The sequence below is a fragment of the Streptomyces sp. NPDC057136 genome (assembly GCF_042670885.1).
Taxonomy (GTDB): Bacteria; Actinomycetota; Actinomycetes; order Streptomycetales; family Streptomycetaceae; genus Streptomyces.
On the sequence record NZ_JBHUUV010000009.1, the window covers coordinates 173,015 to 229,552 of the forward strand.

The 56,538-nt window shown below is 68.5% G+C and carries 54 protein-coding genes and 3 tRNA genes (2 of these 57 only partly in view); 33 read left to right on the plus strand and 24 right to left on the minus strand.

Going from position 1 to position 56,538, the window contains the following annotated elements; translation table 11 throughout:
* The 8 genes from ACFT7S_RS14470 to ACFT7S_RS14505 form a co-directional block, all read right to left on the minus strand.
* Window positions 1–141, minus strand: the start of a protein-coding gene (locus ACFT7S_RS14470; RefSeq protein WP_382731187.1) for a long-chain fatty acid--CoA ligase. 1,506 nt of this gene lie to the left of the window's left edge; only the first 141 of its 1,647 coding nucleotides appear in the window; its start codon is at window positions 139–141; the stop codon falls past the left edge of the window.
* A gap of 135 nt (window positions 142–276) precedes the next feature.
* Window positions 277–840: a SigE family RNA polymerase sigma factor gene (locus tag ACFT7S_RS14475; protein ID WP_382731189.1), complete on the minus strand. Its 564-nt coding sequence runs from the start codon at window positions 838–840 to the stop codon at window positions 277–279.
* Window positions 841–1,046: 206 nt separating this feature from the next.
* Complete coding sequence (locus ACFT7S_RS14480; RefSeq protein ID WP_382731191.1) at window positions 1,047–2,213, minus strand: lipid-transfer protein; 1,167 nt, start codon at window positions 2,211–2,213, stop codon at window positions 1,047–1,049.
* On the minus strand, window positions 2,210–2,710 hold the full coding sequence (locus tag ACFT7S_RS14485; protein ID WP_382731193.1) for an acyl dehydratase: 501 nt from the start codon (window positions 2,708–2,710) through the stop codon (window positions 2,210–2,212). The genes ACFT7S_RS14480 and ACFT7S_RS14485 overlap by 4 nt, the downstream gene beginning before the upstream one ends.
* Window positions 2,707–3,756, minus strand: coding sequence for an acyl-CoA dehydrogenase family protein (locus ACFT7S_RS14490; RefSeq protein WP_382731196.1), 1,050 nt, complete (start codon window positions 3,754–3,756; stop codon window positions 2,707–2,709). The genes ACFT7S_RS14485 and ACFT7S_RS14490 overlap by 4 nt, the downstream gene beginning before the upstream one ends.
* Before the next feature lies 1 nt (window position 3,757).
* Window positions 3,758–4,693 carry a bifunctional MaoC family dehydratase N-terminal/OB-fold nucleic acid binding domain-containing protein gene (locus ACFT7S_RS14495; protein ID WP_382731375.1) on the minus strand — a complete coding sequence of 312 codons (936 nt, stop codon included), beginning with the start codon at window positions 4,691–4,693 and terminating at the stop codon, window positions 3,758–3,760.
* Between the two features lie 8 nt (window positions 4,694–4,701).
* Window positions 4,702–5,859 carry an acyl-CoA dehydrogenase family protein gene (locus ACFT7S_RS14500; RefSeq protein ID WP_382731198.1) on the minus strand — a complete coding sequence of 386 codons (1,158 nt, stop codon included), beginning with the start codon at window positions 5,857–5,859 and terminating at the stop codon, window positions 4,702–4,704.
* Between the two features lie 217 nt (window positions 5,860–6,076).
* Window positions 6,077–6,388, minus strand: coding sequence for a hypothetical protein (locus ACFT7S_RS14505; protein ID WP_382731201.1), 312 nt, complete (start codon window positions 6,386–6,388; stop codon window positions 6,077–6,079).
* Between the two features lie 345 nt (window positions 6,389–6,733).
* Between ACFT7S_RS14505 and ACFT7S_RS14510 the strand changes: the two genes are divergently transcribed.
* Together ACFT7S_RS14510 and ACFT7S_RS14515 are read left to right on the plus strand one after the other, a co-directional pair.
* Entirely contained in the window at window positions 6,734–7,669 is a 936-nt protein-coding gene (locus ACFT7S_RS14510) for a bifunctional DNA primase/polymerase (RefSeq protein WP_382731204.1), read from the plus strand.
* Between the two features lie 139 nt (window positions 7,670–7,808).
* Entirely contained in the window at window positions 7,809–8,036 is a 228-nt protein-coding gene (locus ACFT7S_RS14515) for a hypothetical protein (RefSeq protein WP_382731207.1), read from the plus strand.
* Between the two features lie 237 nt (window positions 8,037–8,273).
* Here the strand turns inward: ACFT7S_RS14515 and ACFT7S_RS14520 are convergent.
* Window positions 8,274–8,399 (minus strand) — tRNA-OTHER (locus ACFT7S_RS14520).
* A gap of 497 nt (window positions 8,400–8,896) precedes the next feature.
* Between ACFT7S_RS14520 and ACFT7S_RS14525 the strand changes: the two genes are divergently transcribed.
* Window positions 8,897–10,030 carry a hypothetical protein gene (locus ACFT7S_RS14525; RefSeq protein ID WP_382731209.1) on the plus strand — a complete coding sequence of 378 codons (1,134 nt, stop codon included), beginning with the start codon at window positions 8,897–8,899 and terminating at the stop codon, window positions 10,028–10,030.
* A 186-nt stretch (window positions 10,031–10,216) separates the two neighbouring features.
* Here ACFT7S_RS14525 and ACFT7S_RS14530 read toward each other — a convergent pair whose 3' ends face one another.
* Both ACFT7S_RS14530 and ACFT7S_RS14535 read right to left on the minus strand, forming a co-directional pair.
* Entirely contained in the window at window positions 10,217–10,582 is a 366-nt protein-coding gene (locus ACFT7S_RS14530; RefSeq protein WP_382731212.1) for a hypothetical protein, read from the minus strand.
* Between the two features lie 14 nt (window positions 10,583–10,596).
* The gene (locus ACFT7S_RS14535) at window positions 10,597–11,850 is read right to left on the minus strand and encodes a helix-turn-helix transcriptional regulator (protein WP_382731214.1); all 1,254 of its coding nucleotides are present in this window, start codon (window positions 11,848–11,850) and stop codon (window positions 10,597–10,599) included.
* Window positions 11,851–12,473: 623 nt separating this feature from the next.
* Between ACFT7S_RS14535 and ACFT7S_RS14540 the strand changes: the two genes are divergently transcribed.
* From ACFT7S_RS14540 to ACFT7S_RS14560, 5 genes are all read left to right on the plus strand, one after another.
* Window positions 12,474–12,608 (plus strand): hypothetical protein, encoded by a 135-nt coding sequence (locus tag ACFT7S_RS14540; protein WP_382731216.1) that lies wholly within the window; start codon window positions 12,474–12,476, stop codon window positions 12,606–12,608.
* 14 nt (window positions 12,609–12,622) lie between these two features.
* Window positions 12,623–13,810, plus strand: coding sequence for a JmjC domain-containing protein (locus ACFT7S_RS14545; protein WP_382731219.1), 1,188 nt, complete (start codon window positions 12,623–12,625; stop codon window positions 13,808–13,810).
* On the plus strand, window positions 13,807–14,715 hold the full coding sequence (locus ACFT7S_RS14550; protein ID WP_382731221.1) for an aldo/keto reductase: 909 nt from the start codon (window positions 13,807–13,809) through the stop codon (window positions 14,713–14,715). The genes ACFT7S_RS14545 and ACFT7S_RS14550 overlap by 4 nt, the downstream gene beginning before the upstream one ends.
* A complete protein-coding gene (locus tag ACFT7S_RS14555) occupies window positions 14,696–15,550 on the plus strand; it encodes a hypothetical protein (RefSeq protein ID WP_382731223.1) in 855 nt (284 codons plus the stop codon). Before ACFT7S_RS14550 ends, ACFT7S_RS14555 begins: the two co-directional genes overlap by 20 nt.
* Before the next feature lie 247 nt (window positions 15,551–15,797).
* Window positions 15,798–17,519, plus strand: coding sequence for a fibronectin type III domain-containing protein (locus tag ACFT7S_RS14560; RefSeq protein WP_382731224.1), 1,722 nt, complete (start codon window positions 15,798–15,800; stop codon window positions 17,517–17,519).
* A 1,516-nt stretch (window positions 17,520–19,035) separates the two neighbouring features.
* Here ACFT7S_RS14560 and ACFT7S_RS14565 read toward each other — a convergent pair.
* Complete coding sequence (locus ACFT7S_RS14565) at window positions 19,036–19,521, minus strand: GntR family transcriptional regulator (protein ID WP_382731227.1); 486 nt, start codon at window positions 19,519–19,521, stop codon at window positions 19,036–19,038.
* Between the two features lie 176 nt (window positions 19,522–19,697).
* On the opposite strand from ACFT7S_RS14565, the gene ACFT7S_RS14570 reads away from it, so the two are divergent.
* From ACFT7S_RS14570 to ACFT7S_RS14605, 8 genes are all read left to right on the plus strand, one after another.
* Window positions 19,698–20,066: a hypothetical protein gene (locus ACFT7S_RS14570; RefSeq protein ID WP_382731228.1), complete on the plus strand. Its 369-nt coding sequence runs from the start codon at window positions 19,698–19,700 to the stop codon at window positions 20,064–20,066.
* A gap of 83 nt (window positions 20,067–20,149) precedes the next feature.
* Window positions 20,150–20,272 (plus strand): hypothetical protein, encoded by a 123-nt coding sequence (locus ACFT7S_RS14575; protein ID WP_382731230.1) that lies wholly within the window; start codon window positions 20,150–20,152, stop codon window positions 20,270–20,272.
* Window positions 20,269–21,681, plus strand: coding sequence for a cell division protein FtsK (locus tag ACFT7S_RS14580; RefSeq protein ID WP_382731232.1), 1,413 nt, complete (start codon window positions 20,269–20,271; stop codon window positions 21,679–21,681). Before ACFT7S_RS14575 ends, ACFT7S_RS14580 begins: the two co-directional genes overlap by 4 nt.
* A gap of 48 nt (window positions 21,682–21,729) precedes the next feature.
* Window positions 21,730–22,410 (plus strand): SpdA protein, encoded by a 681-nt coding sequence (locus ACFT7S_RS14585; RefSeq protein ID WP_382731234.1) that lies wholly within the window; start codon window positions 21,730–21,732, stop codon window positions 22,408–22,410.
* A gap of 147 nt (window positions 22,411–22,557) precedes the next feature.
* Entirely contained in the window at window positions 22,558–24,018 is a 1,461-nt protein-coding gene (locus tag ACFT7S_RS14590) for a replication initiator (RefSeq protein ID WP_382731237.1), read from the plus strand.
* A gap of 8 nt (window positions 24,019–24,026) precedes the next feature.
* Window positions 24,027–24,218, plus strand: a complete 192-nt coding sequence (locus ACFT7S_RS14595; RefSeq protein ID WP_382731378.1) for a helix-turn-helix transcriptional regulator — start codon at window positions 24,027–24,029, stop codon at window positions 24,216–24,218.
* On the plus strand, window positions 24,212–25,606 hold the full coding sequence (locus tag ACFT7S_RS14600) for a tyrosine-type recombinase/integrase (protein WP_382731240.1): 1,395 nt from the start codon (window positions 24,212–24,214) through the stop codon (window positions 25,604–25,606). The genes ACFT7S_RS14595 and ACFT7S_RS14600 overlap by 7 nt, the downstream gene beginning before the upstream one ends.
* A gap of 481 nt (window positions 25,607–26,087) precedes the next feature.
* Window positions 26,088–26,819 (plus strand): DnaB-like helicase N-terminal domain-containing protein, encoded by a 732-nt coding sequence (locus tag ACFT7S_RS14605; protein WP_382731243.1) that lies wholly within the window; start codon window positions 26,088–26,090, stop codon window positions 26,817–26,819.
* A gap of 140 nt (window positions 26,820–26,959) precedes the next feature.
* On the opposite strand, the gene ACFT7S_RS14610 is transcribed toward ACFT7S_RS14605, so the two are convergent.
* Window positions 26,960–27,049, minus strand: a tRNA-Ser gene (locus tag ACFT7S_RS14610).
* A 59-nt stretch (window positions 27,050–27,108) separates the two neighbouring features.
* The gene (locus tag ACFT7S_RS14615) at window positions 27,109–28,620 is read right to left on the minus strand and encodes a S1C family serine protease (protein ID WP_382731246.1); all 1,512 of its coding nucleotides are present in this window, start codon (window positions 28,618–28,620) and stop codon (window positions 27,109–27,111) included.
* Between the two features lie 209 nt (window positions 28,621–28,829).
* Here ACFT7S_RS14615 and ACFT7S_RS14620 point away from each other — a divergent pair, with 209 nt between their 5' ends.
* The 3 genes from ACFT7S_RS14620 to ACFT7S_RS14630 all read left to right on the plus strand — a co-directional run bounded on the left by ACFT7S_RS14620 (window position 28,830) and on the right by ACFT7S_RS14630 (window position 31,557).
* Window positions 28,830–29,660 carry a glycerophosphodiester phosphodiesterase gene (locus ACFT7S_RS14620; RefSeq protein ID WP_382731248.1) on the plus strand — a complete coding sequence of 277 codons (831 nt, stop codon included), beginning with the start codon at window positions 28,830–28,832 and terminating at the stop codon, window positions 29,658–29,660.
* A 139-nt stretch (window positions 29,661–29,799) separates the two neighbouring features.
* Window positions 29,800–30,354 carry an ATP-binding protein gene (locus ACFT7S_RS14625; protein ID WP_382731251.1) on the plus strand — a complete coding sequence of 185 codons (555 nt, stop codon included), beginning with the start codon at window positions 29,800–29,802 and terminating at the stop codon, window positions 30,352–30,354.
* Between the two features lie 237 nt (window positions 30,355–30,591).
* Complete coding sequence (locus ACFT7S_RS14630) at window positions 30,592–31,557, plus strand: DUF5926 family protein (RefSeq protein ID WP_382731254.1); 966 nt, start codon at window positions 30,592–30,594, stop codon at window positions 31,555–31,557.
* A gap of 264 nt (window positions 31,558–31,821) precedes the next feature.
* Here the strand turns inward: ACFT7S_RS14630 and ACFT7S_RS14635 are convergent, their stop codons facing one another.
* The 3 genes from ACFT7S_RS14635 to ACFT7S_RS14645 all read right to left on the minus strand — a co-directional run bounded on the left by ACFT7S_RS14635 (window position 31,822) and on the right by ACFT7S_RS14645 (window position 33,438).
* Window positions 31,822–32,109: a hypothetical protein gene (locus tag ACFT7S_RS14635; protein ID WP_382731257.1), complete on the minus strand. Its 288-nt coding sequence runs from the start codon at window positions 32,107–32,109 to the stop codon at window positions 31,822–31,824.
* A gap of 158 nt (window positions 32,110–32,267) precedes the next feature.
* Entirely contained in the window at window positions 32,268–32,534 is a 267-nt protein-coding gene (locus ACFT7S_RS14640) for a hypothetical protein (RefSeq protein ID WP_382731260.1), read from the minus strand.
* Between the two features lie 220 nt (window positions 32,535–32,754).
* Entirely contained in the window at window positions 32,755–33,438 is a 684-nt protein-coding gene (locus ACFT7S_RS14645) for a bifunctional DNA primase/polymerase (RefSeq protein WP_382731263.1), read from the minus strand.
* Window positions 33,439–33,975: 537 nt separating this feature from the next.
* On the opposite strand from ACFT7S_RS14645, the gene ACFT7S_RS14650 reads away from it, so the two are divergent.
* Both ACFT7S_RS14650 and ACFT7S_RS14655 read left to right on the plus strand, forming a co-directional pair.
* Complete coding sequence (locus ACFT7S_RS14650) at window positions 33,976–35,460, plus strand: PP2C family protein-serine/threonine phosphatase (RefSeq protein ID WP_382731266.1); 1,485 nt, start codon at window positions 33,976–33,978, stop codon at window positions 35,458–35,460.
* A 162-nt stretch (window positions 35,461–35,622) separates the two neighbouring features.
* Window positions 35,623–37,104 carry an aminopeptidase P family protein gene (locus ACFT7S_RS14655; RefSeq protein ID WP_382731269.1) on the plus strand — a complete coding sequence of 494 codons (1,482 nt, stop codon included), beginning with the start codon at window positions 35,623–35,625 and terminating at the stop codon, window positions 37,102–37,104.
* Between the two features lie 48 nt (window positions 37,105–37,152).
* On the opposite strand, the gene ACFT7S_RS14660 is transcribed toward ACFT7S_RS14655, so the two are convergent.
* Complete coding sequence (locus ACFT7S_RS14660; RefSeq protein ID WP_382731272.1) at window positions 37,153–37,800, minus strand: ATP-binding protein; 648 nt, start codon at window positions 37,798–37,800, stop codon at window positions 37,153–37,155.
* A 272-nt stretch (window positions 37,801–38,072) separates the two neighbouring features.
* Here ACFT7S_RS14660 and ACFT7S_RS14665 point away from each other — a divergent pair, with 272 nt between their 5' ends.
* From ACFT7S_RS14665 to ACFT7S_RS14705, 9 genes are all read left to right on the plus strand, one after another.
* On the plus strand, window positions 38,073–38,903 hold the full coding sequence (locus tag ACFT7S_RS14665) for a hypothetical protein (protein ID WP_382731275.1): 831 nt from the start codon (window positions 38,073–38,075) through the stop codon (window positions 38,901–38,903).
* 122 nt (window positions 38,904–39,025) lie between these two features.
* The gene (locus ACFT7S_RS14670; RefSeq protein ID WP_382731278.1) at window positions 39,026–39,775 is read left to right on the plus strand and encodes a YcnI family protein; all 750 of its coding nucleotides are present in this window, start codon (window positions 39,026–39,028) and stop codon (window positions 39,773–39,775) included.
* A gap of 63 nt (window positions 39,776–39,838) precedes the next feature.
* Complete coding sequence (locus tag ACFT7S_RS14675) at window positions 39,839–40,477, plus strand: SCO family protein (RefSeq protein WP_382731380.1); 639 nt, start codon at window positions 39,839–39,841, stop codon at window positions 40,475–40,477.
* Window positions 40,474–40,920 (plus strand): copper chaperone PCu(A)C, encoded by a 447-nt coding sequence (locus tag ACFT7S_RS14680; RefSeq protein WP_382731281.1) that lies wholly within the window; start codon window positions 40,474–40,476, stop codon window positions 40,918–40,920. The genes ACFT7S_RS14675 and ACFT7S_RS14680 overlap by 4 nt, the downstream gene beginning before the upstream one ends.
* A gap of 14 nt (window positions 40,921–40,934) precedes the next feature.
* Window positions 40,935–42,869 (plus strand): copper resistance protein CopC, encoded by a 1,935-nt coding sequence (locus ACFT7S_RS14685; RefSeq protein WP_382731282.1) that lies wholly within the window; start codon window positions 40,935–40,937, stop codon window positions 42,867–42,869.
* 5 nt (window positions 42,870–42,874) lie between these two features.
* Entirely contained in the window at window positions 42,875–44,242 is a 1,368-nt protein-coding gene (efeB, locus tag ACFT7S_RS14690; RefSeq protein WP_382731285.1) for an iron uptake transporter deferrochelatase/peroxidase subunit, read from the plus strand.
* 63 nt (window positions 44,243–44,305) lie between these two features.
* Window positions 44,306–45,241, plus strand: coding sequence for a prephenate dehydratase (gene pheA, locus ACFT7S_RS14695; protein ID WP_382731287.1), 936 nt, complete (start codon window positions 44,306–44,308; stop codon window positions 45,239–45,241).
* Window positions 45,242–45,865: 624 nt separating this feature from the next.
* Window positions 45,866–47,143 carry a serine--tRNA ligase gene (gene serS / locus ACFT7S_RS14700; protein ID WP_382731289.1) on the plus strand — a complete coding sequence of 426 codons (1,278 nt, stop codon included), beginning with the start codon at window positions 45,866–45,868 and terminating at the stop codon, window positions 47,141–47,143.
* Window positions 47,140–47,955: an HAD family hydrolase gene (locus tag ACFT7S_RS14705; RefSeq protein ID WP_382731292.1), complete on the plus strand. Its 816-nt coding sequence runs from the start codon at window positions 47,140–47,142 to the stop codon at window positions 47,953–47,955. Before serS ends, ACFT7S_RS14705 begins: the two co-directional genes overlap by 4 nt.
* A 58-nt stretch (window positions 47,956–48,013) precedes the next feature.
* Here the strand turns inward: ACFT7S_RS14705 and ACFT7S_RS14710 are convergent.
* The 6 genes from ACFT7S_RS14710 to ACFT7S_RS14735 form a co-directional block, all read right to left on the minus strand.
* Window positions 48,014–48,102: transfer RNA gene (locus ACFT7S_RS14710), tRNA-Ser, on the minus strand.
* A 300-nt stretch (window positions 48,103–48,402) separates the two neighbouring features.
* A complete protein-coding gene (locus ACFT7S_RS14715) occupies window positions 48,403–49,083 on the minus strand; it encodes a hypothetical protein (RefSeq protein ID WP_382731383.1) in 681 nt (226 codons plus the stop codon).
* Window positions 49,084–49,376: 293 nt separating this feature from the next.
* Window positions 49,377–50,096 carry an ABC transporter permease subunit gene (locus ACFT7S_RS14720; RefSeq protein WP_382731294.1) on the minus strand — a complete coding sequence of 240 codons (720 nt, stop codon included), beginning with the start codon at window positions 50,094–50,096 and terminating at the stop codon, window positions 49,377–49,379.
* Window positions 50,097–50,126: 30 nt separating this feature from the next.
* Entirely contained in the window at window positions 50,127–51,038 is a 912-nt protein-coding gene (locus ACFT7S_RS14725) for an ABC transporter ATP-binding protein (RefSeq protein WP_382731297.1), read from the minus strand.
* Window positions 51,035–51,943, minus strand: a complete 909-nt coding sequence (locus tag ACFT7S_RS14730; RefSeq protein WP_382731300.1) for an ABC transporter permease — start codon at window positions 51,941–51,943, stop codon at window positions 51,035–51,037. Before ACFT7S_RS14730 ends, ACFT7S_RS14725 begins: the two co-directional genes overlap by 4 nt.
* Window positions 51,943–52,989, minus strand: a complete 1,047-nt coding sequence (locus ACFT7S_RS14735; RefSeq protein WP_382731302.1) for an ABC transporter ATP-binding protein — start codon at window positions 52,987–52,989, stop codon at window positions 51,943–51,945. The genes ACFT7S_RS14730 and ACFT7S_RS14735 overlap by 1 nt, the downstream gene beginning before the upstream one ends.
* 219 nt (window positions 52,990–53,208) lie before the next feature.
* On the opposite strand from ACFT7S_RS14735, the gene ACFT7S_RS14740 reads away from it, so the two are divergent.
* The 3 genes in view from ACFT7S_RS14740 to ACFT7S_RS14750 are tightly spaced (at most 14 nt apart) and all read left to right on the plus strand, a layout consistent with a single transcriptional unit that may run on beyond the window.
* Window positions 53,209–54,060 carry a M24 family metallopeptidase gene (locus ACFT7S_RS14740; protein ID WP_382731305.1) on the plus strand — a complete coding sequence of 284 codons (852 nt, stop codon included), beginning with the start codon at window positions 53,209–53,211 and terminating at the stop codon, window positions 54,058–54,060.
* Window positions 54,057–55,829 (plus strand): SDR family oxidoreductase, encoded by a 1,773-nt coding sequence (locus ACFT7S_RS14745; protein WP_382731307.1) that lies wholly within the window; start codon window positions 54,057–54,059, stop codon window positions 55,827–55,829. Before ACFT7S_RS14740 ends, ACFT7S_RS14745 begins: the two co-directional genes overlap by 4 nt.
* A 14-nt stretch (window positions 55,830–55,843) precedes the next feature.
* A protein-coding gene (locus ACFT7S_RS14750; RefSeq protein ID WP_382731309.1) for a MerR family transcriptional regulator crosses the window boundary here: on the plus strand, window positions 55,844–56,538 show its 5' portion. Its footprint extends 238 nt past the window's final position; the window shows 695 of its 933 coding nt (coding positions 1–695); the start codon lies at window positions 55,844–55,846; its stop codon lies off the right edge, out of view.

The window sequence follows — 56,538 nt, forward strand, 5'->3', positions numbered from 1 at the left end:
CCTGCCGATCTCGGCGAAGGTACGACGATGCGGCTCGGGTTCGCCGGTCCAGGTCGTGACCTGCGACTTCCCGTGGATCGACATCCCATGGGTCAGGATGCGGGTGACAGTCAGCGGTACGTCCTGCATGGTGCTGAGCACGGCGTCCTCCCGGTGGGCGCTACGCGGCAGTAATGTTCCGCTGATTCTGCGCACATACCACTTGGTATGTCACTACTCCTGCGCATACGAATCGGTGTCGCCGGGCAAAACCGCTCGTCCCGGGACGGGCCGCCCTTACCGGACCGGGGTCAGCTCCGGGTCCTCGCGGAGTTTGCCGAGTGCCCGCGAGACCGCACTCTTGACCGTCCCGATGGACACACCGAGCACCTCGGCCGTCTGGGCCTCGCTGAGATCCTCGTAGTAGCGCAGGACGACCATGGCGCGCTGCCGGTCCGGGAGCTTGAGGACGGCCCGCCACATCGCGTCGTGCAGCGACTGCTGCTCGGCCGGGTCGGGGGCCGGTACGGCCTCCTGCTCGGGCAGCTCCTCACAGGCGAACTCGTCGACCTTGCGCTTGCGCCACTGCGAGGTGCGCGTGTTCACCAGGGCCCGGCGGACATATCCGTCGAGAGCCCGATGGTCCTCGATCCGCTCCCACGCGACGTACGTCTTGGTGAGCGCGGTCTGCAGCAGATCCTCCGCATCGCTCGGGTTCGCGGTGAGCGAGCGGGCCGTCCGCAGCAGTACAGGCCCCCGCGCCCGTACGTACGAGGAGAACGACGCATAGGGCGAGCAGGTCGGGTGTCCGGCGGCGGCAGCGACTGCCCTGGAGGCGCCGGTGCAGACTGGCGTGGTCATTCCTCCACGCTAGAAGCGGGTGCCACCCAGGGGATCGGCCCCAGGTCCCGAAGCGACGTCCGCCTCAGGTTGTAGGGGCGGGGCAGGCTCCACCTCCTGAAGGTGGAGGGGCCGGCGGCCCGCGTCAGGGTCCGCCCCTGAGCCGGACACCGGCCGGCCGGCACCTGTGCGCACCGCCTCCGCCGGACCTCAGCCGCGCCGCACGCTCAGTCGTCCGTGCCCAGGATCAGCCCCGATGTGGGAACGCCCGTACCGGCCGTGACCAGCGTCCTGGCCGCACCGGATATCTGGTTCACCGAGGTGGAACGGATCTGCCGGACCGCCTCCGCGATGCCGTTCATCCCGTGCAGATACGCCTCTCCCAGCTGCCCTCCGTGCGTGTTCAGGGGCAGTTCGTCGCCCGCCACGAAGTCCGCGGCCTCACCCGGCCCGCAGAAACCGAACTCCTCCAGCTGCATGAGGACGAACGGGGTGAAGTGGTCGTAGAGGATGCCCACATCGATATCGGCGGGGGACAGCCCGGAGCTGCGCCAGAGCTGTCGGGCCACCACTCCCATCTCCGGCAGTCCCGTCAGCCCGTCGCGGTAGAAGCTGGTCATCTGCTCCTGGGCCCGTCCCGCCCCCTGGGCCGCGGCGACGATCACGGCGGGTGGCTGGGGCAGGTCCCTGGCCCGCTCGGCACTGGTGACCACGATCGCCTGCCCGCCGTCGGTCTCCTGGCAGCAGTCGAGCAGCCGCAGCGGTTCGACGATCCACCGCGAGGCGGCGTGATCGGCGAGGGTGATCGGCTTCCCGTAGAAGTGTGCCGCCGGATTCCTGGCGGCATGGCGTCTGTCCGTGACCGCTACATGCCCGAAGACCTCGGGGCTCAGACCGTAGGTGTGCAGGTAGCGCTGGGCCGCCATCGCCACCCAGGAGGCGGGGGTGAGCAGCCCGAAGGGGAGATTCCAGCCAAGCGCTGACCCCTCCGCGGTGGGCTCGCGCTGCTGTACGCCGGAACCGAATCTGCGCCCGGAGCGCTCGTTGAACGCGCGGTAGCAGACAACGACATCGGCCACCCCGCTCGCCACGGCCAGCGCCGCCTGCTGCACGGTGGCGCACGCGGCCCCGCCGCCGTAGTGGACCCGGGAGAAGAACGACAGCTCACCGATGCCGGCCGCCTGCGCGACCGTGATCTCGGGGCTGGTGTCCATGGTGAACGTGACCATCCCGTCGACGTCGGCGGGGGTCAGCCCGGCATCGTCGAGAGCGGCCCGCACGGCCTCGACGGCCAGTTTCAACTCACTGCGCCCCGAGTCCTTGGAGAACTCGGTCGCCCCGATCCCTACGACCGCGGCCTTTCCGCCGAGCGAATCGGCCCTGCGCAGGCTCATGCCACCGCCTCCACCGACGGGCCGGCGGCCGGCAGAGCGACGGTGACCCTGCCCGAGACATGGCGCCCCAGCCCATTGGTCCCCACGACCTCCACCTCCACGATCTCTACCTCTGCGGCCTCCGCCGCCGCGATCTCCGTGCCCCCGGTCGAGTCCGCCGTGCCTGATACTGCGACGACCGTTCCGGTCAACACCATCAGGTCCCCGGGGTAGTTGGGTGCTCCCAGTCGGATCGCGACCTTCCTCAGCACCGCCGACGGACCGAAGCGGTCGGTGACGAACCGGCCCACGAGACCGTTCGTCGTGAGGATGTTCATGAAGATGTCCGGCGACCCCTTCTCCCGCGCGAGCTCGGCATCATGGTGCACATCCTGGTAATCGCGGGACGCGACGGCCCCCGCAACGATGAGGGTGCGGGTCACCTCGATCTCCAGCGGCGCCAGCTCCTCGCCCACGCACGGTCGCCCTGCCGCACCGCGGACCTCTTCCTGCCTCATGTCGACACCTCCTCCGCCCCCGTCTCCGCCAGCAACTGGCCCAGCTCATCGAGCACTTCACTGCCACATCCCAAGTAGGCGTCGAGCTGGCGCCCCCACAGGAAGTGCCGGTGGACGGGATGCTCCAGGTCGGCACCCGTCCCGCCGTGGAGATGCTGTCCGGCGTGTACGACGCGCCGGCCCGCCTCCGACGCCCACCACGCGGCCGTCAGCGCCTGTGCCCCGTACGCGAGCGAGTGGTCGCGCCGCCATGCCGCCTCGTACGCGGTGACCCGGATCGCCTCGGTGTCCATGTGCGCGTCGGCGGCGCGCAGCAGTACCGCCTGGTTGGTGGAGAGCGGACGGCCGAACTGCGCCCGGGTCGCGGTGTGTTCGACGGCGCGCGCCAGCGAACCGGCCGCCACTCCGGCCTGCAGCCCCGCGAACGCCGTACGGCTCATGGCCAGCACCGAGGCGTAGGCACCCGCCCCGCCGAGCCGTTCCCCGGGTGCCCCGTCCAGGTCGAGCCGCGCCGCCGCCCACGGCGCCGTCGTCTCCACCAGCTGCACCGAAACCCCGTGCTCTGCGGTACGCACCATCCACAGCGCCCTGTCCGCGTCGGGCACCAGGACATGCGTCGCGTCCCGCAGCCAGGGCACGTACGGCACGGTCCCGCTCAGCCGCCCGCCATCACCGTCCGAGCGGAGACCGCCGCGCGCCGGAAACGCCCCCGTCGCCACCGCCGTGCCGTCCCGCAGTGGCGGCAGCAGCCGCTCGCGCTGCTCAGCCGAGCCGTGCTCGTCGACCGCCAGCACCCCGTATACGCACGTCGCCGCGAAGGGCACCTGCGCGGTGGTCCTGCCCTGCTCCTCCAGCAGCAGCACCAGCCCCAGCAGCCCGATCTCCTCGACCGCGGCGATCAGCCCTGCCGCGCACAGCTCCTTCCAGAGCTCGGCGTCGGTGCCCGTCCCGGCCGTCGCCAGTCGCTCGTGCGTCGAGAGGTCCTTGAAGATCCGGGCGGCAAGCCCCTGCCCCGCGGCCTGTTCCTCCGTAGGCGTGAAGTCCATGTCAGCCCTCACTCCCCCGGAACACCGGAAGCTCCAACTCGGGGTCCGTACGCAAGAATTCGAGCCGCACCGGCATGCCCGGACGGATCTTGTCGGACGGCACCCCAATGACATTGCTGACCATCCGCACCCCTTCGGCCAGCTCGACCAGCCCCACCGCGTACGGCCCCGGCTCGTCGGACCGACTGAAGGCGGGGAAAGGCGGATGGTGCATCACGACATACGAGAAGACGGTGCCCTCGCCGCTCGCCTCGACGGTGTCCCACTCCTGGCAACCGCACTCGTTGCACCCGGGGAGCCAGGGGAAGCGCAGCGTCGCGCACTCCGTACAGCGCTGGATCAGCAGTCTGTGCTCGGCCACCCCTTCCCAGAATCCGGCGTTGTCCCTGTTGATCACCGGGCGCGGTCGCAGGCTCCTGGGGCTCTGCTTCCCTTGGACGGGCCGGTACTTGAGAATCCTGAAGCGATGCGTCCCGGCGGGCTCACCGTCCGCCTGGACGTCCATCCGTGTCGTGACGAAATACCCCGTCCCCAGCTTGGTCGTCTTCCGCTCCGAGACCGACTCGATCACCGCATCGAAGGTGATCCGGTCGCCGGGACGGAGCGGCCGCAGATACTCCTGCTCGCAATCGGTCGCGACCACCGAGGTGTAACCGGCGCCGTCGAGCAGGGTGAACAGCTCGTCGTACGCCTCGGAACGGTCCGAGTGCCCCGAGAGCCCGCCCATCGTCCACGCCTGGAGCATCGTCGGCGGCGCGATCGCCTCCGGCCCCTCGTACGCCGGGTGACTGTCCCCCATCGCCTCGCACCAGTGCCGGATCATGGCCTGGTTGACCACGTCCTTGCCGACGCCCGCGGTGGCCGCGGCCCGACCCTCGTAACCCTTGATACGCCGGTGGAGCTCGTCCGGCTGCCGCTGCCCGCTTCCCCCTCCCAGCCCTTCCGTCACCGCTTCCCCCTCTTCATGCCGAGCCGCATCGTCGCGACGATCTCCCGCTGCACCTCGCTCACCCCGCCCCCGAAGGTGTTGATCTGCGCCGCCCTGTTCATCCGCTCCAGCTCCCCGTCCCCGAACGAACCGAGTGAGCCGCCGCGGACCATTCCGGCCTCGCCCGTAATTTCCTGGCACATTCGATACACCTCGACGGCGCTTTCGGTTCCCACGAACTTCACGCCGCTCGCCTCGCCGGGGGCCAGTGAGCCCGCCCCCACGGACCCCACCAAACGCCAGTTGAGCAGGCGCGTTGCCGCCAGCCGGGCATACGCCTCGGCCAGCCGGGATCGCACCCAGGCCTCGTCAACCGGCCGCCGCCCCGTCACCGGATCGGGGGTCCGGGCGCAGGCCAGGGCCGCGTCGTAGAAATCCTCGGCCTGCATGCCGATCGCGGCGAGCGCCACCCGCTCGTGATTCAGCTGGTTGGTGATCAGGCCCCAGCCGGCGTTCTCCGCGCCGACGAGATGAGTGACGGGCACCCGGACGCGGTCGTAATAGGTGGCCGTCGTGGTCAAGCCGCCCACGGTTTCGATGGGTGTCCAGGCGAAGCCCGGATCGTCCGTCGGCACGAGAATGATCGAGATGCCCTTGTGCTTGGGCGCTTCGGGGTCCGTACGGCAGGCGAGCCAGATCCAGTCCGCGTTCTGGGCGTTGCTGGTGAAGATCTTCTGCCCGTCGATGACCCAGCACTCGCCGTCCCGTACCGCCCTCGTACGAAGCGCCGCCAGGTCCGTACCCGCCTCCGGCTCGCTGTAGCCGATCGCGAAGACCAGTTCGCCGCTGAGAATTCTGGGCAGGAAGTAGGCCCTCTGCTCGTCCGTCCCGTACTTCATCAGGGTCGGTCCGACGGTGTTGAGCGTGACCATCGATACGGGCGCGCCCGCGCGGTACGCCTCGTCGAAGAAGACGAACTGTTCGTCGGGACCCCGGCCCTGCCCGCCGTACTCCACGGGCCAGCCGAGTCCGAGCATGCCGTCGGCGCCGATCCGCCGCAGCAACGCGCGTTGCTCGGCCGGGTCCTCCGCCTTCGTATCCGGCATGACATCGCGGAAGTACGTGCGGAGTTCGGCGCGCAGCTGCTGCTGGCGTTCCGTCGGGGCGAGGTGCACGGCGGCGTCCTCCCGGGCGTACGGATCGGTGAGGTCAATGACGTTTCTGACTGTCCGTCAGATTCGGTCGGACTGTCAAGGCCGCTGCCGCACCTCGAGCCTGTCTCCACGAGGCCCGCACCGCACAAAGGTCTGCGCGACGGCACCGAAGTGCCGCCGCGCAGACCGTGCTTCACCTCGCCGCGGACCTACCCCCCAGCAGCCCCCGGCCTCCGGCTCACCAGAACGGGGAGAAGTTCACCGCGTAGTTGTGGTTGGACTGGTTGATCGCCGTGAAGGCCGAGCCGTTCACCTGGGCCGAGTTGCTCTGGTTCGAGGCGCCGGACCCGACCGCCTGCTGCTGCGAGGTCGACGAGTTGCCGAAGTTGTCGCCACCGACACCGCTGACGCCGATCGTCGCCACCGCCGCGTTCGATCCGTCGTTCGCGAAGGAGCCGTTGTCGGCTGCTGCCACACCACCGAAGAGTGCGACAGCGAGCGGCAGGGCGGCAACAGCGGCGAGGGCGCGAGCGGTACGAATGCTTGCCATGTCAATTCCTCCAGGAACCGAAAGTACGGCTTGTTACGGCTGTTACGGCTGATCCCGAGGCAGTTGGCCGACCGCTTCGGAGTTGGGCACGACGTCGCAGAACCAGAGTTGCCCACCGAATCCCCACCGAACCACCCCGCAGCCCTCGATTCCCCCTCAAGCGTGAGGAACACCCGATAAACCTCCCGCGCGCCCCAAAACCCCAGCTCACACGCCCTGCCCCCACCTCATCCCGCACCCCCCAAGGGAAAAAACGTTCCTGCGTCACCCTCTCGACCCTTCCCCGGCCCCCGACACCCCCCTCGCACTCTTCCCTCTATCGAACGCTTGTACGATAATGAATGCATGGCCACCATCGACTGGCAGACCGCCACCCTGGCCCTGGCCCACGCGCTCGCCGCCGCCGAGCGGGGGCTCCCCGTCATCCCGTTGTCCGCCACCAAGCTCCCCGCCCTGCGCTCCCCCCACCGCGGCGAAGACCCCCTGGTCCGCTGCCGGGGCGCCTGCGGACTGCCCGGCCACGGCGTCCACGACGCCACCACCGACCCCGCCGCCGTACGCGCCCTCTTCGCCGCCGCCCCACGCGCCACCGGCTACGGCATCGCCTGCGGCCGGCCACCGCACCGCCTCATCGGCATCGACCTCGACATCGACATCGACGCGGCGCACGGCAGCGACTCCATGGCCGCTCTCCAACAGCTCGCCGAACGGCACCGGTTCACCATCCCGCCGACCATCACCGTGCTCACCCCGAGCGGCGGACGCCACCTCTGGCTGACCGGCCCGCCCGACGTGGCCGTACCGAACTCGGCGAGCCGCCTCGCGCCCGGCATCGACATCCGCGGCTTCGGCGGATACCTCGTGGGCCCCGGCTCGGTCACCACCCACGGCACCTACCGCCTGGCCCCGGGCACCGCCCACCTCACTCCCGCCCCGTGCCCCCGCACACTCCTCCGCCTGCTCACACCCCCCACGCGCCCCCACCACCCCACAGGCCACCACCCCACAGGCCACCGCCCCACAACCCACCAACCCGGAATCCGCCAAGGCCAAGGCCTGATCCAGTTCGTACGGGCGGCACGGGAGGGCCAGCGCAACACGCGTCTCTTCTGGGCCGCCTGCCGCGCCTACGAACACGGCTTCGGCGACGACCTCGCGGACGCCCTCACCGCCGCCGCGGTCCACACCGGCCTCTCCGAACAGGAGGCCAGAGCCGCGATCGCCTCAGCAGCCCGCCTGACCACGGGCCGCCGGAACACCCCTGACGAGCGAACACCGTAGAGGCACCACTTCAGTTCCCTGTGACCAGAGCCGAACTGCGGGTGGCCGTCACCGCCTTGTACCCCGTGAGCCGACTCCCGCCGGCGGAATTGTGGGCTCCACCACAGCACCGCCCGGCCCGGCCTGATGAAGTGACCGCATGCTCGGACTACTTCTCCGCCTCCTCCCGATCCAGGTCCGCGAGCCCTTGCTCGTCGCCCTCGGCCTTCCGTTCAGCGGCTTCCTCTTCTACGCGGCGGTCCGCGACGGAGAACCTGCCATGGCCGCCCTCGGAACCGCAGTCCTCGTGTTCACAGCCATACGCGTCTACACCCTGGCCCGCCTGCTGCGGGCCCGCCGCACAGTCAACGCCGCCGACGGCGCGTAAGAGGCAGCGATGCGGCTTCGGCCATACGGTGCGGGTAGCTCCGGGCGGTCGTAGAGGAAGAGAAAGCCATCTCCGTACGCTGATAGGGGCACCGCCCAGTGACAGCTCCGGCCAAGGCTGCGTGCGTCGGCCGAGATCAGCGGCTGCACGAGGAACTGACGGGGAACCACGGGGGCTGGAGAACAGCGGTACGAAGAACGGCCCCCGACCGATTCACCCGGTCAGGGGCCGTTCACCTGCGGTGGGTGTGGGATTTGAACCCACGGTGACATCGCTGCCACGACGGTTTTCAAGAGAGTGCTGCGAGCAGCGTCTTCGTCGTGCATGACCTGCACGTTCCCCCACCTCTGGGTCACTCACCGCCGCTGGCGGTCCACACCTGGTCCACTAGCCCATCAGATACCTCTGGGTAGGTGCTCAGACAGAGCGAGCGTCTGGGTGATCCAGCGCGCAGACACCTTGGCAGGAGTGAAGCTCCGGTGATGGTGGCGGATCTCCTCGCCACGCGCGTTGCGCAGCACGCCAAGAGTCGAAGACTCCAGGTAGTTGATCAAGCAGGCCCTTGGCAGCGAACAATGCCACGCTCGCCACGCCCGAGCCGGCCAGAACCCAGAGCGTGATGGTCACATCCACTGGTTCCATGCTCCTTTCACCGTCTGACAACGCGTCCGTTGATGGGGACACGCTCCAAGGGAAGCTGTGCGTCTCAGCTGTCCACCAGTGCCTCGGACGTTCCTGCTGAACTCCGGACAGTCGGCTCACCGCGCCCTAGTCTGAACCGAACTGAGCTGGACAGTTGTGGCCGATGCTGGACGACACTGGACAGACGGCGGGAACGAACCATGAGACGGGGCAGCGCGATGGCTGAGGACTCCCTGGCGAAACAGCTGGGTCGCTTGCGTGTCCGGGCTGGCAACCCCTCACTACGAGACCTGGAGAAGCTCACCGACCGCCAAGGCAGAAGGATGAGCCGGGCCTCTATCCAGGACAAGTTCTCCGGAAATAGTGGTCTGAAAATGGTCCAGTTGCTGGCCCTGGTTCGAGCATGCGCCGACTACGCGCGCTCGATCGGCGCTCCGCTTTCTCCTGAAGATGTCGATGAGCAAGTGTGGCAAGAAAAGGCAGCGCACCCTACTGCGCCCAAAAATTGGCATGCAGTTGAACCGCCGCACGAGACGGACCCTAAAAAATCCCAGGATCAGGGAACCGGCGACCCATCTGATCTACAGGAACTAATCCCGCCCCTCATCAACGCCGGCATGGACGATATCGCAAATCTCGCAAGGCAGGGAGCAATTCGCTCCCTAGAGACATGGCTGCCAACTGTCGTTGTTGCACTCGGCCGCGCACATATGGATTACCTAGGCTTCCTCAAATTGGCCGCACATGCACCACCCGGCCAGATAGTGAAAATCCTCGAATCGATAGCCGATGACGGTCCAGAAAATATCGGCAATCGATACTTCCAGACCTGCCTGCTGGCTCAACTCCCTTCCGAGGTACCAAAGCTCCTGGTCGCCCTTCGCCGGAACGAAGGGGAGCTGAGCTTCTGGTACGCACACCATTTCGTTGACGCCATTCTCGGAAAAGGCGAATGGTCAGGGGGTACCAGGCCAGATCTGGCCGACGTCCTGCGCGCACTGCGCGCCGCCACACTGAAGGACGACGCCGATGAACTCGCAGAGAATATCGGGCTGCACGCATGGCCCAGAATGGCATTGGCGACTGCCGGAGCCATCCCTGAAGCATTCCTCGGGGATCGAGAGCTCATCCTGCACGCAGGAGCACAGGGGGGACCGCATCGACTCTTGAGGTTGATTAACTGCCTGAAAACGGAGCAGATTCCGGGAATCGAACCGCGCGCGACCCTGGAGTATCTACTGACGGCGGTACCCAAGGGGAAACATGCGGATTTCTCTCGCATACTCAACGACTCCGGAATGCAACCCGAGGCTCAACGATTGCTAGAATTGGAAACAGAAATTCCATTCTAGTTTTCGAGTAACGTGGGAATATAAAGAATCACCTAGGCGCCCCCGGCTGCGAGTCTCTATCGAGAACTGCCGCTCTGGCACTGAGGTTTCCACGAGCGCACGCCCCCGGTCCACAGCAGACTCGGGGGCATGTGCTGCGCTAGGGCAAGTAGTAGGTGCTCTTCGCCTATCCACTTTCAGGGGTGGTCAGCTGAGTGCCTTCTCGATCGCTTCGAAGATGTCGACGTCGGTCTCCTGCTGCCAGGACGGCAGGTCGGGCCAGTCCGCCACATACCCGGGCTTCGGGTCCTCGAAGTGTTTGAACATCTGAGCCGTCCAACACGTCGCAACGAACCGGCTCTTCTGCTCGCGGGACAGCCTCGACGCATGGCCACCGCTGAGCTCGATGAACTGCTGGACCTGAGCGTAAACCGATCCGGCGGCGTCACGCTCCCACTGTGGGGTGTCGTCCCACGGGGTGACGTAGCCAGCCTTCGGCTCTCCGGGGAAGTGGTGGTGCACTCCCGCGATCCAGGTTTCCCGGAAAAGTCGTGCACCTTCGGTCTGCGACATGCCTACCCCTCTCGTCACGGCGTGCTCAGTGTGGCGATCTCCGCCCCCAGCTCCGCCACGCGGTGGTCGCGGGCCAAGGGTCCGAACTCGTCGCACAGGTCTCGGAGTCTACGGGCGACGTACCCGGACGCTGAGGCTCGGGCCAAGCTGATGGCCTCTCTGCCGTACGCCACGACCTGTTCGGCGTCACGCCGCTTAGCGCCGATGGCTGCCAAGTCGGTAAGCACTGCTCCACGTCGTCGGTAGGACTGCCCGGACGCCAAGGCCGTCTGCTCCAGGGCGTTCTTCAAGGCGCCCTCCGCCAGGTCGAGGCGGCCGAGCTGCACGTATCGCGATCCCCGCGCCTCGGCAAGACGGGCGCCGTCGAATCGGAGCCATCCCCCGTTGACGCTGCCCGCGCTGAGTTCGCGGACGTTCTCCGCCTGGTCCATCGCGCGCTCGCACGCGTCCAGGTCACCGAGACCCGCATACGCCTCGGCCTGGACCGAAGCGACCCAATGCCGGGTCGAGAGGTTGTTGTCACCCCGGACGGCCAGTCGTTGGGCCGCTCCGAGCATTTGTGCCGCCTGGTGATAGCGCTGCTCGGACATGTCCACGTAGGCGTGACGGACGAGCGCGCACGCCCACAGGTCGTACGCTTCTGCGTCCTTGCTGATCGACGCTGCCAGCGAGTACGAAGCGGCGGCGTCGGAGTACCGGTTGCGGTCGAACGCCACCTCGCCGGCCAACTGGAAGAGGTCGGCAGCCGCGTTGAGGAGTGGGCGGGCGCTTCCGCGGTTACCCGCCAGGGCCTCGTTCAGCGTCGTCAGCTGGTCTCGGATGACGGGGTAGACGGAACCCTTGGAACGAGCCAGTTGGTAGACCTGCCAGAGATGGCTGTTCATATGTGCGAAGTCGGCGGGCATCCCCCTACGGACGCCCTCGGTGAGGGCCTCTGCCTCATCGACCGGCAGGACGGTCAAGGCCCCGCTGACCGTCAGTATGCGGAGGAATTCGCGGCGGATCATTTCGTCGGAGTCTCCCGCGCTCGGGGGGTCACTGGACTGGTGCCCGGCAATCTCCTGGCCTGCGGCTCGTGGCGGTGTCAGGAGAGCGTCCAGCTCTTGGAGGCTGACTTCCAGGGCAGCAGCCAAGCCTCGTCGCTGGGGCGGCTGAGGGGCGATCCTGCCGCTTTCCCAGCGCCCGACCGTTGTGCGGTCCACGCCGAGTAACTGGGCCATTTTCTCCTGACTGTAGCCCAGGGCCCTGCGTCGCTTCGCCAGTCCCATGACGCCCCCTTCCCGTGACTTCTGCCCCGTTGGTGCCCGTGCACGGATCTGCGTCAAGAGTGCCGCATCGATGCCGTGGAGACCTCCGACTCCGCACGGTTTCCTGGTTGTTGTCGCAAACAAGGCGGGCTGGGAACTGCGGAGAGGTGCGGACATGCCAACGCGAAACGATGCAGAGGGTCGCCGACACGAAAGGGTCTCATCGACGGCGGACCTGAGCAGCGAACCCCGCGTTCTGATGACGCTGCGCGTGTCCCGCGACTCCGGGCGTTCGTGGTCGCAGACGACTGCCATGCGGGAGGGCGACCCCTTCGTCATCCTCTCGAATCCCGGGTGCTACCCGCCGTGCGAATGTCCCCGGTGCCTGGGCCCGTCCGTATCGGCACGTGCGCTTCGCCGGGTGGCGGCTGAGCCCGGAGCGGCGTAGTGGATGCCTTATCGCGGTGGGTGCTGCGCAGGATCGGCCAGTTTGCGGGCCCCTTGTACGTGGCTCTGATCGTCGGCTCTCTGGGCCTGTTCGCCGCTTGCATCTACGCCATGCCATAGCGGCCCTTCGGTCCGCCCGACTCCAGTCTTCCCGCCGGGCTTCCGGCGGGAGTTCCCCAAGTAGAGAGGCAAGTTCAATGGTGGAAGAGAACAGCACTTCGGCGGCGCCCGAGGGCGGCCTGCTGGTCGCGAAGCGGAAGATCGTGGCCGCTCGCACCCGTACCGAGCAGGAGTCCGACGTCAGTGGCGGCCGTTCCGACGGCAACGACTGATCGGGCCGCCCACGATGCTTGATGCTGCCTCGTGGGCGGGGCGTCTGGGCGGGGACACGTTCCTCGCCCAGACGTACAACCGCTCCTACGCTCACTTCCCCGGCGCCGCCGACACGGCGGGCCTCTTCTCCTGGGACGACCTGAACCGGATCATCGCAACTCAGCGCTTGGAACCGCCTCGGCTGCGACTGTCCATGGATGGCGAAACGGTCCCCGTGCATCAGTACGCGGTCCCGACAACGACCCGCCGCGCGGTGACCTGGTCCCGCATCCAGCCGGCCGAACTGCACACCCAGCTCAAGGATGGCGCTTCGCTCGTCCTGGACTCGGTCGAGAAGATCCACCCGCCCATCGGGACGGCAGCCGAGGGACTGGAACGCTTCCTCGGAACCTCCGTGCAGGTCAACGCCTACGCCTCGTGGACGGAACGGGAGGGATTCGGGCTCCACTGGGACGACCACGATGTCGTCGTGGTCCAAGTGCACGGCTCCAAACGATGGCGACTGTACGGCTCCACGCGCCAGGCTCCGACGTTCCGCGACGTCGAGTCACCGCAGAGGCCCGAGGGCGACCCTGTGGCGGACATCGTCCTGGCGCCCGGAGACGTGCTCTATCTGCCGCGCGGCTGGTGGCACGCCGTCACCGCCGATCAGGGCACGGAATCCCTGCACCTGACCTTCGGCCTCGTCTCCCACACCGGCGCGGACCTCCTCCACTGGGTCGTGGACCAGCTTCGATCCGCCCTCGCGCTGCGCAAGGACATCCCGCGGTTCGACTCGCTGCCTGATCAGTCGGACTTTCTCGCGGCACTGCGCCGGGAAGTACTGGATCAGCTGGCAGACCCCCGGCTCGTGGAGCGGTGGGCGGAGTCGATGGACACCACGCACCACGGGCACGCGATCCCCTCCCTTCCCTACGTGGACGGGCTTCCCGCACGGCCGGAGATCTCCGTGCGTCTGACTGCTCCGAGGGGCCGTGTGGTGGAGAACAGCGGACACAGCACAGTCACGTTTTCGGCGGCCGGTACCGCGTGGGATTTCTCCGACTCCGCCGCACCGGCCCTGCGGCGGCTGCTCCTCGGCCGGCCGACCACACTGGGCGACCTCGCCGACTCCGCCGGGCTCAACGTGAAGGACGTGGCCGCACTGATCTCGGTCCTCATCGAGGGCCAGGCCGTCGCTGTCGTCGGGACCGCACTATGACGGCCGCCCTGGCCCTGGGGACCTACCGGGTCCGCGACGTGGCCGAAGCGGCCCGTATCGCTCTGCGGGCCGGAACGCCCTGGATCGACACCGCACCGAACTACGCCGACGGGATGGCGCACCACCGCCTCGGACCGGTCCTGCGAGAGCACCCGCGCGCTGCCCGGATTGCCACCAAGGCTGGGTTCTTCACCCGGGGGCAGGCTCAGACAGCCGTGGCGCTCGGCGTCCTCACCGAAGAAGATGCCGCCGTCGGCCACAGCCTCGACCCCCGGTTCATCTGCCACCAGGTGGAAGAGGCCGTGGACCGGCTCGGGCGCGTGGACCTGCTGTTCGTCCACAACCCTGAGCGAGCCACTCGTCACGCAGATCGTGCCGCACTGCGCCGGCGGCTGAGAGAGACGTTCACCGTCCTGGAAGGTCTCGTGCAACTCCGCCGGATCGGCGGCTATGGAGTGTCCACTTGGTCGGGCCTTCGGGAAGGCGCCTTCAGCGTCGTCGAGTTGGTGGCTCTTGCCCGGGAAGCTGCAGGGTCTGAGGGGCACCATCTGATCGGCCTGCAGATGCCCGTAAGCCTGATCATGGACGCACCGATCACGCAGGCACTCAACGGCGGCGGCCCCCTGGTCCAGGCACAGGATGCTGGGATGATCACCTTTGGCTCCGCGCCCCTGCACGGCGGCGAACTCCTTGGTGCCATGACACCCGAACTGACGGGCTTCATCCGCCCCGGTCTCTCGCCCGGCGCCGCCGGCCTGCTTGCTGCCGGTTCCTGCCCGGCCCTGGACGTAGTACTGACCTCGGCCAGCAGCCTCGACCACTGGGACGATGCTGCCAAGGCCCTGGCCACGCCTCTCACCCGCGAACAGCTCAGGAGAGTGACCGATGAACTTGCCACCGGATGAGGCCACCCGGGCCCTGATGCAGGCCGCACACCAACAGGCCGCCGAAGCAGTTGGCTTGACCTGTACGGGGCCGATGGCCTGGGGCTTCGCGGGCCTCACCCTGGGCCGCCGGTCGGGCAAGTACTGGCTACGGGTCAGCCGCGGCCTGATGAAGAACGCCGGACGCAAGCAAGGACAGGGAATCACCGGCGCGGACCTCCTGGTGCCGCGCGACGTGCCGCGCCCGGCCCTGCACGGAACGTACGACTGGGTGCAGGGGGAGTACGCCTTCGAAGCCGAGGTGCTCGACCTGGTGGAGCACCCCGTCATCTCGCCCCGAAGCCCCGATCTCCTCCGCAACCCTGCCCTCCCCGAGCAGTGGTGGCAGCTGCTGAAACGGGCGCTCGACCGCTTGGCGGATGTGGAAGGGACCAAGGAAACCGTGCGAGACGAGTGGATCGAGCGCGCCTTCCCCCAGTTCCTTGGCATCCCCGCCCCGTCCAAGATCGAGCGCGTCACCGGTCATGGTGACGTTCACTGGGGCAACCTCACCGCAATGCCGCTGACCCTGCTGGACTGGGAGCGCTGGGGCCGTGTGCCGGTCGGTTACGATCCGGGCCTTCTCCACGCGTACAGCCTCCGCGTGCCGCTCGTGGCCACCCGCATCCGCAGTCAGTTCGCCAATGTCCTCGACACCCCCGCCGGCCGCATCGGTGAGTTGGCCGCACTCGCAGAAATGCTCCAAGCCGTGGCGCGGGGCTTCTACCCCAAACTGGCGCCTCTCCTGCTGGCCCGCGCTGAAGAACTGACTGAGGTTCGGCCTCCGGTCTCGGCCCCGGCTGAGGTCTCGGCCTAGGGCGCTTCTTCCGGATCTTCGTCTCGAGGGTCCCGTGCGGGCGATACAGTGCGCGCCGTGGACATACCCGACTGGGTTGCGGTGGTGGGCCTGGTCAACCATGCACTTGACCATTAAAGTGCCTGCACAGCGGTGTGATCATTCTCCCGCCGCACCTCCCCCCTCGCCTTGTCCGCGTTACCCGCCTGCCCGCGCCCTGGCACAACGCAGTGGCGGCGAGCCCGGGCCTGAAGGGGCCTTTCTCCACGTGAAGAACCGTATCCGGCTGAGATCCGTGTCCACCGCTGTCGTCATCGCCACAGCGAGCGGCATACTTGCCGCAGTGCCGGCCTCGGCCGCCGTCACATGCACATCCCCGGTATTCAAGCGACAGTTCTTCGCGAACACCACGTTCTCCGGTACGCCGAAGAAGACCGACTGCGACTCAGTGATCAACCAGTCCTGGGGCACGGGCGCCCCGGCCGCCGGGTTGCCATACAACAATTTCGGCGTCCGCTGGACCGTTACCCGCGACTTCGGATCGGGCGGGCCCTTCACCCTCGCCGCCGAGGCGCGAGACGGCATACGCGTATACATCGACGGTGTACGCAAGATCAACCTCTGGAGGAACGTCTCCACGGCCGTCAGGACAACCGTCAACGTCACCGTCCCGTCCGGAAAGCACACCCTGCGCGTCGACTACGTCAACTGGACCGGCTCGGCCGACGTCAAGCTGACTTACGCGCCCCGGACTTCGGCCACCGTCGACAAGGTCCAGCCACTCGCGCCCACCGGTGCCACCGCTGCTTACAACGCGAGCACGCTGAAGGCGACCCTCACATGGGCCAAAAACAAGGAAATGGACCTCGCCGGCTACCGCGTGTACAGGCGGCTGCAGGGCACCAGCGCCTACATCCTTGCCGCGACCACCACCGGGACCAGCTACACCGGCGCCCCACCGGCCACCGGCCAGATCTTCTACTACGAGGTCCGCGCCTACGACAAGGCCGGGAACACCTCCACCGGAAGCACCGACCAACCCGTCCGCACCGCAGACAAGACCCCGCCCTCCCGCACGGTGGCTACCGTCGTCATGGGCACCGACCGCACCCGTGAGAGCTTCGTCGTCACCTGGAAGCCCGTGGCCGATGCCGCACAGTACCGGGTACTGCGCATCGTGTCGGGCCACAGCACCTGGACAGAGGTCGCCCGCACAACCGGTACGACCCTCACCGACTACGTACCCGCCACGGGCAGCTCGGTTCGCTACCGCGTCGAGACCTACGACGCCGCAGGCAACGTGGCACCCGTCCAGGCCGGCGACGAGGCCTACGCAAGTGCCTGGTGGCATCCCCGGGCGACCGACGTCACCGCCTCTTACCAGGGCAACAACACCGCCCTCCTGCACTGGAACCAGCCCCAGGACACCTTCGCCCTCACATGGAGCATGTACCGCCTCAACCACAGCATCGGCGTCCCCTCCTCCGGGGAAGGTACGACCCCGGAGCAATGCCGCGACCTCACCTACGTCACTGAGGGCGACCACTTCCGCTTCAGCTGCCTCGCAGCGGTGACTCCGGGCGCGACGAATTTCTTCTCCGTGGAGCCGTACCACAGCGAATCCATACGCGCGCTGCCCAGTGCCACCGTCTCCGTCGTCGTTCCATCCGCCCCCGCGCCCGCCACCGACTTCACCGGTGTCGCAGACGGCCGCCGGGTGGACCTCGGCTGGACCGGGAGCACTTCGGGGGACGTAGACCACTACGAGGTGCACAACGGCGTCTGGTACCCGGCCACCTCCCCCGGGAGCGAAGGTCGGTTCTACACCTACAACCAGGTCGACGTTCCGAGTGACACCACCAGCATCAGGTGGCCATGGCTCTACATGCAATCGATGGACTTCGTACTCATCGCCGTCAAGCAGGACGGCACCAAACTGTCTGCCGCCCAGTCCCCACGGGTGCATTTGCCAGACCCCGCAGTCGGCTAGTTCCCACCCCACCCTGACCCCGGCACTGTTCCCCTGTGCCGGGGTCTTCGCGTTCCACGGCCCCGCAAGCTTGAATCGCGCCGCGGGCGGCTTCGTCCGGTGTTCTTCTCCCAGTCCTGACTCGCGCCCCCACCCGTTAGCCACGACGCTCCCGCGCTGTGACGATTGCCCGTCACGTGGCCCACCCCGCACCACGGCGGACCTGAGCCACCCTGCCTGTCGTTGTCTGTGCCTCCGTGCGCCATTTCTGGATTCCGGCCTGGGCTAGGGCTATTGGCTGGGCGCCTGGTCGTGGTGCCTGCGTCGGATCGCACTGCTGGTGTGGGCCCGGATGTTGCTGTTCGGGATGGTCGGGTTACTTCCTGGGCTCTGTCGGATCGCTTGGTCTGGCCTTGCGCGCTGAGTGGACGGGGCCGCCGGAGCGGTGGCGGAGACATGGAGCGTCGGCGGCCATGGGCCGCCAGCGCGCGCGGCCCACGTGAGCGGGCCGCCTTGATCCAGTAAAGAAACTCTGAACAGCTCCGCTGCCGCACTTCATGGGCCCTCACGCGCGGGGCGTTTCGGCTACTGCCTCCCCGCCCGTGCTGCCCCCATCCATGTATGACCCGATCTGGTCATGAATACGCCGGTACGTTCATCGTCTCGCCGGAAAGTATCCACAGGGTCGCCGTTGCAGGATCGATTCCGTGCACACGGCGTCAGTTCCCTCTGCTTCCTCGTGCGCTCAAACCGGCCTGATGTCCAGCCGAGTTGGGCCGCGTGCTTCTTCTGCCTACCGACCGGATGGGTGCTCGACTGGGCCGAAAGGTTGCCCACAGGGCAGGGATGCCCGCCTCCCGTGGATCGACGCGAGGGGCTTGTTGAGGTGACGCGCATCACAAGACGTCACACGGGGGCGCTCCAACACACCTCTATGGGCGTACCCCGGAATCCGCTCGTCGAGGGCGGGCCCTTATAACACGACATCGCCGGTTGGGGAAACCGGCGCTTCTCCGGACCATTGAAAGGGTCAGCGATGTGCGGAGTGGAGGCGGTACACGTGGCGGGACGCATAGGCGGTCTGTTTCACCGCCGGGCGGGAAAGTTGGAAGTTGCTTCCCGGTACGCGGGATTGGATGCAGTCCCGGTTCGAGTTGCCCGCGAGGTTGCGGCAGGGTCTTGCGCAAAGAGGGGCGCGGGGAGGCTTGCCTGCCTGGTGTCGGGCTTGCCCGGTGGAGCGCTTCGAGGCTTGCCGGAGAGGTGTCCGGCTTGCCGGATGGAACGGGCAAGCCCTGAAGCGAGACGGGCAAGCCTCGGGGCAAGCCTTCAGGCAAGCGTTGAGGGCTTGAGTGGGTGCATGCAGAACGGCTCGACAGCAAGCGGGGAGAAATGACCGAGCGCGAAGCAGCAGAAGAGAATGCGGAGTTGATTGCCATTCACGGGGATGCGGCTGCTGTGCAAGCCATCCGGGAAATGACGGTGATGGTTGGGCGCATGGTGAGGGAGGCCCGGGAGATGAACGCGGATCTGGCTGCGCTCAGGAAGCCCCGTCCTGCTCCGTGCGGCGCTGGGCCTTCAGCTCCTCTACTTCCTTCCTGAGTTGCTGATGCTCCGCACTGAGGGTGCGGATTTCATCCCTCAGAGCAGTAAGCAGCTCGGTGAGGGTCCCGGCGGCCTTGGTGCTGTCGGGCCTCCCCTCTGCCTGCTGCCCTTCGCTGATGAGCCCCGCCGCCTCACCCTGCAAGTACCAGGTGGGCGCGGTGTAGTCGATGCCAAACTGGTCTTTGTCGGCGACGAAGCTTCCGCGGCCCTGGACCGTGTAGACGAGCCCCTCGTCTCGCAGGACCCCGAGCGCGCTGCGCGCGGTCATGCTGGCGATGTTGAACCGCTCTTGCAGCTCCTTATAGGAGGGGAGCTGCTCGCCCGGCTTGAACCGGCCCGCCTTGATCTCGCGACGGATCGCGTCGGCTGCGTGCTGGTACGGCGGCCGGCGATCGGGCTTGTCGGAATTGGCGGGGCTCATACCCCCAGGGTAGCTACTCCTAGCACCCCTAGCACACCCAACGGGGAAGCAGTAACCGCGTTCGCTTCCTAGCCCCTTGACGCCAGGCAGCACTCTCTCTTGACAGTGCTAGCAGAGCTAGGTTTACTAGATGTCATGCCGCACCGAGCGGCATCCAAAGAAATGGAGTTCCCCTCATGGCACGTATTCGCGTTGGCCTGCTGGAAACGACCTCGTTCATGGTCGGCACCCTGCCGATCCCGAAGTACACCGATCAGGAGAAGACCACCTTCGCCACCGACCGGGAGACCGGTCAGAAGCTCTACACGGTGACCGTGTTCCTGATGGAGGAGGAGCGTGCGGAGGCCATGAAGATCACCGTTTCGGCGGACGGTCTGCCGGACGGTCTCAAGCCGGGTGTTCCGGTGCGGCCGGTGGAGCTGTTCGCGACCCCGTGGGCCCGGATCTTCAACGGCTCCCTCTCGGATGGCATTGCCTACCGGGCGGCGTCGCTGGAACTCCTGATCCCGGCCGCTGCGGAGCCGGTCAAGACGGCAGCCGCGTGACCCAGCCCGCTTTCCGGTTCGGCGCTGAGGCGGTCTACCCGATCCCTCACGCCGGGCCGGACCCCCGATTCTCCGAATCCCTTGTGAGCTCCGTGGCCACGCTCCTCGTCGGCTACGGCTACCCGCCCTTCGCCGCCCTGGATGGCTGGGCAGCCCTCGAATCGGCCCTTTCGGTCTTCCTCTACGAATCCAAGGAGAGCAAGTGACAGTGCAGGAGGTGTATGGCTACGCCCCCATCGTGGTGGGGGCGGGCTTCGCCCTCATCGCCATATGGGCGGTGATCTGGGTGGTTCGCTACGCCCTGGCGGACAAGATGATGCGGGCCAGCATCCGACAGGCAATGCGGGTGCGGCGAACGTGGAAGCGACTCGCGCCGATGGCTGGCCTGTCGGTCACTGACAAGATGCCCACCGCGCTGGCGGCCCTCTCCACTACGGAGGGCAAGACGCCGAAACCGCGGGTACTCGTTCCGGGCCTGAAGGTGAAGCCCGATCAGTTCGGGATTGTCGCGTGGGCCAACTGCCTGCCCAAGGTGAGCCTGGATGAATTCCAGAAGGCCGCCCCGTACCTCGCGGACGCGTGGCGCTGTGAGCGGGTTTCGGTGATGCCTGACGGACCTGGGCAGGTGATCATCCGTGGTGTGCGGGTGGATCCGCTCACTACCCGAACCGAGCACGTGCCCACCGGTGCGGTGCCTGAGAAGGCTGCCACCTGGCATCTCGGGGTGGACGAGTACGCCCAGCCCGTGACGGTGGACCTGTCCCAGGTGCCGGGCGTGACCGTGGCCGGCCTTCCCGGCTTCGGTAAGACGTCCCTCATCAACTGCCTGGTGTGTGACTGGGCTCCCTCGCCCGCGATCCAGTTCGTCGGCTTCGACGGCAAGGTATCCAAGGCGCACGAGGGGGACTACGCGGACCTCGTCAAGCGCATGTTCGCCTTCGTCGGGGACGACCTCGAAGCAGCCAACAAGCAGTTCAACCGCCTGGTGGAACTGCGCCGGGCGCGGTCGTCGTCGATCCGCATTGTGCTGGGCGTGAAGAGCATGTGGGAAGTCGGTCCCTCCGCAGACTGGCCACTGGTCGTGGCGATCATCGACGAAGCCCACACCTACTTCCGCGACCACAAGGGCAACGACCCCAAGACGAAGAAGCTCGCGGCACTGGCGGCGGAGAACGCCCGACTCGTGGAAGACCTGGTCAAGAAGGGCCGCAGCGTCGGCATCCTCGTCATCCTGGCCACACAGAAGTCCACCGGCGACGCCATCCCCACGTTCATCCGTGACGTGTGCCCGGTCGGCCTGTCCTTCGCGCAGAAGACCGCTGAGGCAGCCGTGGCAGCACTGGGGGAGGACATCCGTAACTGGGCCGACGCCAACCCGATCAACCTCCAGAACCCCGCCTACGTCGGCGTCGCCGCGATGAGCCACCAGTCACGCCCCGGCTTCACCCGCATCCGCACTCCCTACGTCGCGGACGCTGACGCGGCTCGCATCGCTGAGGACACCGCCCACCTCACCCGCGACCCCATGGACCTCCTCATCGCGCACACGGGCCTCAGCCTGTCCAAGGCCGATGACCTGTCCGGCCTCTTCGGAGAGGAACCCAACGCAGCCTGACCCCAACACCCCTGCATCTACGGACCGCTTGGAAGGAGGTGAACTCTCATGACTGAGGACCGGATCACTCAGCGCACTGTGACCGTCGTCATGGTCATCATCGCCGCCCTGGCGTTCGTCTTCTCCTTCGGCAACGTCTGGTCACTCGCGCTGCGACTCGGCATCCCGGAACCCATCGCACCCCTGATCGCCCCCATGGTCGATCTGTCCGTGGTCGGGCTCCTGGTGGCCCTGCGCTACCTCTCCCTGCGCGGCGTCCCACCGGAGCAGATGAAGGCGGCCACCCGCCTCATGCACTTCTCCGGCCTGCTGACTCTGGCCCTCAACGTCGCCGAACCCATCGCCGCCGGACACTACGGCCGCGCCGCCGTGGATGCGGTCGCCCCTCTGCTCCTCCTGGGATGGGGCGCGGTCGGCCCCCAGCTCCTGCGGGCCTTCCACACCGTCACGGCCCTCGCCCCGGTCGCTGCCCCAGCTTCGGTTCCGGCCCCGGCAGTGGTCGAAACCGCCCAAGAAGCGGTCGCCGTGGCTATCCCGTCCGTACCGGTAGCCGCCGCACATGTGGTGCCTGCCGTGAAGGTCCCTGAGCCGCTTCTCGAAGAAGCCCGCTCCATCGCCGCGTCCCACCGTGTCGAACACGGCGACCCCATCACCGCCGTCCAGCTCAAGCGACGGCTCGGCATCGGACTGCCCATGGCCAACGCCCTGCACGCGGCCCTGTCCGTCTGATCCCTCCGCCGGCCTTTCCGGCACCCCCTTACCCACCCCTGCCCTCCCGGGCCCGGTCCGTCATGCCCTGGGCAGCAACCGCCTTCGCCCGCGGTTGCTGCCCGGCGGCCCCACCGTCCTCCGCGCCAGAAGGGACACCCGCACCCCATGACCCGCCATTTGGACCTGCGCCACGTGATCAGCCCCGCCGTGCGGGACCTGGTCGAACTGGCCAACCTCGACGACTTCGACCGTGTCACCGAGCAAGTCCGCAACCTGCGCGGCTGCACCCGCCCCGTCAACCTCGTCGGCTGGACCGCCACCACCGACCGAGCGACCAAGACTGTCCTTCGCTCCTACACCACTGCTGATGAACCCACCGGACGGCTCCTGACCGCGTGCGGCAACCGCCGCTCCTCCCGCTGCCCGGCCTGCTCCCGCGTCTACGCCGCCGACACCTACCACCTGATCAAAGCCGGACTCTCCGGCGGCAAGGAAGTCTCTGAGACTGTCCGCGACCACCCGCGCGTCTTCGCCACCCTCACTGCCCCCTCCTTCGGCCCGGTCCACAACCGCCCGACCAGCCGCGCGGGCAAACCGCTGGACTGCCGCTGCGGTGCCAGCCATGGGGAGGACGCTCCCGAGCTCGGAACGCCGCTCCACCCGGCCACCTACGACTACACCGGGGCCGTTCTCTGGAACGCACACGCCGGGGCGCTATGGGCCCGCTTCACCACCTACCTCCGCCGCGTGCTGGCCGCCCAACTCGGCATGACCCAAAAGGCTTTGAACTCGGCGCTTCGCGTCTCATTCGCCAAGGTCGCCGAGTACCAAAAGCGCGGCCTCGTCCACTTCCACGCCGTGATCCGCTTCGACGGCCCCGACGGCCATGCCACCCCGCCCCCGGCCTGGGCCACCGTCGATGCCCTCAGCCACGCCGTGCCTGAAGCCGCCCGCCGTGCCCGGCTCACCGTGGAATCCGCGGCCATCGGCGAACGACACATCACGTGGGGCGACCGGATCGACGTACGCGAGATCACCACCCTTGGACACGGCGAACTCACTGACCAGAAGGTGGCGGCCTACGTCGCCAAATACGCCACCAAGAGCGCCGAAGGCTCCGGCACCGTCGACCGCTCGCTTGTCTGCCACCCCTGCGCCGGACGCGGCTACACCAGCGGCCCGGACGGCTTTCGCGACCTGTGCATCGACTGCGACGGCACCGGCCAGGCCGAACCCCTCGCCGATCTCCGCATCCAGCGACACGTACGCCAAATGATCCGCACCGCCTGGGCCCTCGGCCACCTGCCAGAACTCGCCGAACTCAAGCTCTGGAAATGGGCCCACATGCTCGGCTTCCGCGGCCACTTCTCCACCAAATCCCGCGCCTACTCCACCACCCTCGGCGCCCTCCGCGACGTACGCCGCGTCTGGCGCACCGCCCAAGCCCGCGCCGGCATCGCCTCCCCCGACGAAAACTCCACCCTCCTCACCGAATTCTCCTGGCAATACCTCGCCTCCGGCTACCGCCCCGGCGAAGAACTCCTCGCTGCCCAGACCCGCCACGACATCACCCAAAACCGCGACCAAGCCGACCGCTCCAAGACAGAAGGAGACCCCTGGCTGTGACCACCACGATGGCTCCCCGAAATCAGACGCTCACCCTCCTTGAAGTGCTGGCCGAGATCAGGTTGTCTCGGGCGGCGTTCTACCGGATGCGGGCTCGGGGCAAGGCTCCGCAGTGCATGAAGCTCCCCAACGGTCAGATCCGCATACGCCGCTCTGACCTCGATGCCTGGTTCGCCAATTGCGAGGTTGCCCCGTGCTGACCTTCGACGTTCAGGTCTGGGGAATCCGCAAGCGGGCGAACCGTGCGGCGGCCTACCAACTCCGCTGGCGCGTCGGTGCCCAGCCCTTCTCCAAGAGCTACAAGATCAAGGCACAGGCCGATGGGCGACGCTCGGAATTGCTGACAGCTCTGCGCAACCGTGAGCAGTTCGACTTGGCCACGGGTCTGCCCGCCTCGGAGGTGCAGGCGGCTCGGTCCCCCACCTGGTACGCCCATGCCTGCGTGTACGCGGCGATGAAGTGGCCTACCGCCTCGGCAAAGCACCGCGCGAGTATTGCTGATGCGCTTGCGACGGTGACCGTCCGACTCGTCAAGGACGACCGTGGGGCCCCGGCCGCCGGGGTACTACGTGCGGCCCTCTACTCCTGGGTATTCCGGTTCGTGGTCAGCGAAGAGGGAGAGTTGCGTCCCCGTATCGACGTCGAGGAAGCCCCGGCGGACATCGTGGCGGCGCTCGACTGGATCGGTCGGAAGTCGGTGGACATCACTGACCTCAGTATCCCAGCGGTTCTAAGGTCCTCGCTCGACGCCTTGAGGCTGCGCCTGGACGGCAAGGCCGCTGCGGACAACACGGTGAAGCGGAAGCTCACCGTCTTCAGCAACTCCCTGCGGTACGCAGTGGAACGCGAACTGTTGACGGTGCTTCCACTGGGCAAGGTGGATTGGAGCGCCCCGGAGACGGACGACGAAATCGACTTCCGGTTCGTCCCCGGCCCTCAGATGGCTAAGAAGCTGATCGACGCTGTCGGCTTGCAGGGTGAACGGGGACAGCATCTGAAAGCCTTCTTCGGCTGCCTCTATTACGCCGCTACCCGCCCGGCTGAGGCCACCAACCTCAAGGCCACGGACTTCCTCTTGCCGGAAGAGGGTTGGGGTGAGCTCGTGTTGTCCAGCAGCACCCCTCGGGTCGGCTCCGGCTGGACGGACAGTGGAGAGTCCTACGACTCACGCGGCTTGAAGAAGCGGGCGCGTAAGGCCACTCGCACGGTTCCGATCCCGCCTGTCCTTGTGCGTCTGGTGAGCGAGCACATCAAACAGCTCGGCGCGGCGGAGGACGGCCGCCTGTTCCGTGCGGCACGTGGTGGCCACCTGCTGTCCAAGGAGTACGGAGAGGTATGGAAGGCCGCTCGCCGCTCAGCACTCACCGAAGCCGAATCTGCCTCGCCGCTCGCTGACGTGCCCTACTCCCTGCGCCACGCGGGCGTCTCCCTGTGGCTGGAATCGGGGGTCTCCCCGGCCGAGGTCGCCCGCCGGGCGGGTCACAGCATCGCTGTTCTCTTCCGGTTCTACGCCAAGGCCATCCACCGTAACCAGCAACGTTCCAACCAGCAGATCGAGCAGGCTCTCGACGCAGCAGACATGGAGTAACCGAACCTGTCACCGCAGTGCCTACGGCGCCGCTTTGCCCATTCCCGGCAAGGCGGCGCCTTCGTGATGCGGCCAGGCTCTTGCGCTGCTCTCACAGGACCTGGCCAGCTCCAACCACGCTTGAATCGCGGATGGAGCCCGCCAAGGTTTTCGCCAAGTCCCTTACCCACGGGACTACTTATCCAAGAGCTCATGCAGCAGAGCAACGACGACGACACTCACCCCCAGTGCTGCACCAAGGGCCGGCTTATGCAGCACCAAGTAGGCCGTGAAGGCGCCAACAAGCATGAGCAGAAGAGTGCGTGTACTGATCTGGTTCATTTCCCCTCCAAGGTGGGTGACTTGGAACCAGCCTCGGTAGCCCCCTGCCCTGATTGGCAACTCCTGACGAACCCGCTGTGATCTCTTACAGTTCCTGACAAGCCATGACACTCGGTGAGACCATGGGTAGCGCCGTGGGTCTGAAAGACAGGAGCTGTGAGTGCCGCAGTGGCTCATCCCGAACCTTCCTGAAGGTTCTCTTCGGACCTTCAACCGCGAACTCCACACGTTGCACGGCAAGGCGGGATACCCCTCGTCTCGCCAGCTCTACCTGGCCGTTGGCAAGGTTGTGAGCCACACCAAGATCCATCACGCTTTCATAAAGCCCTGCCTGCCTTCGTGGGGTGTAGTCGATGTGGTCGTCGAGCAGTTGGCTCGTCAGGCTCGCCCGCGCCTTGAAGCTGAGGCCGAGATCAACCGTTTCAAGAGAATGTGGGACAGCGCCCACGACGAGGATGTGAGTTCCCCACCGGGCGCTGAAACTTCGGCGCCTGCAGCAACGACGCTACGTGCAGTCGCATCAGGCGTGGTGCCGTCGACCTTCCGCCCGGGCGTAGTCCTCAACCCAAACAGGCTGATCTACGACGCGATCATCGACCTTTCCAAGGCTGGAAAGCCTGTGAGCGTCCCAGACGTAGCAGCAGAGCTTGATCGACGCGGTCAGCTCGAACTCTGCGGCGGCGAGGACTATCTCTTCGAGTGCGTGAAGGTCTCGATCAAGGGGGCGCATGAGGCAGGGATGAGCCTTCACGACTTCGCTGTCATGAACGCACGCAAGATGCGTGCTGCCTCCCAAGCACGTCGAGAGCTACTTGCTTCCGTTGTCGCACCCGACTCGGATGCGAAACGCGTGCGCAGAGCGTTCGAGCGCGTCTCCGGCACGGCGGACTAGCCGCACAGCAATCCGGTCCACTCATGGTCCACACACGCTGGTCAACGACGTGACACCGGCGGATCAGGGTGAGACAGGGCGTATGCAGAAGGGGCACCCCTGATTCGGGATGCCCCTTCTGACCTGCACATACTCTGAGCTGGCGGTGGGTGTGGGATTTGAACCCACGGTGACATCGCTGCCACGACGGTTTTCAAGACCGTTCCCTTAGGCCGCTCGGGCAACCCACCCCGCGTCGTCGAGCCGGCGGGCCCCGGGCCCGCCTCGACGCGAAGGACAGCCTAGCCGGTCAGCTGTCGCCCTCGCGCTCGCCCAGGGTGAGTTCGGCCGTTGCCGTCTTGCCGTCGCGCTTGTAGGTCAGCGTGACCTTGTCGCCCGGCTTGTGGGTCCAGATTTCGCCGATCAGGGTCGGGCCGCTCTCGATCACGGTGTCGTTGAACTTCGTGATCACGTCGCCGCCCTTGAGGCCGGCCTTGGCCGCGGGGCCGCCCGGGGAAACCGCCGGGCTGCCGCCCGCGCCCTCCTCCGAGATGACCGCGCCGCCCGTCGTCTCGTCCATGGCGACCGTCGCGCCGATCACCGGGTAGACCGGCTTGCCGGTCTTGATCAGCTGCTCGGCGACGTTCTTCGCCTGGTTGACCGGGATGGCGAAGCCGAGACCGATCGAGCCCGCCTGGGACTGGCCGCCGCCGCTGGTCGACTGGATGGCCGAGTTGATGCCGATGACCGCGCCGCCCGCGTCGAGCAGCGGGCCACCGGAGTTGCCCGGGTTGATCGAGGCGTCGGTCTGCAGGGCGCTCATGTACGAGTTCTTGCTGCTGGAACCGTCACCGGAGGCGACCGGGCGGTTCTTGGCGCTGATGATGCCCGTGGTGACCGTGTTGGACAGGCCGAACGGTGCACCGATCGCGATGGTCGAATCGCCGACCGCGACCTGGTCCGAGTTGCCGAGAGCCAGCGGGGTGAGGCCATCCGGCGCGTTCTTCAGCTTCAGCACGGCCACGTCGTAGCCCTGGGCACGGCCGACGACCTCGGCGGGGTACTTCTTGCCGTTGGAGAACGTCGCCGTCAGCTGGCCGTTGTCCGCCGCGGAGGCCACCACGTGGTTGTTCGTGAGGATGTGGCCCTCCTTGTCGTACACGAAGCCGGTGCCGGAACCGCCCTCGCCGTCACCGCTCTGGGCGTCGATCGTGACAACGCTGGGCAGAGCCTTCGCCGCGACGCCCGCGACCGTGCCCTCGGCACGCTTGAAGTCCTTGGGACTGTTCGAAGCCGCGATCGTGGTCGATCCGGTGCCGGAGTCCGTGTCGTTCCGGTCGGCCACCCAGTAGCCGAGGGCCCCGCCGACCCCGCCGGCGACGAGCGCCGCCACGGCCACAGCGGCGACCAGACCGCTCGCACGCCGCTTGCGCGGGGGCTCGGTGGCCGCGGGCGCCGGAGCACCCCAGGCCGTTCCCGAATCGCCGCCGCCTCCGGCGTAGGAGGGAATCGCGGGAGGAGGAGGCGGCCAGCCGCCCGCCGCCGCGGGTTCCTGATACGCCGGCTGATGCGACGGCTGCTGCGCCGGCTGGTAGGGCTGCTGGGGAGCTTCGTGCGGCTGGTTCTCAGCAGCCGCGTCAGCGACAGGGGCAGGGACAGGGACAGGGACCGTCGGTGCTTCAGCGGGAACGGCCGGGGCCGGCGCCGCCGCGGACGGGGGCATGCCCTCGGGAGCAGCGGCCGGCGGCACTGGAGGTGTGGACGGAACAGGCGGTACGGCCGGAACCGCAGTGCCCTCGTTGCCCTCGTTCTCGGTGCTCACAGCTCTTTACTCCTCGGTTCCACTCGGTCTTCGGCAAGAGATCCGCTGTGCACGTGTCTGCGGTCAGCTTTTCCCACAGCACGTCAGGCCACTGTAAGCAGGACCTGTGCATTCGCACACCAATCTTTACATCAGGCAAAACGGTCTCCCCTTACGTCTCCCCTTATAAGGTGCGCGCGCCCGCCGCCGACCGGTGACACGATGACGCGGTGACCGACGCACGGCAGCACACCACCATCCGCACCCCCATCCAGGTCATCGCCCACCGCGGGGCCTCGGACGACGCACCCGAGCACACGCTGGCCGCCTACCGCAAGGCGATCGAGGACGGCGCCGACGCCCTGGAGTGCGATGTACGGCTCACCGCGGACGGACATCTCGTCTGTGTCCACGACCGCCGGGTGAACCGCACGTCCAACGGCCGCGGTGCCGTCTCCACTCTGGAACTCTCCGCCCTCGCCGCGCTCGACTTCGGTTCCTGGAAGGACCGCGAGGAGTCCCCGGACTGGGACCCGGCGCCGGGCGAACTCACCTCCGTACTCACGCTGGAGCGCCTCCTCGAGCTGGTCACCGAGACGCGGGCAGCCGGGCGGCCCCTTCAGCTGGCCATCGAGACCAAGCACCCCACCCGCTGGGCGGGGCAGGTCGAGGAGCGGCTGCTGCACCTGCTCAAGCGCTTCGGACTGGACGATCCGCCGGCCGACGGCCCCTCGCCGGTACGCATCATGAGCTTCTCGGCACGCTCACTGCACCGCGTCCAGGCCGCCGCACCCACGCTGCCGACCGTCTACCTCATGCAGTTCGTCACCCCGCGGCTCCGCGACGGGCGGCTTCCCGCGGGTGCCCGGATCGCCGGTCCGGGGATGCGGATCGTACGCAGTCACCCCGGCTACATCGACCGCTTGCACGCCGCCGGCCACCGTGTGCACGTCTGGACGGTGAACGAACCGGCGGACGTGGAGCTCTGCGCACGCCTCGGAGTCGAGGCAATCATCACGAATCGCCCAAAGCAGGTTCTGTCCCAACTGGGTCGCCCTTAACATCCGTTACGGGGAGTACACCGGCGCATTCATTCCGTATCCGATCGTTACGAGTGCGTCACTGGCAGACCTTTGGCCGGTTTCCGGTCCAGTCCATTGGGGCATCCAATCCGTGGCGTGGGGCGAAGGAGGTCCGGGGGTGGCGTTGGTGGTGGCACAAGAAGTGCCCACGTCGTCGAGCATGGCCGTACCCCATGGCCCTGCGGGCGTGGGGCAGGCGCGGCACCGTATGCGCGAGCAACTGCGCAGCAACGGGGTCGCGGACGCGGTCGTCGACGATGCAGTTCTGATCCTTTCCGAACTTCTCAGCAACGCCTGCCGCCACGGCAGGCCGCTGGGGCAGCACACCGAGGTGGGTGACGGCGATGTCCGCGCCGCTTGGCGCGTCGACAGAACGGGTGGACTGACCGTCGAAGTGACGGACGGCGGCGGGCCGACCCGGCCGGTCCCGTCCACCCCGTCGGTGACCGCACGGGGCGGTCGCGGGCTCAACATCATCAACGCCCTCGCCCGGGAGTGGGGCGTACGCGACAACTCCTCCGGTGAAGTCACCGTCTGGGCCCAGGTCGCCCAGGAGAACGGGGCAGCCGGCCGTACCGGACGCGGCCCCGACGGGCCGGATGGGCTTCATGGGCTCAACGGCCTCGACGGACTGGGCGGACTCGACGGGCTCGGCTTCGACGACGTGGGCTGACACTTCGACGACGTGGGCCGACGAGCGGACGGGGCAACGGGGCCCTGCGGCCGCACTCGCCCGGCCGCGGTCGCCGGCACGGAACACATCGCGGATCGGCGGCACGAAATGCGTCGCGCATCGGCCCGGCCGTGAGGGGCACGTACGGGACCGTGACGGCATGTGTGCCCGGGCAGCGGCGCAGGCGGCTAGGCTCGCGGCCGAGACCGCACTGTCGCAATCGGGAGAATGCCCACCATGGCCAAGAAGCGCCCTCAGACCAAGGCCGGGAAGCAGCAGCTCAAGGATGGCGAGATCCCGGTCGTCGGGGCCCGCGAGCCCTGCCCGTGCGGTTCGGGCCGCCGCTACAAGGCGTGTCACGGACGCGCCGCCGCCCAGGCCGTGACCGAACTGGTCCAGCGCCCCTTCGAGGGGCTTTCCGGCGAATGCGACTGGGTCGCCCTGCGCGAGCTGGTGCCCGCCGCCACCGTCGAGCTGACGCTGCAGGGCGGACTGCCCGAGGGCGTGCCGTCCGTGACGCTCGCGACCGTGCTGCCCATGGCGTGGCCCGCGCTGCGCCGCGACGACGGTTCCGTACTGCTCGCCCTGCAGAACGACACCTCGTCGGGCGACCTGAGCCGCGACCTCGCGGACACCTTGCAGCGGGCACTGGAGGCGGAGCCGGGTACGCCCGTCGCCGCCCGGCGCGTACCGGCCGACGGCCCGCGCCTCCAGGACGTGCTCGACCCCGGCGCCCCGTTCGAGCCGGTCGTCCACTCCGGCTTCGAGTTCTGGGTCCCGGACGCGGAGAACGCCACGGCCGAGGTGTCCGCCTCCCTGGAGCGTGCCAACGACGCCGCGATCCCGACCACGCTGCTCTCCGGTGTGGACGCCGCGTACTGGTGCGAGACCCCGGAGAAGAACCACCTGCGCTGGGTCATGCCGCACCCCGAGGAGCAGCTCCTCGACGCGCTCGCCCGGCTGCACGCGGCCGGGACGTCCTCGCTCGGCGAGGGAACGCGTCTGGTCGGGTCGTTCCGGGCCCACGGGCTGATGGTCCCCGTGTGGGACCTGCCGCGCACGATGGGTGCCGAGGAGTGCGAGAAGCCTGCCGCGGAGATCGCCGAGCGGCTCGCGGAGGCACTCGCTTCGGATGCCCCGCTCACCCCTGAGGAGCGCCGCGCGCGCGGCGGGCTCACCAACCGCCAGGTGACGCTCAGCTGACAGTGACGAGGCCCGCGGGGCGGCTCGGTGACCCGCGTCACAGCTGACCGTACTCGCGAGTAAATCGTTGTCCGAATAGGCGAGATCGAATTTGCGAACGGCAGATCTCTTGTTACCGTTCTGGAAGCCCGGTCGCTGGTGCATCCCCCGTCGCCAGCGACCGGGCATCCTCATTTCCGGGCCCGGACGACCGGGCCCCGGACACCGGCCCGACACGCGTCGCAGCACCGGCGGACCACCCCGGCAGCCAATCGGCCGGGACCGTCAATCCGTTGTCGGAGAAGCCGGGTTGCTGCCGGTCCGCAGGAGCAGCGGAGCCTCCTCCGCCGTCCCGCCCGACGCGTACTCCGCCACCGCCGTATAAGCGCCCGCCGCTCCGTGCGCAGGTCCGCGCGGCGTCTCGCAGACACCCGGCTCGTCGTGCGCCTCCACCTCGCAGTGCAGTTCCACGGCCTGTCCGCCGGGCCCCATCAGCGCGAGTAACGACCGCAGTTGCTCACCGGCCGTGTTGCGATAGTACGTGCGCGCCCAGACGTAGCGCCCCTCCGTCATGACACAGGTCTGCGCCTCGACGCCTTCCGGGGACGTGAGCTCGGGACCGCACCGGGTGGCGGGCGCGTCGGCTCCACCGACCCCGGCGGGCCGCCCACTTTCGGACAGAAGTCCGGGTGGAGAAATCTTTTCCGGCGAAATCCTGTCCGCGCCCTCGGTCAGGCCGTCCGCAGAGCTATCCGCCGGACGCTCTTCGGACATTTCTCCGCCGCGTTCTCCGGCATGTTCTCCGCCGTGTTCTGCACCGTGTTCTGCGCGTGTTCTGCGCCGTGTTCTGCGGAAAGACCATCAGAAAGTAGCGAGACACCGGATTTCGCGTCGGACAATACGGATTCAGGCGCACCCGACGTCACGGCGGAAGCGGCCAGTGGAAGCAGAACGGTGAACAGCACCGCCGCCGAGAGACCGACCAAGGGGAGATCCATCGTGACCTCACCTGCCGACTGGGCGGGAATTTCTGACGGTGCGCCGACGATATCGACGGAATACGGGCGGCCGGGGCGCCTCGTTCCCATCCACCGCAGAACTCGGGTCGGCTCACACCCGTACGAGTGAGCCGACCGCCGTCGTGTGCCGCCCGTCCGCCACCGCGTCCGGCCTCCACCTGCCTGCCGACAGGCCGTCGGCCGGACTCCAGCCGGCCCGTCAGTACGCGAGCCGGCTGCCGCCGTCCGGAGCACCGGTGCTCGCCTCAACCAGCGCGTCCAGCACGGCCTCCACGTCGGGGAGCCAGGGCGCGGCCGACCGGGACTGCGGCGCACGCTCCCAGCGGACCTGTCCCGCACCGATCTCCGACGGCGGCAGGATGAGGTAGCCGCCCTCACCGTGGAAACGCAGGGAGCTGGGCACCCAGTCCTTGGCGTGGAGCAGTTCACCGAGCCGTTCCAGGGTGTACGGAGCCACCAGCAGCGACCACCGCGTCGGCGTCGCCACCACCGGACCGATGCGCATACCCATCGCGTCGAGCGCGGTCAGCGCTCTGGCGCCCGCCACTGCGGGCAGGCTGAGCGCGCAGGGCGCACTGCCGCCGGTGGCCAGCACGACCGGGGCGGCGGGCCGGTTGGTCCACCACCACCGCACCATGCGTTCGTCCGTGGTCGCGGCCAGGAGGCCGGGATCGAAGGGGTGTGCGCCGGGCACGGCGCACTCGGGGTCGGGGCAGGCGCAGCCACGGCCGCGGTCACTGCGCGTGCCTGCTGTCGCCAGCCCTGCTCCGGGCAGCACGGGCCACTGCCATGCGGTGGCACAGGTCAGCGCCGCATCGAGCTGTGCGGGCCGTCCCTTGCGCCGGAGCCGGAGCCTGCGTCGCCTTCCGAGGATCTCGCGCATGAGCGCTCGTTCCTTTCCGTTGAACGCCGAGGTCCACATCACACCACGTGTGCGTTACACCACGCGTGCGTCTCTTCACTGTGCGTACATGCTCATCAGATCTGCGGTACGGGCAAGCCGTCGGTACCGAGCGTGAGCCGAGCCGAGCAGAGTGGAACCGTGCAGAAATGGAGCTGAGTCGAACCGAACCGAGCCGAGTTGAACCGAGCCGAGCTGAGCCGAGTCCAGCCAAAACATGGCGGGGGCGGCGCGCGCTGCACGCCGACCGTTCCCTGGTGCAAGCCCCGCCACTCGGGGGTGGGGGCGCGGCCGTCGTCGATAAAGACGTCCGGGCCCGCTGCCAGGTTCCAGGGCGACACAACTGCCCCTGGTCATCACCGATTACGTACCCAGCATGCCCCGGATGACGCTCCCCCGGGCACTTCACCCCGAGGGCACCGCCTGTCGAGCGCACCCAGTCGACCGCAAATAACTGTCATAGGTGCATTTTTTAGCCAACTTAACTGTCACACAGACACCACAAATCCCGTGGGGACAATGCTGGACATCGCCTTACTTGTGCGTGTACATGTGGATGCATTGATAGCGGCGCAGAATGACATGGGGGTTTGCGATGCTATTCGACGAATCGCACCGGTCGGAAAGCTGGCTGCCATGAGCGCCCCTCACTTGCCGAAAGTGGCTGGAATCGATCCCATGGTTCCTGTTTCAACGCACACTTCCACGCCTCTGACCGGCGTCCCGGCGGCCCCAGGAGCCTTCCTCCAGGACCGTCTGGCGTCCTGGGTGTCCGACCTCACGACCCTGCACGAACTCACCGAGCGCCTGGCCAGAACGCATACGCTCGACCACGCCCTCCGCGAGCTGCTGGACGCCGGAGCCGCCCTCGTCGGCGCCCGCCGGGGGCTTCTCGTCCTCGAACCGGCCGCGGGCGGCCCGTCCACCACGATCGGCCTGGGACTCGCGCACGCGGAGCTCGGAACCATCGAGACCGTGCCGCGCAGCGCCACCTCGTACGGCCGCATCCTCGACGGACTGCCGGACGCCCAAGGGCCGCTGACCAACCCCGATCTGCTCGGCGACGAGACTCTCGACCCGCGTCACCGCGAGGTCGCCGCCCGGCTCGGCTACGCCGCGAGCTACGCCCTGCCGCTCGCCACCGAGGCGGCGGGCCGGCTCGGGGCGGCCGTCTGGCTCTACGACGAACCCGCCGAACCGCTGGAACGCCAGCGCCATCTCATCGGCCTCTACGTCCGGTACGCCACGGAGCACCTGGCCAGGCTGCTGGAACTCGAACGCGCCCGCGCCGACGTGGCGACCCTCGCCGAGGAACTGCTGCCCAGCAGGCTGCCCCGGATCCCCGGCGTACAACTCGCCGCCCGCCACAGGCCCGCGCCCCAGGGCGGCGGGGACTGGTACGACGCGCTCCCGCTGCCGGACAGCGCGCTCGGCCTCGCCGTCGGGTCGGTCGGCGGCTCGGGCCTCCGCGCGCTCGCCACCATGGGCCGGCTGCGGGCGAGCCTGCGGGCGTACGCCGTGATGGAGGGCGAGGACCCCGTCGCCGTACTCTCCGATCTGGAACTGCTGCTGCGGCTGACCGAACCGGCCAGGGCCGCGACCGCGCTCTTCGCCTACTGCGAACCCGCCCGCCGCAAGATCGTGCTGGCCGGCGCCGGACACAGCCCGCCCCTCGTGATCGGCGAGCGCCGCACCGAGTTCGTGGAGACCACCCTGTCGGCACCCCTGGGGATGCTCGCCTGCTGGGAGGCACCGAGCGTGGAGTTCACCCCCGAACCCGGCGAGACCGTGCTCCTCTACACCGACGGGCTGCTGCGACGCACCGGCGACGCGATGGACCGGGCGTTCGCCCGGCTGCACTCGGCGGCAGCCTGCGTACCGAAGGCCGCGCGCCATGACCCGGGAGCGATCGCCGACCATGTGCTGCGGGCGATGCTGCCGGAGGGCCTGGACCAGGGCGACGGCACCGAGGACGTCGTGATCCTGGCTGCCCACTTCGACTGACTGCTGCCGCGACCGGTACTGCGACTGCGACCGGGCGCCGGGACCGATGACGGCCCGGTGGGTGCCGCGCCGTGGGTGTAAGTGGTCTTTCGGCCCTGGACCCCCTTCCGTACGCCCGTACGATGGGGAGTGGTCCAGTGTCGTATCAAGGAGAGACAAATCGTGTCTGAGGAGCTCATCCCGGAGAACCCGGAGCCGGAGACCGAAGAAGCAGAGCCGATCAAGCAGCGGAAGAACGGCCTGTACCCGGCCATTTCCGATGAGCTCGCCGAGAACATGAAGTCCGGCTGGGCCGACACCGAGCTGCATGGCCTGGAGCCGATCGCCCAGGCCGAGTACACCGCTGCCCGCCGCGCCGCGCTCTCCGCGCGCTTCCCCGGCGAGCGCCTGGTCATTCCCTCGGGGAACCTCAAGACCCGTTCGAACGACACCGAGTACGCCTTCCGCGCCTCCACCGAGTACGCGTACCTCACCGGTGACCAGACCCACGACAGCGTCCTGGTCCTGGAGCCGAAGGGCTCCGGGGACGAGGCCGGGCACGAGGCGACGGTCTACCTCCTGCCCCGTTCCGACCGTGAGAACGGCGAGTTCTGGCTCAACGGCCAGGGCGAGCTGTGGGTCGGCCGCCGCCACTCGCTCGCCGAGGCCGAGCAGGTGCTGGGCATACCGGCGAAGGACGTCCGTGAGCTCCCGGCCGCGCTGACCGAGGCCACCGGACCGGTGCGCAACGTCCGCGGGCACGACGCCGGCATCGAGACCGCCCTGACCGACAAGGTCACTGCGGAGCGCGACGAGGAACTGCGCGTCCAGCTCTCCGAGGCCCGTCTCGTGAAGGACGCCTTCGAGATCGCTGAGCTGCAGAAGGCCTGCGAGATCACTGCCCGCGGCTTCGAGGACGTCGTGAAGGTCCTCGACAAGGCCGAGGCGACGAGCGAGCGCTACATCGAGGGCACCTTCTTCCTGCGCGCCCGTATCGAAGGCAACGACATCGGCTACGGCTCGATCTGCGCCGCAGGCCCGCACGCCACCACCCTGCACTGGGTACGCAACGACGGCGCCGTCCGCTCCGGCGAACTGCTGCTGCTCGACGCGGGTGTGGAGACCAATGACCTCTACACCGCCGATGTGACGCGCACCCTTCCCATCAGCGGCACGTTCACGCCGCTCCAGCGGAAGATCTACGACGCGGTGTACGAGGCCCAGGAAGCGGGCATCGCGGCCGTCAAGCCCGGCGCCGACTACCGCGACTTCCACGACGCCGCGCAGCGCGTGCTCGCCGAGAAGCTGGTCGAGTGGGGCCTGCTCGGCGATCTGGCCGTGGACAAGGTCCTGGAGCTCGGCCTCCAGCGCCGCTGGACCCTGCACGGCACCGGTCACATGCTCGGCATGGACGTCCACGACTGCGCCGCCGCCCGCACCGAGGCGTACGTCAACGGCGTCCTGGAGCCCGGCGTGTGCCTCACGGTCGAGCCCGGTCTGTACTTCCAGGCCGACGACCTGACCGTGCCCGAGGAGTACCGCGGCATCGGCGTCCGGATCGAGGACGACATCCTCGTCACCGAGGACGGCAACCGGAACCTGTCCGACCAGCTGCCGCGCCGGTCCGACGAGGTCGAGGCATGGATGGCTCAGCTCAAGAGCTGACCCCGCAGGGCGACGGACCGTCCTACCCCGCGCCGGAGGGCGCGCTGCTCAGGACACCATGAGCAGCGCGCCCTCCCGCCATTTCAGGACCTTGTCGAAGCTCACGACCGCGCCCCGGCCCGGCCGGTTGGCGAACTGGACGTGATCGGCGAGCTGCTCGATCAGACCGAGCCCTCGCCCGCTCTCCGCCATGACGGGGGGCTGCCCGGCGGACGTATGCACGGCGGCCGGCTGGGCCGCCGGGTGGTCCACGGCCGGGCAGACCACTTCCCGGTGGGCCGGTGGCCGCTGCGCGGCAGCGGGCGGCCGGCCGGCCGGACGGTCGGCGGACGGGTGTGCGGCGGTGCGAAGCGCGCGCCGGGTGGGGAAACCGGGCCCCGAATCGGCGACTTCGATACGGCATTTCTCGCCGTCCAGATAAGCGGTGACCCGATACTGCCCGGAGGCCGTAGCGGAGGGCCGGTCCCCCGGAGGACGTGGCCCGGACATATCACCGGCACCCTCGGCATCAGTGGCGTCCCAGCGTTCCCCGCCGTGCTCCACGGCATTCGCACAGGCTTCGGTGAGCGCGACCGACAGGTCGTACGAGATGTCCGGATCGACGCCTGCGGTTTCCATGGTGCCGAGAAGAAAACGACGGGCGAGCGGAACGCTCGCAGCTTCGCGCCGCAAATGGAGTGACCACCACATGCTCATGCTCCAGCCTCCTGGCTGCGGCTCGACATACCCATACGTATTGCCGCGCAGTGCCCTTCGTAAGCACGGATCGGCTGTGATAGCACTCATTCGGCGGATGCGAATGTTCCGTATACCGGCTAGGGCCGCCCCTGGACTCGGCGCCCCAGCCCACCCGAACAGGCACTCCCCAGCCCACCCGAACAGGCACAACAGTCACCGATGACGCAAGAAACCGACCTTCCGGACCTGCCTGACGCGGGCCATACACGCAGTGCGATGATGACCCGGCCATGTCTATGCCCGTCGCACGCGCCGGAGCCGGTCTGCGGCTCATGAGGGCCGCGGTGTTCACCGCGGTCTGCGTCGTGCTGTCCGCGGCCGGCCACGCGCTCGCCTCGTGCGCGGTCGTCCCGTGGTGGACCCTGCTCGCCGGTTTCCTCGGGCTCTTCGCGGTCGTGGTGCCGCTCGCCGGGCGCGAGCGTTCACTCCTGTCGATCGCCGCCGCACTCACCGGCGGACAGCTCGCTCTGCACATCCTGTTCGGACTCGGCAGCCACGGCGCGAACACCGCGACGGCCTCCGCGGCCGGGACGGACAGCGACGCGCTCATCCGCTTCGCCGCCGGGCTGCTGTGCGGCGAGGGACCGGCCCGGCTGAACGCCACCGAGGCCCACCGCATCGTCACCACCGCCGGCATCGACCCGGCGACCCTGGCACAGGGCCACGCACACCCCGCGGCGTCCGACCCGACCGCACTGACCGGCCTCGCCGGACTCGCGGAATCGTCCGGAATGCTGCCGAGCCTGCCCATGCTCCTCGGGCACCTTCTGGCCGCACTCGCCACCGGCTGGCTGCTGCGCCGGGGCGAGGTCGCACTGTTCGATCTCACCCGGCTCTCGGTGCACGGCGCCCAGGAGCTCGTGGCCGGCGCCCGGCTGCGTGCTCTGCGCGCCGCGCTCTCGCTCGTACGCGCCCTGCTCGCCGGCCTTCCCGGACGGCGGACGACCGGGCCGCTCCTTCCCCGTACCGCTGCGGACGCACCTGCGCCCGCCACCGGGAACCCGTTGCAGCACATGGTGATCAGGCGCGGGCCTCCCGCCGTATACGTACGCGCAGCCTGACGCGACACCCTGCGCCCGGATCACTCCGGCGTGGCCCGGATCACCGGGGGAAGAGGTGTCGCGATGCCGTCGCGCACCGCGCGCCGGACCACCTATTCCTCCTGCCTGTGGAGATCCCTGCCATGAACGTTTCACGTCTCGCCATCGCCGGCGGCATCGCCGCGTCCACCGTCCTGCTGTTCGTCGGCCCCGCCGCCGCGCACGTCAGCGTCCAGCCGCAGGGCGAGGCCGCCAAGGGCGGCTACGCCACCATCAACTTCAAGGTGCCCAACGAGCGCGACGACGCCTCCACGGTCAAGCTCGAAGTGAACTTCCCGACCGAGCACCCGCTGTCATCGGTCAGCCCGCAGGCGGTGCCGGGCTGGAAGATCAAGGTCGACAAGACCAAACTGGACAAGCCCCTCGACGTACACGGCAAGAAGATCACCGAAGCCGTCTCGAAGGTCACCTGGACCTCGGACGGCAGCGAGATCGCCCCGGGCTACTTCCAGCAGTTCCCGCTCTCGGTCGGCCAGCTCCCCGAGGACGCCGACCAGCTCGTCTTCAAGGCCCTCCAGACGTACGACAACAAGGAAGTCGTCCGCTGGATCGAGGAGCCCGCCGCAGGCGGCGAAGAGCCCGAGAGCCCGGCCCCTGTCCTCAAGCTGACCGCCGCTTCGGCCGACGCGCACGGCGCTGCCGCCGCCGACGACAAGAACGCCCACGCCCACGCCACGGACGACAAGGCCGCCGAGGACACGAAGGCGTCCGCCGCCCCGGCGTCGGCCGACACCAGCGACAACACCGCCCGGATCCTGGGCGTCGTCGGCATCGTCGTCGGCATCGCCGGTGTCGCGTTCGGTGTACTCGCGGGACGCCGCCGTACCGCCTGACGCCCAAAGCAGCACCCGGCTCCACAGACCAGGAAACAATTCTCCATGCGCACCAAGAAGACGATGCTGGCCGCGGCGCTCGCCGCCGCGGCCGCACTGACGCTGTCGGCATGCGGCAGCGACACCGACTCGGCCAAGCAGCCCGTCGCCGATGTCTCCATGGACACCAGCACCAAGGCCGCGACCGTACTCGACCAGCCTTTCACCAAGCCCGACCTCGTCCTCACGGACACCCACGGCAAGAAGTACGACCTCCGCGAGGAGACCAAGGGCAAGCCGACGCTCATCTACTTCGGCTACACCAACTGCCCCGACGTCTGCCCGCTGACCATGAGCAACATCGCGCTCGCCAAGCGCGCGCTGCCCAAGGCCGACCAGGACAAGCTCCAGGTCGTCTTCGTCACCACCGACCCCGAACGCGACACCCCGTCGTCCCTGGGCAGCTGGCTCAAGGCCCAGGACCCCGCCTTCACCGGACTCACCGGAGACTTCCCGACCATCCAGGCGGGCGCCCGGCAGATCGGCATCGGCATCGACCCGCCGAAGGTGGAGAAGGACGGCACTGTCGTCTCGATGCACGGCGCCCAGGTGATCGCGTTCTCCCCGAAGAGCGACAAGGGGTACGTGCTGTACGGCGAGGACACCACGTCCGAGGACTACACGAAGGACCTCCCGAAGCTCATCACGGGGGCGACCCCGTGAACCATCGCACGGTCCTCGCCGGCGTCCTGACCCTCACCACGGGGCTGACGCTGGCGGGGTGCTCCTCCGACAGCAAGCCGGAACTGAAGGTGGTCGGCGCCTTCATGCCGCAGCCCATCAGCGATATGGCCGCCGGGTTCCTCGTCGTACGGAACAGCGGGGACGCCGCCGACCGGCTCACCTCCGTGACCAGTCCGCTCTCGGACAACGTCACGATCCACGAGACGAAGAACCAGACCATGCGCATGGTCAGTTCCTTCGAGGTGCCCGCCGGCGGCGAGCTGGATCTTGAACGCGGTGGCAGCCACATCATGTTCATGAAGCTCAAGCAGCGGCCCAGACAGGGCGAGAAGGTCTCCCTGGAGCTGCACTTCGAGAAGGCCGGCCCCATCAAGGTCGACGTTCCCGTGAAGGAGACCACCCACAACCCGAAGAAGCAGTGAGGGACTGACACACCATGACAGCCACCGCCCCGCGCTTCGGGCCGCATCCGATACGCCGGCCGCTCGCCGCCTTCGCGCTCCTCGCCACCCTGACCGGCCTGTTGTTCGGTCTGGTGCTGGCCGGCGCGAGCCCCGCGTCCGCGCACGCCGCCCTCACCGGGAGCGACCCGCAGGCCGGGGCGGTCGTCGACACCGCGCCCGAGGACGTCACGCTCACCTTCTCCGAGCAGATCGCCATCGGCGACGACTCGATCCGCGTCCTCGACCCCGACGGACGGCGGGCGGACGACGGTGCGCCACGTGAGGTGGGGAGCGGCGGCGCCGTCCAGTACGGCGTCCGGCTCCTCGCGGGTCTGCCCGACGGCACCTACACCGTGGCCTGGCAGGCCGTCTCCGCGGACAGCCACCCGGTCTCCGGCGCCTTCACGTTCTCCGTCGGCGCCCCCTCGGAAACCACCGTCGCGCTGCCCTCGGGCGGGGCCGGCGGCGGTCTGGTCGGCACGCTCTACGGCATCGCGCGCTACGCCGCGTACGCCGGATTCATCGTGCTGGCAGGTGGCGCGGCCTTTGTGCTGGCCTGCTGGCGGCGTGGGGCGGGCGAGCGCCCGCTGCAACGCCTCGTCGTGCGCGGCTGGATCACCCTGACGGCCGCCACGCTGGTCATGCTGGTGCTGCGCAACCCGTACACCGGTTCCGGCAGGCTCTCGGACGCCTTCGATCTCAACGGTCTGCAGGCCGTGCTCGACACCAAGCCGGGGGCCGCGCTGGTCTCCCGGCTGCTGCTGCTCGGCGCCGCCGCGCTGTTCGTCGCCGTCCTGTTCGGCGGGTACGCCAGGCGCGAGGACGAGACGGAGCAGAAGGACCTCACCTTCGGTCTCGCCATCGGCGGCACGGTCGTCGCCGCCGGTATCGCCGGCACCTGGGCCCTCGCGGAACATGCGTCCACGGGCATCCAGCCGGGCATCGCCATGCCGGTCGACGTTCTGCACCTGCTGGCCGTCGCCGCCTGGCTGGGCGGCCTCGCCGCGCTGCTGGTCGCCCTGTACCGGACGCCCTCGGTCGAGAGCTCCGCCGTACGACGCTTCTCCAGTGTGGCGTTCGTGAGCGTGGTCGTCCTCGCCGCGACCGGGATCTACCAGTCCTGGCGCCAGGTCGGCTCGTGGTCCGCGCTGACCGGCACCCGGTACGGGCAGCTCCTGCTCGTCAAGGTGGCCCTGGTGGCCGTGCTCGTCGGTGTCGCCTGGATCTCCCGCCGCTGGACCTCCCGGCTGACGGAGAGCGCGGAGGACGCGGAGGTCGCGGAGGACGCAGAGAGCCCTGAGGACGGCGAGCCGGTCGTGGTGACGGCGGGGACGGGTGCTGAGGGCGTCGCCCCCGATCGCGCCGCCCAACTCGCCCGTCAGCGTGCCGCCCTGACGGCCACCAGGAAGAAGCGCGTCCGTGATGCCGACCCGGACCGCTCGGGGCTGCGTCGCTCGGTACTCACGGAGGCCGGCATCGCTGTCGTCCTCCTCGCGGTCACGACCGTGCTGACCTCCACCGAGCCGGGACGTACGGAGGAGGAAGCCTCCCGCAGTACGGCCGCGGCAACCGTTCCGGCGACCGGGACCCCGGTCAATCTGAGCATGCCGTTCGACACCGGCGGCCGGGACGGCAAGGGAACCGTACGGCTGGACATCGAACCCGGCCGCATCGGCGCCAACCAGCTGCACATCTGGGTCGACGGGGCGAACGGCCAACCGCTGGACGTACCCGAGGTGAAGGTGGCCCTCACGCTGAAGTCCAAGGACATCGGCCCGCTGCCGGTCGTCCCCGACCACCTCGCCGACGGCCATTGGACGGCCGACGGCATACAGATCCCGATGGCGGGCGACTGGACGATCTCCGTGACCGTACGGACATCGGACATCGACCAGACGACCATCGACAAGAACGCCAAGATCGGCTGAGCAGGTTGAGCAAGAACATGAAGGACGAGGCCCCGAAGGCCGCGAGAAGCGACTCCGGCACGAGTACGGCCGGTACTTCCGGCGACTCCGGTACTTCCGGCGACTCCGGTGCCGTCTCCCGGCGGCGGCTGCTCGGCACCGCCGGAGCCGCCGGAGCGACCGGCCTCGTGCTGGGCGCGGCGGGCGGTGCCGCGGGATACGCAGCTACCCGCCCCGATGACCCGGCGGCGCTGACCACCGTCGGGTCGACCCGGGCAATGTTTCACGGGAAACATCAACCGGGGATCACCACTCCGCTTCAGGCCCGCGGCCATCTGATCGCCTTCGACCTGGCGCCCGGCGCGGGACGCAAGGAGGCCGCCGCGCTGATGCGCCGCTGGTCGGCCACGGCCGAGCGGCTGATGGCGGGCCGTCCGGCGGAGGACGGGGCCGGTCACGACACCGGGATCGCGCTGGACGCCGGGCCGTCCTCGCTGACGGTCACCTTCGGCTTCGGCCGCACCTTCTTCGAACGTACGGGCCTGACCAGCCGTCGGCCCGCCGGCCTCGACCCGCTGCCGCCCTTCTCCTCCGACCACCTCGACGCCAGGCGCTCCAACGGTGACCTCTGGGTGCAGATCGGTGCCGACGACGCGCTCGTCGCCTTTCACGCGCTGCGCGCCATCCAGAAGGAGGCCGCCGCGACGGCCCGGGTGCGCTGGCAGATGAACGGCTTCAACCGCACCCCGGGCGCCACCGACCGGCCGAAGACCGCCCGCAATCTGATGGGCCAGATCGACGGCACCGGTAACCCGAAGCCGTCCGACAGCGATTTCGACCAGCGGATCTTCGTACCGTCGGGCACCGGGACCGGCACCACCTCAGCCGACTCCGGTCCGGCGTTCGACTGGCTCGCGGGCGGCTCGTACGCCGTCGTCCGGCGCATCAGGATGCTCCTCGACGACTGGGAGAAGCTCCCGGTAGACCGGCAGGAGCGGGTCATCGGACGCCGTAAGGCTGACGGCGCACCGCTCAGCGGCGGCACCGAGACGGCCGAGATGGACCTCGACAAGGCCGGACCCGACGGCCGCCTGCTGATCCCGGACAACGCGCACGCCCGGATCTCCTCCCCCGAGAAGAACGGCGGCGCTGCCATGCTGCGGCGCCCCTTCTCGTACCACGACGGCATCGCGGCGGACGGCACTCCGGACGCCGGTCTCCTCTTCGTCTGCTGGCAGGCGGACCCCTTCCGCGGCTTCGTGCCGGTGCAGCGCAAGCTCGACCGGGGCGACGCGCTCTCGCCCTTCATCCGGCACGAGGCGAGCGGCCTCTTCGCTGTGCCGGGCGGCGCCGCGAAGGGTGAATACGTGGGGCAGCGGCTGCTGGAGTCCTGACGGCTGCCCGGCCGCATTCTGAGACAGCGCGGCCCCTTGCGCACGGCGCATTAGGGTGACCGTATGTCAGCCACGCGCTACGCCTATCTCGGCCCCGAAGGCACCTTCACCGAGGTCGCCCTCCGTACGCTCCCGGAAGCCGCCACCCGCGAGCTCGTCCCGATGGTCTCCGTACCGGCGGCTCTGGACGCGGTACGCAGCGGCGAAGCGGCGGCAGCGCTCGTACCGATCGAGAACTCCGTCGAGGGCGGGATCACCGCGACGCTCGACGAGCTGACCACCGGCGAACCGCTCATGATCTACCGCGAGGTGCTGCTCTCCATCACCTTCGCGCTGCTGGTGCGTCCCGGGACCAAGCTGACCGACATCAAGACGGTCACCGCGCACCCGGCCGCGCAGCCGCAGGTACGCAACTGGATGGCGGCCCATCTCCCGAAGGCCGTGTGGGAGTCGGCCGCGTCGAACGCGGACGGCGCGCGGCTGGTCCAGGAGGGGCGTTACGACGCCGCTTTCGCCGGAGAGTTCGCCGCGGCGACCTACGGTCTGGAACCGCTGGTGACGGAGATCCACGACGCCGAGAACGCCCAGACGCGCTTCGTCCTGGTGGGCCGCCCGGCCAGGCCGTCGGCGCCGACCGGTGCGGACAAGACCTCGGTGGTCATCTGGCTCGGTGACGACCACCCCGGTGCGCTGCTCGAACTCCTCCAGGAGTTCGCGGTCCACGGGGTCAACCTGATGCTGATCCAGTCCCGGCCGACCGGCGAGGGCATCGGCAACTACTGCTTCGCCGTGGACGCCGAAGGGCACATCGCGGAGCGGCGGGTCGGTGAGGCGCTCATGGGGCTGAAGCGCATCTGCCCGAACGTGCGGTTCCTGGGTTCGTATCCCCGGGCCGGAGTGACGGCCGAGGACGTACGCGCGCTGCGCGCGGGGACCTCGGACACGGACTTCACCGAGGCATCCGACTGGCTGGCCCGCAGCCAGGACGGCCGGGTCTGAGGCAACACCGGCCCGGCTGAGCCGGGCGGCGCCCCGGTCAGGGGTGTCCTGTGCGTTGCCCACCGGTCCTACCTGCAGATTTTCGTTTGCCCACAGAGTTATCCACAGGCCGACGCCTCGACCTGGGGACAAGTCGACACCACAGTGCGACATGGTCGACAAATCGGCTCAGGGGTATCAGATCAGTCCACAGAGCCACAGGTCGCCGCGTGTCACCCCAATTGCATTGATCAACTCTTTAGAGCATCGAATTCCCACCCGAATGAGTGTGTGAACCGCGCTTGAACGGGGAATCCATGAGCCTTCATGCGGCTTTCGGAACGATCTCTTCCGGTGTCCACAGATCTTCCTCACAGCCTGTGGATAACTAAATCGAACCGCACTCACCTGTGGACAACACGGGGGTTCCGTCCCCCAACTCCCGCCTCGCGCAAGCCCGGTGCGTCAAGGAGAACGGACGGGTTGAACCCTTTTCGGGGGAATGGGTTCGTTTATTGACCGCGCCGGCCACGCCCTGTCCGGCGATTCCCCTCCAGGATTATCAATTCCGGGCAATTCGGGCAAAATGACACGCTCATCGATATCGGTTCGAGCGGGGGAACCCCACACCGGTAGCCTTGAGGGGTGATTGACCTTCGCCTGCTCCGTGAGGACCCCGACCGTGTTCGCGCCTCCCAGCGCGCCCGTGGAGAGGACGTCGCGCTCGTCGACGCCCTTCTCTCCGCCGACGAGCTGCGCAGGTCGTCCGGCGTCCGCTTCGACGAACTCCGCTCCGAGCAGAAGTCGCTCGGCAAGCTGATCCCCAAGGCAACCCCGGACGAGCGTGCCGAGCTGCTGAAGAAGGCCGATCAGCTGAAGACCGAAGTCAAGGCGGCCGACGCCGCCCAGGACGAGGCCGACGCCGAGGCCAAGCGACTGCTCCTCCAGCTCGGCAACATCGTCCACGAGGACGTTCCCGTGGGCGGCGAGGAGGACTTCGTCGTCCTCGAGACGCACGGCACCATCCGCGACTTCGGGGCCGAGGGCTTCGCCCCGAAGGACCACCTGGAGCTCGGCGAGGCGCTGGGCGCCATCGACATGGAGCGCGGAGCCAAGGTGTCCGGCTCGCGCTTCTACTACCTGACGGGCATCGGCGCGCTGCTCGAACTCGCGCTGGTCAACGCCGCGATCGCGCAGGCCACCGAGGCCGGCTTCATCCCGATGCTGACGCCCGCGCTGGTCCGCCCGCGCGCCATGGAGGGCACCGGCTTCCTCGGCCAGGCCTCCGCGGACGTCTACCACCTGGAGAAGGACGACTTCTACCTGGTCGGCACCTCCGAGGTCCCCCTCGCCGCGTACCACATGGACGAGATCGTCGAGGCCGACAAGCTGCCGCTGCGGTACGCGGGCTTCTCGCCCTGCTTCCGCCGCGAGGCCGGCACGTACGGCAAGGACACCCGCGGCATTTTCCGCGTCCACCAGTTCGACAAGGTCGAGATGTTCTCGTACGTCGATCCGGCGGACGCCGAGGCCGAGCACCGGCGGCTCCTCGACTGGGAGAAGCAGTGGCTCACCGCGCTGGAACTGCCCTTCCAAGTGATCGATGTCGCCTCGGGCGACCTGGGGGCCTCCGCCTCCCGCAAGTTCGACTGCGAGGCGTGGATCCCGACGCAGGGCAAGTACCGCGAGCTGACCTCCGCCTCGAACTGCGACGGTTTCCAGGCGCGCCGCCTCTCCGTCCGGATGCGCGACGGCAAGAAGGTCCAGCCGCTGGCCACGCTGAACGGCACGCTCTGCGCCGTACCGCGCACGATCGTGGCGATCCTGGAGAACCACCAGCTGGCCGACGGTTCGGTGCGGGTGCCCGAGGTGCTGCGCCCGTACCTCGGCGGACGTGAAGTCCTGGAGCCGGTCTCCAAGTGACGGCCTTCCCGTACAAGCTCATCGCGACCGACCTCGACGGCACGCTGCTGCGTGACGACGACACGGTCTCCGAGCGCACGCGCGAGGCGCTGGCCGCAGCCACCGCGGCCGGCGCGGCGCACATCATCGTCACCGGACGCGCGGTCCCGTGGACCCGGCACATCCTGGACGACCTGGGCTACGAGGGCCTCGCGGTCTGCGGTCAGGGCGCGCAGGTCTACCACGCGGGCGAGCACAAGCTGCTGACGTCGCTCACCCTGGACCGGCAGCTCGCCGGTCTGGCGCTGTCCAAGATCGAGGCGGAGGTCGGTCCGCTGGCGCTGGCCGCCAGCCGTGACGGGCTCGAAGGCGAGGTGCTGGTCGGGCCCGGTTACCGGGTGCAGGAGGGACCGCTGCCCGCCGTCTTCGTGGACGATGCCGCCGAGATGTGGACCGCCCCGCTGAACAAGGTCTACATCCAGCATCCGGAGCTCGGCGACGACGCGCTGGCGAAGGCCGCCCGGGAGGCGGTCGGCAGTCTGGTGGACGTGGTCATGGCGGGTCCGGGCGTGGTGGAGATCCTGCCGCTGGGACTGAGCAAGGCGACGGGGCTGTCCCTGGCCGCCCGTCGGCTGGGCCTGAAGGCCGCGGACACGCTGGCCTTCGGCGACATGCCGAACGACATCCCGATGTTCGGCTGGGCGCGGCACGGTGTGGCCATGGCGAACGCGCACGACGATCTGAAGGCCGTGGCCCACGAGATCACCGCGTCGAACCAGCACGACGGCATCGCCGTGGTGCTGGAGGAGCTTCTCAGGACAGGGCGCTCCTGACGCTCGGGGAAGCCGACCGGCCCGTTGCGGCCGGCGGCGTCCCACCGAATGTCTGCGGCGGAGGATGCGCGGATCGAACGCGCGCGAGGTTTCACGACCCCGACGACGGCTTAGCAAGCCGCTGCCTTACCACTCGGCCAATCCTCCGGGCGGGTGGCCGCGCGATGCGCGTGAAGGGCCACCCGGGGGTCCTGCTGCGAGCGGTTCGGCGGATTAGCTGATGTGGGCTATTCCGGGACCGGCTGCGGACCACCCTGCTGGGAACTCGACGGACTCGGACTCTCGGTCATCGTCGCGCTCCTCCCCGGTCCTTGGCTTACGTATCCGTGCGCGCTGTTCCCCTACTGTGCCGCGGGGCGCGCCCCGTGTGCCACCGATTAACTCGCGATCCGCGCCCGTGCGACGGAGCCGGGGCGGACCGCGAGCTGTCGGGTGCCGGGGTTCAGGTCAGCCGCGCAGATCCTTCAACTGCTGCGCGAGGCCGTCCATGCGCGTGTCGATACGGACGATGCCCTGAGAGACATCCGAGAGCTTGACGCTGATGGCGCCGACGACCTGGTACGTGACATCCAGCTTCCGGTCGAGGCTGTCGAACCGCTCCGACATCCTGCCGAGCACCGGTCCGAGCTCCTGGAGCGCGCTGCCGACACCGGCGAGGCAGCCTTCGATGCCGGTGACGCGCTGATCCAGCGATCGGTACGCCACCCTCAGCTCCTCCTCGGCATCGAGCAGGTACGTACGCACGCACCTCGCGATGTCGCTGTCGCGAAGAAGCATGGCGACGTTGAGCACGGTTCTGCGGGTGAAGAGCCGCAGCTGAGTGGCAGCCTGTGGATAACTTTCCGGGGCCTCCTCAGTCCAAAGCGACTTCATGTCGCTTTGGAAGGTCCGCAGCTCAGAGCCACGGAGGATCCGCAGCCCGTTCTCGTTGAGTTCCGGCTGATGCCGGTCGGTCAGCCTCCTGACAGAGGTTGTGGATACTTCGAAGTAGCGCGCGACATCCTCTGTGCGAACGTGAATTCCGTCCGGGAGCATGACAAGACTCTTGACCTTGTCGAGAACGTCGACGTGCCCCATCCGCTCGACGCGCAGGGCGCGTGATTCGAGCAGGGCGACTTCCGTGGGCATATGGGCATCCCTTTCGCGGGAACGGCGATGAACGGCCCTGTCCCCGGGCTTCAGGGGTGGAGGACGCTCACGGTTGCCACTCACTCAATGACCGACCCGGCCGGCGCTGCCCCTCACCGGTGTCGGCGATCCCCGAATTCACGAAAGCTCGACGCCACGGATTCCCACTGCCTCCACGCACCCTGGCCAACGAGCCGATAACCGTACAGTTACGCGTACCACTGTCCGTTCATAGGACACAGAACAACCCCCGCCCATCGGACGGGGGTTGCACAGTTCCAAAGCGGGTCGGCTCACTCCTCGCCGGCGAGCTTCAGTGCCCGCAGCTTCTGGCCCGCGTACCAGGTGGCGGCCACCGTGATGCCCGCCAGCAGCACCGTCGCCAGCGGCAGTCCGACGTCCGAGGTGATCGCGCCCGCCCCGCCCACCTTCTCGGCGACCGCGAGGGACCACTGCTGCACACTGAGCGTCCGCGCGCCCGGCACCAGGCTGCCGAAGAGCGCCTCCCACACGAGCGCGTACACCAGGCCGAACACGACCGCGTGCCGGCTGACCGTACCGAGCAGCAGGAACAGCGCGCTGTACGCGATCGAGGCGACCAGCGCCGCGATCGTGTAGGCCACGGCGATCTGCTGACCGTTGCCGTTGAGGATCAGGCCCGCGATCAGGGTCGGCAGAGCCGAGAACACCATCGTGACGGCGATGGCCACGATCAGCTTCGTGACGATGATCGTCGGACGCTTCACCGGCTTCGCCAGGAGGTAGACGATCGAGCCGTCGTCGATCTCGGGCCCGATCGCTCCGGTGCCCGCGATGACACCGATCAGCGGAACCATCGTGGCGAGGGCGAAACCGCCCAGCACATTGGCGGCGACCTGGTCATCGGCCCCCGCGAACACCCGGACCGCGACGGCGATGACGACCAGCAGCACGGGCAGGATCAACAGAATGGCAGCCCGGCGCCGGCCGAGCAGGGCCCGGTAGGTGAGCCGAGCGACTGTGGGGTCGTACATGACGCTTCACAGCTCCTTTCAGGCCACTACTCAGGCCGCTACGAGATAGGAAAAGACCGATTCGAGGGACTCGTCGGACGGCGAAACGGTCAGCAGCCGGATGCCGTGTTCGCGTGCCACCTTCGGCAGCAGCGCGGTGAAGCGCCCGAAGTCGACGGCCTGGATCCGCAGGGCCCGTTCGCTCAGGTCGACCTCGATGCCCGCGGTGGACGGGTCGGCGATGAGCGCGGCAGCGAGTGCACGGTCGTCGCTGGACCGTACGAGATAGCGGTGCGGCCGGTCCGTCATCAGTCGGCGGATGCGCCGGAAGTCACCCGAGGCGGCGTGCCGGCCGGCCACGATCACCTCGATGTGCGAGGCCAGTTGCTCGACCTCTTCGAGGATGTGCGACGAGAACAGGACCGTACGGCCCTCCGCGCCCATCCGCCGCAACAGCTCCATCAGCTGCATACGCTGCCGCGGGTCCATCCCGTTGAACGGCTCGTCGAGCAGCAGCACGGACGGCTCGTGGACCAGCGCCGACGCCATCTTCACGCGCTGGCGCATGCCCTTGCTGTACGTCGAGATCTTGCGGTCCTGCGCGTGCTCCATCTCGACGGTGGCCAGGGCCTTGCGCGCCGCCTCGTCGCCGAGCCCCTGCAGTTCGGCATTGGCGACGACGAACTCGCGGCCGGTCAGGAAGTCGTACATCCCTTCCCGCTCGGGCACGATGCCGATCTCCTTGTAGACCGCCTCGTTGCGCCAGATCGTCCTGCCGTCGAGCGTGACCTCGCCCGTCGACGGGGCGAGAAACCCGGCCATCATGTTGATCAGCGTGGACTTTCCGGCGCCGTTGGGGCCGAGCAGACCCGTGACACCCGGGCCCACCGTCATGCTGACGTCGTTGACGGCGACCACATTGCCGAACCAGCGCGAGGTGTGGTCGATCTCGATGGTGGTCACAGCCCGACCTTCCGGTAGCGGCGCATCAGCACGGCGTAGGAGCCGGCGACGAGCGCGAGAACAACGATCAGGTACGCCACTCCGGCACCGGCTCCCGGGCCTTCCCCTCCGGGGAAGGCGGAGGTGGCGCCGAGGAACGCGGTCTGGACACCGTCGATCAGCGTGATCGGCGAAAAGAGCCCCAGCCACGGCACCGCGCCGCTGGACCCCGTCTCCCAGGCGATGGCCTGGACCGTGGAGACCGCCCCGTAGGAGATGGTCAGTACGGCGATCACCGCGGCGACACCGAAGCCGCGGCGCGGGGTGAGGGCGGCCATCACCAGTCCGAGACCGGCGAACAGGACGGACAGCAGCGCCACCGACACCAGCCCCTGCCCGAATCCCTTGGTCTGGTCGGCGAAGTCGAACTTCGCGAGCAGCGAACCCGCGTACAGGATGACGAGCGGCGTCGCGGTGAGGATGAAGAGCGCCGAGGCCATGGCCGCGTACTTGGCGACCACGTAGTCGCCGCGTTCGATCGGCCGTGAGAAGTACAGGGGAATGCTCTTGAACCGCAGGTCCCTGGAGACGGACTGCGGTGCCTGTGCGGCGATGAAGAGCCCGATCACCGCCTGAAGGTAGATCGCGAACGCCGTGTACTTGATGGGCAGTTTCGTCATGTTGGGTGTGGCGATGGCGACCGCGACGATGATCAGTGCGACCAGGCACATCACCCCGCACAGCAGCATCGGGAGCACCTTGGACTTCGCGGAGCGGCCGAGCCCGAACGAGCCCCTGAGGGACTGCGAGAAGAGCGAGCGGCGCGCATAGGCGCGGCCCAGGCGCGGACCGTCGTAGGAGCGGTATCCGATGTTGTGGATGCGGGAGCTGTCGCCCCCGGTCACGGTCCCGGTCTCGGTGCTCATCACGAACCGCTCCCCTTCTGCGTTGCGGCGCCGACGGAGGCGGCGTGTGCCGCGCGGACCGCTTGCGGCGCCTCTTCGGTACGGAAGACCTCGGCGATGTGGTGGCGCCGCTGTTCCATCCGTACGAGGCCGAGTCCGAGCCCGGCGACGCTGTCGCGGACGATGTCGTACGTCTCCTCGCCGGTCGCTTCGACCAGGAGGATGTGGCCCGCCCCGGGCAGCCCTTCCGCGTCGAGGCCGTCGAGGCCGATCAGGGCGACGCCGGCCTCGTTGAGGACCTTGCGCAGCGCGGCGGTGCCGTCGGGGTGGGTGTCGTTGTCGGTGACCTCGACCGCGAGGGTCGTGGTGGTCTGGGTGAAGTCGCTGGTGGAGCTCGATCGCAGCAGGGCGCCGCCGTCGACGACGACCACGTGGTCGCAGGTGCGCTCGAGTTCACCCAGGAGGTGGGAGGTGACGAGCACGGAGATGCCGAAGTCGGTGTGGATGCGGCGGATGAGGTCGAGCATCTCGTCGCGGCCGACCGGGTCCAGGCCGTTGGTCGGCTCATCGAGCAGCACCAGCTGCGGGTCGTGGACGAGTGCCTGGGCCAGCTTCACGCGCTGTTTCATGCCGGTCGAGTAGCCACCGATGGGCCGGTAGCGCTCCTCGTACAGACCGACGTGGCGCAGCGTGTCGGCGGTGCGCTCGCGCGCCGCCGTGGGAGGTAGCCCGGACATCCGGGCCATGTGCACGACGAACTCGGTCGCCGAGACGTCGGGCGGCAGGCAGTCGTGCTCGGGCATGTATCCGACGCGCTCCCGGATGGCGGCGCCACTGGTGGCGACGTCGAGCCCGAGCACCGCGGCCCGGCCTTCGGTGGCGGGGGACAGACCCAGCAGGATCTTGATCAGTGTGGACTTGCCGGCCCCGTTGGAACCCACCAGGCCGGTTACGCCGGGTCCGATGTCCAGGGTGAGCCGGTCAAGCGCGGTCACCCGGGGGAACCGCTTGCTCAGGCTTTCGGTCACGATCACAGTCACGTCTTCGAAGGTAGTGGCGTGGACCACAGCGGTCGTCAGACCTGACGGCTGTATCCGCGTCAGACTCCAGGCGTACGGACCCGTAGGGGGACCCCACAAGGGAGGACGTCAGGATTCCGCTCCGGCCCGCTCCCACAGTTGTCCACAGGCCTCCGCGCACCCCTTGACGTAGCCGCCGGACATTGTCACATTCATCAGTGTCACGTTACGGGCACGTACCGCACACGTCAGGGAACGGACGGTCGCATGACCTCGGCAGCGAAGGACGAAAAGGCCCCGGAACTGCGGGGGTTCAGAGAGGTGCAACGCCTCGCGTACGACTGCGCGGAGGCGGTCGCCGCTCAGCTCAGGCCGGGGGTGACGGAGCGCGAGGCCGCGCGGATGCAGCGCGACTGGCTGCGCGAGCGCGGTGTGCGGGACTGGTTCCACCTCCCGTTCGCCTGGTTCGGGGACCGCACGGCGTTCGCGGGCTTCAAGGTGCCGCTGCAGTTCTTCCCGACCAACCGGAAGCTCGAGCCGGGGATGCCGTTCATCCTCGACATGGCCCCGGTCTACAAGGGATTCACCGCGGACATCGGCTATTCCGGCTGTCTCGGGCTCAGCCCGCTGCACGACAGGCTGCTGGCCGATCTGGAAGTCCACCGCGAGCTGATTCTGCGCGAGGTCCGAGAGCGGCGCTCCCTGCGCGAGATCTACGAGGACGTGGAACGCCTCATGATCAGACAGGGGTACGCGAACCGGCACCGGGCGTACCCCTTCGGCGTCATCGCCCACAAGGTCGACCGCGTGACCGAACGGCGCTGGTCACCGCATGTCTTCGGATTCGGCACCCAGTCACTCAAGGGGCTCGCGAGCGACGCCCTGCACGGCCACCGGGACGGCTGGTCGCCGCTGTGGAGCCCGTACCGCTTCTCCGACCACCTGCCGCAGCCGGGGCTGTGGGCGGTCGAACCGCACCTCGGATTCCGGGGTACGGGTGCGAAGTTCGAGGAGATCCTGGTCGTCACCGACTCCAAGGACCCCGAACAGAGCGCGTTCTGGCTCGACGACGATCTGCCGCACGTGCGGCGCTGGGCAGAGGAGAAGGTGGCGGCATGAAGCTGCGTGAAGCGCGCGAGCGCTGGGTCCGCACGGGCGGAATCGAGCTGTGCGTTGCCGAGTTGGGCGACGCCTCCAGTCCGACGGTCGTGCTGGTGCACGGCTACCCGGACAGCAAGGAGGTCTGGTCGGAGGTGGCTTCACGGCTGGCCGAGGAGTGGCACGTCGTGCTGTACGACGTACGCGGCCACGGCAGGTCGACGGCTCCCTCTCCCCTGCGGGGCGGTTTCACGCTGGAGAAGCTCACGGACGACTTCCTGGCCGTCGCGGACGCGGTGAGCCCCGACCGGCCGGTGCACGTCGTGGGGCACGACTGGGGTTCGGTGCAGGCGTGGGAGTTCGCCACGGTCAAGCGGACCGAGGGGCGAATCGCCTCCTTCACCTCCATGTCCGGCCCTTCGCTCGACCACTTCGGCCACTGGATCAAGCAGCGCATGAGCCGGCCCACGCCGCGCAGGGTCGGCCAGCTGATGGGGCAGGGCGCCAAGTCCTGGTACGTGTACATGCTGCATACCCCGGTCCTGCCGGAGCTCGCCTGGCGGGGGCCGCTCGGCAAGCAGTGGCCGCGGATACTCCAGCGCATGGAGAAGGTGCCCGCGGACGGCTATCCGACACCTTCGCTGCCCCAGGACGCCGCACACGGGGCCTGGCTCTACCGTGACAACGTCCGCCCCCGGCTGCGCAGGCCCCGGACCGACGCGTACGCACATGTTCCGGTCCAACTGATCACTCCGACCGAGGACTTCTTCCTCTCCGAGTCGCTCTACGACCAACTGGAGCTGTGGGCTCCGCAGTTGGTACGCCGGTCGTTGCCGGCCAAGCACTGGGTGCCCCGCACCAGGCCGGACCAGCTGTCCGCCTGGATCAGCGAGTTCGTCACGGCCAACGAGACGGCGCAGCGGGACGGCCTGCCGGTGCAGGGTCCCGTGGCGACCGGGGCCCACGCCGACCGGTTCGGCGGGCAGCTGGTCCTGGTGACAGGGGCGGCCGGGGGGATCGGCCGGGCCACGGCCTTCGCGTTCGCCGAGGCGGGCGCCCGGGTGGTGGCGGTGGACCGCGACGGGGAGGGAGCGGCCCGGACGGCGGAGATGGCCCTGCTGATCGGCTCTCCGGCCGCCTGGGGCGAGACCGTCGACGTCAGCGACGAGCAGGCGATGGAGAAGCTCGCCGAAAAGGTCGCCCGGGAGTACGGCATCGTCGACGTGCTGGTCAACAACGCGGGGATAGGTCTGTCCGGCTCCTTCCTGGAGACGACGAGCGAGGACTGGAAGAACGTCCTCGACGTCAATCTGTGGGGGGTCATTCACGGTTGCCGGATCTTCGGCAAGCAGATGGCCGACCGCGGCCAGGGCGGCCATATCGTCAACACGGCCTCCGCGGCGGCCTACCAGCCCTCGCGGGCCCTGCCCGCGTACAGCACGTCCAAGGCGGCCGTGCTGATGCTCAGCGAGTGCCTGCGGGCCGAGCTGGCCGAGAAGTCCATCGGGGTCAGCGCGATCTGCCCCGGCATCGTCAACACCAACATCACGGCGACCACGCGGTTCGCCGGCACGGACGCGGCGGAGGAGAAGCGCCTCCGGAGCCGGACCAGCAGGCTCTACGGGCTGCGGAACTACCCGCCGGAGAAGGTCGCCGACGCGATCCTCAAGGCCGTGGTGCGCAATCAGGCCGTCGTGCCGGTCACCCCGGAGGCCAGGGGTGCCCTGCTGCTGTCCCGGGTGAGCCCCGGGGTGCTGCGCGGCATCGCCCGTCTGAAGCCGCCGCTGTGACCGGGGGCGGGAGCGTGCCGTCGGCCACGGAGAGCCGGCCGGCCACCGAGTACCGGATCGAGGACCTGGCCCATGCCAGCGGTGCCACGGTCCGCACCATCCGCGCCTACCAGGACCGCGGGCTGCTGCCCACACCGGAGCGGCGCGGCCGGGCCAACGTCTACCGGTACACGCACCTGGCCCGGCTGCGGCAGATCGCAGATCTCCTGGACCGCGGCTACACCCTGGCCAGCATCAAGGAGTTGCTGGAGGCGTGGGACGCGGGTCGCGGTCTGGGCGGAGTGCTCGGCCTGGTCGCCGAGGTGCACGGCCCGTGGACCGACGAGGAGGAAGGCCGGATCACCCGCGCCGAACTCGACCTGCGGTTCGGTTCGACGCCGGACGAGGCGGCCGTCGACGAGGCGGTGGCTCTCGGTGTGCTCGAACGCGTCCCAGGCAAGGAGGACGAGTTCCTGGTGCCGAGCCCACAAGAGCTGTCGGTGGCAGTGGAGTTGTACGCGGCAGGGGTGCCGCTCTCCGCAATCTCCGGTCATCTGCGGGAACTTCGGGGCCAGGTCGAGCACATCGCCTCCCGTTTCCTGGAGTTCACCACCGAGCATGTCTTCGCCCGCTATCTCGGTCATCGTCCACCGACGGATGCCGACGCGGCGGAAGCGGCGTCGATGGTGCGGCGGCTCCGCCCGCTCGCCCAGCAGACGGTCGACGCGGA

Coding starts and splice junctions, on each gene's coding strand:
- ACFT7S_RS14670 (WP_382731278.1), top strand. CDS start 39,026: ATGAACGTTTCACGTCTCGCCATCGCCGGCGGCATCGCCGCGTCCACC.
- ACFT7S_RS14475 (WP_382731189.1), bottom strand. CDS start 840: ATGACCACGCCAGTCTGCACCGGCGCCTCCAGGGCAGTCGCTGCCGCC.
- ACFT7S_RS14730 (WP_382731300.1), bottom strand. CDS start 51,943: ATGAGCACCGAGACCGGGACCGTGACCGGGGGCGACAGCTCCCGCATC.
- ACFT7S_RS14535 (WP_382731214.1), bottom strand. CDS start 11,850: ATGGGACTGGCGAAGCGACGCAGGGCCCTGGGCTACAGTCAGGAGAAA.
- ACFT7S_RS14550 (WP_382731221.1), top strand. CDS start 13,807: ATGACGGCCGCCCTGGCCCTGGGGACCTACCGGGTCCGCGACGTGGCC.
- ACFT7S_RS14545 (WP_382731219.1), top strand. CDS start 12,623: ATGCTTGATGCTGCCTCGTGGGCGGGGCGTCTGGGCGGGGACACGTTC.
- ACFT7S_RS14685 (WP_382731282.1), top strand. CDS start 40,935: ATGACAGCCACCGCCCCGCGCTTCGGGCCGCATCCGATACGCCGGCCG.
- ACFT7S_RS14740 (WP_382731305.1), top strand. CDS start 53,209: ATGACCTCGGCAGCGAAGGACGAAAAGGCCCCGGAACTGCGGGGGTTC.
- ACFT7S_RS14720 (WP_382731294.1), bottom strand. CDS start 50,096: ATGTACGACCCCACAGTCGCTCGGCTCACCTACCGGGCCCTGCTCGGC.
- ACFT7S_RS14635 (WP_382731257.1), bottom strand. CDS start 32,109: ATGACGGAGGGGCGCTACGTCTGGGCGCGCACGTACTATCGCAACACG.
- ACFT7S_RS14515 (WP_382731207.1), top strand. CDS start 7,809: ATGCTCGGACTACTTCTCCGCCTCCTCCCGATCCAGGTCCGCGAGCCC.
- ACFT7S_RS14480 (WP_382731191.1), bottom strand. CDS start 2,213: ATGAGCCTGCGCAGGGCCGATTCGCTCGGCGGAAAGGCCGCGGTCGTA.
- ACFT7S_RS14660 (WP_382731272.1), bottom strand. CDS start 37,800: ATGAGCATGTGGTGGTCACTCCATTTGCGGCGCGAAGCTGCGAGCGTT.
- ACFT7S_RS14505 (WP_382731201.1), bottom strand. CDS start 6,388: ATGGCAAGCATTCGTACCGCTCGCGCCCTCGCCGCTGTTGCCGCCCTG.
- ACFT7S_RS14630 (WP_382731254.1), top strand. CDS start 30,592: ATGGCCAAGAAGCGCCCTCAGACCAAGGCCGGGAAGCAGCAGCTCAAG.
- ACFT7S_RS14570 (WP_382731228.1), top strand. CDS start 19,698: ATGGCACGTATTCGCGTTGGCCTGCTGGAAACGACCTCGTTCATGGTC.
- ACFT7S_RS14595 (WP_382731378.1), top strand. CDS start 24,027: ATGGCTCCCCGAAATCAGACGCTCACCCTCCTTGAAGTGCTGGCCGAG.
- ACFT7S_RS14525 (WP_382731209.1), top strand. CDS start 8,897: ATGGCTGAGGACTCCCTGGCGAAACAGCTGGGTCGCTTGCGTGTCCGG.
- ACFT7S_RS14540 (WP_382731216.1), top strand. CDS start 12,474: ATGGTGGAAGAGAACAGCACTTCGGCGGCGCCCGAGGGCGGCCTGCTG.
- ACFT7S_RS14585 (WP_382731234.1), top strand. CDS start 21,730: ATGACTGAGGACCGGATCACTCAGCGCACTGTGACCGTCGTCATGGTC.
- ACFT7S_RS14555 (WP_382731223.1), top strand. CDS start 14,696: ATGAACTTGCCACCGGATGAGGCCACCCGGGCCCTGATGCAGGCCGCA.
- ACFT7S_RS14675 (WP_382731380.1), top strand. CDS start 39,839: ATGCTGGCCGCGGCGCTCGCCGCCGCGGCCGCACTGACGCTGTCGGCA.
- ACFT7S_RS14490 (WP_382731196.1), bottom strand. CDS start 3,756: ATGGACTTCACGCCTACGGAGGAACAGGCCGCGGGGCAGGGGCTTGCC.
- ACFT7S_RS14565 (WP_382731227.1), bottom strand. CDS start 19,521: ATGAGCCCCGCCAATTCCGACAAGCCCGATCGCCGGCCGCCGTACCAG.
- ACFT7S_RS14715 (WP_382731383.1), bottom strand. CDS start 49,083: ATGCCCACGGAAGTCGCCCTGCTCGAATCACGCGCCCTGCGCGTCGAG.
- ACFT7S_RS14530 (WP_382731212.1), bottom strand. CDS start 10,582: ATGTCGCAGACCGAAGGTGCACGACTTTTCCGGGAAACCTGGATCGCG.
- ACFT7S_RS14745 (WP_382731307.1), top strand. CDS start 54,057: ATGAAGCTGCGTGAAGCGCGCGAGCGCTGGGTCCGCACGGGCGGAATC.
- ACFT7S_RS14590 (WP_382731237.1), top strand. CDS start 22,558: ATGACCCGCCATTTGGACCTGCGCCACGTGATCAGCCCCGCCGTGCGG.
- ACFT7S_RS14640 (WP_382731260.1), bottom strand. CDS start 32,534: ATGGATCTCCCCTTGGTCGGTCTCTCGGCGGCGGTGCTGTTCACCGTT.
- ACFT7S_RS14665 (WP_382731275.1), top strand. CDS start 38,073: ATGTCTATGCCCGTCGCACGCGCCGGAGCCGGTCTGCGGCTCATGAGG.
- ACFT7S_RS14650 (WP_382731266.1), top strand. CDS start 33,976: ATGCTGGACATCGCCTTACTTGTGCGTGTACATGTGGATGCATTGATA.
- ACFT7S_RS14485 (WP_382731193.1), bottom strand. CDS start 2,710: ATGAGGCAGGAAGAGGTCCGCGGTGCGGCAGGGCGACCGTGCGTGGGC.
- pheA (WP_382731287.1), top strand. CDS start 44,306: ATGTCAGCCACGCGCTACGCCTATCTCGGCCCCGAAGGCACCTTCACC.
- ACFT7S_RS14510 (WP_382731204.1), top strand. CDS start 6,734: ATGGCCACCATCGACTGGCAGACCGCCACCCTGGCCCTGGCCCACGCG.
- ACFT7S_RS14645 (WP_382731263.1), bottom strand. CDS start 33,438: ATGCGCGAGATCCTCGGAAGGCGACGCAGGCTCCGGCTCCGGCGCAAG.